Source organism: Solibacillus sp. FSL K6-1523 (assembly GCF_038005225.1).
GTDB lineage: Bacteria > Bacillota > Bacilli > Bacillales_A > Planococcaceae > Solibacillus.
The window spans coordinates 1,955,491-2,013,161 of sequence record NZ_JBBOSU010000001.1 but is presented as its reverse complement, the minus strand read 5'-3'; the positions used below and the strand labels follow the sequence as shown (position 1 = coordinate 2,013,161).

Sequence of the window (57,671 nt, the reverse complement as noted above, 5' to 3'; positions counted from 1 at the left end):
GAAATAAACCCTTTCGATGCTTTCACATCAAGTGGAAGTACCGATATTCAAGCTTCACGAGAACAATTTGCGGTGAATGTTGCCAACAACGCAACAACACCGCTTTTTGCGTCACTTAGTACAATTTCCAAACAACGGGCTGTGCATTTAGCAGCAGATTTACCAATTCATCAATATGAACAAATTTTAGCATTCGGTTTACCTGCGCAAGAAGCACTAAAAAAGTTTACATCGCAAATGCTTAATTATATCCAGCGAAAAGATGTTTCGAGAGTTGGAGAAGTACTGTCTGATTTGATGCATCATTTGGAAGAAATCGACCCGGATGCATTAGTAGAAGAGGAAAGAGGATTTTTTGCACGTATTTTTAGTCGTCCAAAACAATCGATTCAAGAAATTATGACCCATTATAACAAACTCAGTAAACGGATCGATCGCCTCAGTATTCAATTATCGCATACGCGAAATGGATTATTAGCAGATTATCAATTTTTAAATGAGTTATATGCAGTGAATGAAGAATATTTCCAAGAGGTCAATGTTTTTATTGCTTCGTTAGAAATAAAAAAACAGCATCTCCAAGAGGTCATTTTGCCTACAATTCAGCAAGCTTTGTTTGAAAACACAGACCCCTTCAAACAAAATGAATTGAATGATCTGCACATGCAAATCGAATGGCTCGATCGACGGATGTACGATCTAGAAATATCGCGTGAGGTAGCCATCCAATACGCACCACAAATCCGATTAATTCAGCAGACGAATCAGTTGCTCATCGAAAAAATTCAAAGCTCGATTATGAATACAATCCCGCTTTGGCAATCACAAATTGCGATGCTCCTTAGTATGAATAACCAACGACGTGCCATGCAGTCTCAGCAGCGCTTAATGGATGCCTCTGAGGAGCTATTACGTAAAAACGGCAAGATGCTTGAGACAACATCTAAAGATCGCCAGCGCCTTGTTGTGAACCATGAGGACATCAATCGTTTCAAGGAAACTCAATTAAGGTTACTACAAGATATTGAAGATACATTGCGCGTACAAGTGACGAGCAATGAAAAGCGCCATGAAATCGAAAATATTATTATAGAGCAAAAATAAAACAGCTCGTCTCGGAAGGTATTCCCTTCACGAGACGAGCTGTTTTATTTTCATATAGTTGGCGGTACAAAATCGTTTTTATACCGTTTCAGGACGCAATTAAGCGAAATACTCTTTATAGTAGCCGCCAATTTGACCTGTATTGTCGATAACAAAAATGAACTCTTCCGTTTCATTTTTCACTTCGTATTCTTTGCCAACTGTTAAAACATTTGAAACTAAATACTTCGCTGCGTTCGTGTGCGTACATTTCACAGTACGAATCGTCGGTGCATCTTTCCATTTTAAATGTAACATTTGTTTACCTCACTTTTATATAACTTGTATATTATCATTATCTATTTTATACGATTTTGTCCTAAGATGATAGTACCTATACAAAGGAACCGTAATTTTATCCTCCCTTGAAAGACTTTATGCCTTTCAAGGGGCTAACATGGGCAAATAAATAATTTATGGCAGTTGGCGTACCCCTACAAAATAAAGCGATCGTTTTGCAATTGCTTGTTTGAATGTCCATTATGAACATGTTACACTGCTCTTAAGAGGTGGGCTTCATGACATTTGGTAGTGTTCCGATGTGGTTTTTTGCAATCGCTATTGCTTTTGCTATTATATTTCTCATCATATCTGAGTGGAATTCTAGAAAATAAGCTTGCAAAATTTTGCAAGCTCTTTTTATATATGCGATTATGCTAACGTACGTTTTAAAAATTCTTTTGTACGTTCATGTTTTGGATTGACTAGTACTTCATTTGGGTGACCTTCTTCCACGATAACCCCTTTATCCATGAAAACGATGCGGTCTGAAACTTCTTTCGCAAACTCCATTTCATGCGTCACAATCAACATTGTATTCCCTTGGTCTGCAAGGTGGCGCATTACTTTTAATACTTCCCCTACCATTTCCGGGTCTAACGCCGAGGTCGGTTCATCAAACAGCATCACATCTGGATCCATTGCGAGTGCGCGCGCGATTGCCACACGCTGTTTTTGTCCACCAGATAATTGGCGAGGTTTTGCGTTTTTGTAAGCGCTCATCCCAACAAGTTCAAGATATTTCATCGCATTCGCTTCTGCTTGTTCTTTCGTGCGTTTTAACACCTTTTGCTGGCCGACAACACAGTTGCCAAGCACATTTAAATTATTGAATAAGTTGAAGGACTGAAACACCATGCCCAGATGTGTACGGTATTTTTCAATGTCATGATTTTCCGCTAATATCGTTTTATTATTATAAATAATTTCACCAGCTGTTGGCATTTCAAGTAAGTTAATACAACGGAGTAGCGTGGATTTACCCGAACCTGAAGAACCAATTAGCGTGACAACTTCCCCTTTATTTACTTGGAAATTGACATCTTTTAATACTTCATGATCGCCGAATTTTTTGTTTAGATGTTGAATTTCAATCACTGCTGTCATTGTATTATTCACCTTCCTTTTCTAACTTGCTTCCTGTAATGAGCTCTACTTTAAAAGCCTCTGGACCATCCATTTTCTTTTCAAATCGTAATAAGAAACGTGTCACAGTAAAGGTCATAGTAAAGTACAGTACGGTCGCAATGAAGAATGCTTCAATGTATTTATAATTACTTCCTGCAACTGAGTTGGCTGTAAAGAATAGCTCCACTACTGAAATAACGCTTAGCACAGATGAATCTTTAATATTCATAACAAGTTGGTTTCCTGTTGCTGGTAAAATATTTCGTGCGACTTGTGGTAATACAATATGAACCATTGTTTGTAGATGATTCATACCAATAGCTTGCGCTGCTTCAAATTGACCTTTATCAACCGATACAATGCCACCACGCACGTATTCCGACATGTATGCACCGGTATTTAAACTAATAACAATGCTAGCTGCTAAAAAGCGGTCAATATCAATGCCTAAATAGACTAAACCATAAAAGACAACCATCGCTTGTACCATCATTGGTGTGCCACGGAAAATTTCAACATAGGCTGTTAATATAAAATTAATGAGTTTTAATAAATATGTTTTTGCTGATTTTTTTCGTTGTGGAATCGTATGCATAATACCAATGAAAAAACCAATAAGGACACCAAATATTGTTCCGATAACCGCTAAAATAAGCGCTGTGTAGGCTCCGCGTAAAAACACTTCCCAGTTACTGATGAACAATGTCCAAGTTGAATCTAAAAATGCCATCTTGCTCTCCCCCAATATCATTTGCTGTCGTTACTCATACATATATATCCACAAGCGGATACATATGCATTACCCGGAAAGCAGCTTTTCTTTTAGATGTTCATATAAATTGAAAAAGGTTGCCTTCCGTTTGCCGGCAAGACAACCTTTCTATTCGCAACTCTTATTGTGCTGCTGGTTGATTTGCAATTGCGTCTTCCATTAATTTCTGACGCTCTTCTTCCGAAATTTCAGCTAACACTTTGTTAATTTCTTCTGTTAAAGCCGAGCCCTTTTTTAAACCGACTGCAATAGCCGTTGCCGCTGGATCTGCTTCAAAGTTTGGCTCTGGAACGATGTATTTAATGTTATCCATCGCTAATTCAGCAGTAATCCCTTCCGGACGCTCCGAAACATATGCATCAATCGCACCTGACATTAATTGTACACGCATCGCACCAAAGTCCGTAGCTGCTACTTGCTTTTTAGCACCGTCCATTTGGTCGATTACATCATAATGTGTTGTCCCTTGTTGCCCTGTCACTTTTGCACCTGCAAAGTCATGGATTGATTTTGCGTTAGCGTAAGGTCCATCTTCTTTCACAACAAGTACATAATCACTTGTATAGTAGCTATCAGTAAAATCAATTACTTTTTTACGTTCCTCTACTGGTGACATACCCGCAATTACTAAATCAATGGCACCTGATTGTAATGATGGTACTAACCCGTCCCAATCTGTTTTTACAATTTTTAATTCCATATTTAAACCTTCAGCGATACGTTTTGCGAACTCAACATCGTACCCGCCTGCAAACTCTTTCGAACCTGGTATTGCCACTGCGCCAAAAGAATCATCGTTTTGAGTCCAGTTAAATGGTGCATAAGCTGCTTCCATCCCGACTTTTAATACTTTTTTTGTTGTATCTCCTTCTGTTTCACTTCCAGTTCCTTCTTCTTTGTCTGCGCCACATGCTGCTAATACAAGCATTGTCATCATTACTGCAAACAATAATACTAGTTTCTTTTTCATAGTCATTCTCCCCTATTAACTTCATATTTTTGAGCTTTTAACGAATAAAAAAACGACCTAAAAGAAGATCTTAGGTCGCTATATTTATAAATAGCTCAAATCCCCTACAATCCCATATAGAGATAGCTCAACTCGATTACCATAGTGATAATCGAGACAGTCTTGCAATTATTCACTGCAAACCCAGCATAAAAAGAAAGAGCTCTTTTTAAACTTCGGCGGTAGTTCCTTCTTTCTCATCTCGTTGCATGCTCAAAGCTCCATGAAAAACTAATAAATACCGCGCCTCTACCTCACATGACTGTGAGGTTATTATTAAATTACGCCCTGGCGTAATTGCGTCCAGATTTTTTCGAGTCCACTCGAAAAACTTCCCTTAAAAATCTGTGACATCCGCCGGGGCTTAACTTTATTCAGCCAGGTTTTGGACCCCCACTGAATAAATTTGCCTATTTCGCATTCATCCTCCACTTATAGTAGGGGACTTCTGCTGAATTAAGTTAAATTGTTTAATGTATAAATAATACTATAATTCATTACTTTCTGTCAACATATACTTTTCTGATAGTTATAATTACATAGAAAAAAACGAGCATATCCCCTACTGGAGATATGCCCGTTTTCATAGTAATAATTAAGAGTTTAATAATAAATCTTCTGGGTTTTCGATCATTTCTTTTACTGTTTTTAAGAAGCCAACAGAATCTTTACCATCGATAATACGGTGGTCATAAGATAATGCCACGTACATCATTGGACGGATTTGAACTTCACCGTTAATCGCTACTGGACGGTTAACGATTGAGTGCATACCTAAAATACCAGCTTGTGTACCGTTCATGATTGGTGTAGACATTAATGAACCGAATACACCACCGTTAGTGATTGTGAAAGAACCACCAGCCATGTCGTTTAAGCCTAATTTTTTATCGCGTGCTTTACCAGCTAATTCGCCAATGCTTTTCTCGATCTCAGCGAAGTTTTTGCTGTTTGCATCACGCACTACAGGTACTACTAAACCTTCTTCAGTTGATACAGCAATACCGATATCAAAGAAGTTGTTTAAGTGCAGTTCGTCACCGCTAATTTGTGCGTTCACGTATGGATATTTTTTAAGCGCTGCAACAACAGCTTTCGTGAAGAATGACATGAAACCTAATTTGATGTCATTATCTTTTACGAATTGCTCTTGTTTACGTTTACGTAATGCCATGATGTTTGTCATGTCAATTTCGTTAAATGTTGTTAACATTGCCGTTGATTGTTTCACTTCTAATAAACGTTTTGCAATCGTTTGACGACGACGAGACATTTTTTCAACAGTTACACGATCAGAATCGCCTGCTGGAGTGAATACCATTGGACCATTTGCTGCTACTGCTGCTACTGCCGCTTGAGCTACTGGTGCTGTACCATGAGCTGACACGTCTTGTACGCGAACACGACCTTGTGGATCTACTGGAGAGATTGCCGCTAAGTCAATTCCTTTTTCACGCGCTAATTTACGTGCTGCTGGAGAAGCAATTACACGATCATTAGACTCTTCTACGATTGGAGCTGGTGCTACAGGTGCTGCTGCAACCGGAGCCGCTGGAGCTGCAGGTGCCGCTTCTTGAACTGGTGCTGCCGGAGCTGGTGCTGCGCCTTCACCCGCTTCAACTACTGCGATTACTTGACCTACAAGAACTGTATCGCCTTCTGGAGCTAAAATTTGAGTTAATACACCCGCTTCTTCAGAAATGATTTCAGCGTTTACTTTATCTGTTTCTAATTCTACGATGAATTCGCCTTTTTCTACGCGATCTCCAACTTGTTTCACCCATTGTGCAATTGTACCTTCTGTAATTGATTCTGCTAATTCAGGGACTTTAATTTCAGCCACTTTAATATCCTCCTTTAATAAACCCTACGCAAATTTGTATAGGGTGGCTGCTTGCTATACAAGCAGCCTTTTTTTATTTTCATTAATCGATTATTTATCTAAAGCTTCTGTAATTAATTTAGTTTGAGCAGCTTTATGTGAATCGCCGTCTCCTTCAGAAGTCGAGCTCATAGCTGGACGTCCTACATAGCTTACCTTTTTACCAGCAGCTATATCATATAATGTTTCAAGAACATACGTCCAAGAACCTTGGTTTTTCGGCTCTTCTTGTACCCAAACTATTTCTTTTACGTTCGGGAAGCGCGCAATAATGTCCGTAACTTGTTGTGCTGGGAATGGGTAGATTTGCTCAACACGTACGATGTGTAAGTGGTCGAAACCTTCACCGTCTTTCACACGTTCTGCTAAGTCAATCATCACTTTACCTGTACCAAGTACTACTTTTTCTACTGCTGCTACGTTTTTGCCTAAGCCTTCTTGCTCAATTACTTCTTGGAAGCGACCTGTTGCAAGTTGTTCCGCACTAGCTGCTGCTAATGGGTGACGTAATAATGATTTAGGTGAAACGACTACTAATGGACGTACACCTTCTGTGCCAAGTAAACCAGCTTGACGACGTAATAAGTGGTAGTAGTTAGTTGCATTTGAACAGTTTGCTACGAACCAGTTATTTTCAGCTGATAATTGTAAGAAACGTTCCATACGGCTAGATGAGTGCTCAGGACCTTGACCTTCATAACCATGTGGTAAAAGGATTACAAAGCCTGATTTTTGGCCCCATTTAGAGCGTGCACTTGAAATGAAGTTATCGAACATTACTTGCGCCATGTTAGCGAAGTCACCGAATTGTGCTTCCCAAATCGATAATACATTTTCATTTTCTAAGTTATACCCATATTCATAACCAACAACACCTGGTTCAGTAAGTGGTGAATTATATACTGTGAATGACGCTTTTACACCATCAATATGGTGAATTGGCGTGTATTCGCTACCATTGTTTTTATCATGTAATACTAGGTGACGTTGCGAGAACGTACCGCGTTGTGCATCTTGACCTGTAAAACGAACTGGTGTAGCGTCTTGCGTAATTGTCGCATAAGCTAAAGTTTCCGCATGGCCCCAATCGATTTTATCCGTTGCAAATGCCTCGCGACGTTTTTCTAAAATTCTACCTAGTTTGTTCTGTGGTTCGAATCCATCCGCAAACACTAATAAATCTTCATTTACTTTATTTAAACGGTCGAAATCAACAGTTGTATCGATTTCTGGGAATTCTACCTTTAATTCTTCTGGCATTTCAAGTACAGTATGCTCGTCTTTTTCTGCCATTGCTTTTACATGATCATATGCTGCTTGCATTTCTGCATAAATATTCGTATCTAGCTCTTTTACTTGCTCAGCAGTTACAACATTTTCAACCGCTAATTCAGCACCGTAAAGCGTACGGATTGGCTCATGTTTTGCTACTAATTTATATGTTTCTGGGTTTGTTACTGTCGGATCATCTGTTTCGTTGTGACCATAACGACGGTAACCGATTAAGTCAATTACGATGTCCTTACCGAATTTCGCACGGTATTCAGCGATGAAACGACCTACTTGCGCTACCGTTTCCGGGCTATCTGCATTTACATGGATCACTGGAATATCATAGCCTTTTGCAGGATCTGATGAATAAACAGATGAACGTGAATCATATAATTCCGTTGTGAAACCAATCATGTTGTTCGCAATAATGTGAACTGTACCACCTGTAGAGAAGCCTTCTGTTTGAGAGAAGTTAAAGCCTTCCGTGACGATACCTTGACCAGCAAACGCTGCGTCACCATGAAGTAAAATACCTACTGCTTTTGACGCATCATGCTTCGCTGCCCCTGGAGCTGTTGTATCATCTTGTACAGCACGAGCCGCACCTAATACAACTGGATTCCCAACTTCTAAGTGTGATGGGTTGTAAGCAAGTTTCACATTCATTCCAGATGCACGCATATACGATGCACCCATGTGATATTTAACGTCGCCCGTCCAACCTTTTGTAATTTCAAGTTTGCCGTCTTCTGGCATAAATAATTCGTTTGAAACATGTGCAAAGTCAGAGAACATCATGTCATATGGTTTGTTTAAAATATGAGTTAATACATTTAAACGACCACGGTGAGCCATACCGATACGCGCGTTTTTAACGCCATTGTTTTCTGAGCCTTTTAAAATTTCATCTAATAAAATAATTTGTGTATCTAAACCTTCACCTGAGAAACGTTTTTGACCAACAAACGTTTTATGGATAAATTTCTCGAAATTTTCAACGCGCGTTAAGCGCTCTAAAATCGCTTTTTTCTCATCTATAGATAATGCATTTTTAAATACGCCTGACTCAATTTTAGATTGAATCCATTCACGCTCTACTTCATTTTGTAAATGTGAATATTCAACGCCCACTTTATCAGTGTAAATAGCTTTTAAGTAAGCGATCGCATCTTTACCATTTGCAATACCAGCTGGTACATTTTTGAAAAATACTGTTGCTGGAATTGCTGCTAAATCTGCATCCGTTAAATTGAATACGCTTTCTTTAATGCGAGTAGTGTCTAATGTACGGTTTTTTAAAGGATATAAATCCGCAGCTAAATGACCATGTTCACGAATTGCTGTTGCTAAATTTACGGCAGCTAAAACTTTCGTGTAATCGCCTGTGCCTGTTGTGTCCCCTGAAACAACAGTCTCACCGTCAGAAAATACCGGTGCACCATATGCTTGGAATAATTCTACTAATTGTAGGTCTACCTCTTCAGGAGTTTGCAAGTATAGGTCATACTGTTCCATCACATAACCTAAGTTAGGACCAGAGAATGCTGACCAAACGGAACCTGCAGGTAATACATTGTTCGACATGAAAATAACCTCCAAATTTTGCCTATTGGTTGTTCCAATAATTTACTACAATAAAACAAATAACGTTTTATCATTCTTCTATTCATAATAAACAACTTACAATATTGTAACATGATGTTTAGAAGAACATTTTTTCCATCTCAATCTTACTACTCTTCACAGAAAATACAACTCTTTTTAGCAAATTAAGCATTTTTTTTCGTTAACTATTGAAATTTAAATTTGAAGCGCTAGAAATCGTCTAATTTAACGGAAAATTAAGTATAAATGAAGTCCCTTTATCCACAGAACTTTTTACATTTATTTCAATACGGTATTTTTCAGCGAGCATTTTTAAAATACTTAAGCCTAAACCGGTCCCACCGATATGATTTGTCCGCGCTTCATCAACTCGATAAAAACGATCAAAAATAAAAGGTAAATGCTTTTCTGAAATACCTATTCCATTATCGCTTATCGTGACAATAATAGCTAGTTTAGTATATTGGATTGAAAGTTGAATCGTTGGCTCTTGCTCATTATATCGAATTCCATTACTAATAATATTTCTAAAAATTTGCCCTGCCGCCTGTTCAGTAATCGAAGCAAGTTCTTTCTGTCCTATAACATCGTATTCAAATTGCACATTCGGATAAAGTTGCACTAATTCTCGCTCAACATTTTTCAGTACGAGTTCCACATCAGCAATTGCATGACCATCTACTTCTTCCCGTCTAGCCAGCTGCAATAATTCCTCAATCATTTTTTTCATCCGAACAATTTCTTCTAGTGAAGTATCCAATGCCTCAGCTAAAACTTCAGGATCATCTTTTCCCCATCGCTTAATTAATGAAAGATGACCTTCAATCACTTGAATCGGTGTACGCAGCTCATGTGAAGCATCCGCAACAAATTGTTGCTGCCTCGTAAACGATATTTCAAGTTCATTCATCATCGACCGGTACATCGTTAATAAATCCCCAATTTCATCATCCGCCCTATAATTAAACGGTGGTTGCGCTGAAAAACCTCTTTTCCGTACATCAATCATTGCATCTCTTAGTTGAACAAGTGGTTTTATTAAAAAGTTGGCTAAATAATAACTAATCGAAACGGAAAATAACAATGCCCCTAACCCAACAATAATAATCGTCGTCAAAATATACTTTAACATGGCATGAAACGTCGTTAATGGGTGAATCATTTGCATCATTCCTTGAAATGGGCCGATTTGAACAATTTTATGAACAACAAAGGCATCCGTAGTTTCAACCTTTTGTTGTTTTATAATGGGCGAAAAATAGTCCCCGGTCATTTGAGGTAAAGGTGCTGCATGCATCACATCATTAATGCGAATCACTTCAACGCCATCAAAATTAAAAATCCGAACTGTTTGCTCTTGATTTAAAATAGCTTTCATAAGGGCGGTATTATTTTGCAATTGCTGTATTGTAACAGCGCTACTTTGTGACTCAAAGAAGCTCGTAATATCATCTACTGTGCGCATCGCATTTTTTTCTTCATTGTGCAAAAGCCATGTTTGAAGGGCGATAAATAGTACGATTGAAATAATCGCATAACTTATAAAAATTGTTGCTCCTACAGTTAATATCCATTTCGTTTTTAGTGACAGATTTAAAATGGTTTGTTTGACCTTTTTCATCCTCTCACCACATATCCTACACCTCGCACCGTTTCAATATAGGGCGCCCCCATTGTTTGCAGTTTTGAGCGCAGATGTCGAATATAAACATCCACTACATTTGTTTCTACCTCATTATCAAATCCCCAAACCATTTCTAAAATAAGTTCTCTCGTACAAACGCGGTTTAAATTTTCTATTAATAATTTCAATAAATCATATTCTGTTCGCGTTAACTCCAGTTTTCGTCCTTCAAATGTCACCTCATACGCGTCTGTATCAATAATTAACTCGCGGACTTGTAGCTGTTCACTCACTTTTACTTGCCCTACACGTCTCAAAATGGAACGAATTCTTGCAAGTAATTCTTCAATGGCGAATGGTTTCACAATATAATCATCCGCACCCGCATCTAATCCCGCAACACGATCCATCACTTCATCCCGCGCGGTTAGGAGTAGTACCGGTACATCACTGTGCTTGCGAATTCTTCGACACACTTCAATGCCATTGAGTTCTGGCAACATTACATCTAATAAAATACAATCAAATTTTTCGTTCATGGCCAATTCAAGCCCTGCTCTGCCATCATATGCGACTGTTACCTCAAATTGCTCATGCTTTAATTCGAGTTCTAGAAATCGTGATATATTTTTTTCATCTTCTACTACGAGTATTTTTTGTTTCATCTCATTACCTCACAACTTATTTAAAATGTGGCTTTGTCCACTAATCTTAACATGTTAATCGATCTGTTAACATGAATTTACTTTCCGAAACAAAAAGAAAAGCTTGTGTACACTTTACATGTACAACAAGCTTTAATAAATGATATCCATTTCCAATTCCACTTTAAACCCTCGATACGACATCGCAAATTTGATAATTATTTTTACAAATCTGCTTTGCTTTATATAAAGCGCGATCTGCTAAATCAATCAATTCATCTAATGTATCGCCATGCTCTGGATACATGGAAATGCCGATTGAGGATGTTGGCGAGAAATGATGACCTCGAATTTCCCAACCTATTTTTAATGTATCTCGAATACTTTCCACATAATTTTCTACTTGTTGCAGACGAACTTCCTCATAACGAGATAATTCGGTAATGACGATTAAAAATTCATCGCCTCCTAAGCGCACGACTAAGTCATCACATTTGACACTTCTGACAAGAGCTTGTCCAAATTCCGTCAAAAACTCATCCCCAATGTCATGTCCGAAATCATCATTTACTTTTTTGAAGTTGTCCCCATCAATATAAAATAGGGCAATCGCTTTAAAGTTGGCATTCGCCTTCTCCAAAATCGGGATGAATTCCTTATTTAATAAACGGCGATTTGGCAAATGTGTCAGGCTATCATGATAGGCCATAAACATCAGCTTATTTTCTAATTCTTTACGTTCAGTAATTTCACGGGAAACCATAATAATTTCATTTTGAGAAAAGTCATTCGTAATCGTATAGTTCCCTTCCGTCCATATTCTTTCAGCTTCATTTGTTTGGAGCAGCAATTCAATTTTATTTTCTACGTTATAATTAGGACTCGTTTGCGAAATGATTTGCTGCCATTTTTCTAAGCTTTCCTCACATAATAATTGCTCATAGGACTTGTCCATCAGCTCGCTTTCCAAATAACCTAATTTTCTGATATATGAGGGTGAGGCATATTTGATTCTACCCGTTAAATCTGTCACTACGATAAAATCATTCGTGTTTTCTGTAATCGCCCGGAAAGTTCGTTCCACCTTGTAAAGCTCAGACATCATTTTCTTTTTCATAGAAATATTAAATTGAATCGTTAAAAACTGATGGATTTCCCCAAACTCATTTAACATAGGGATAATAGTGGAATCTACCCAATACGTATCCCCATCTTTCTTGCGATTGCAAACTTCATTGCGCCAAACCTCACCTGTATTTACAGTTGTCCATAAATCATTAAAGAAATCATCTGAATGAATACCCGAATTGAAAATAGTATGCGATTCGCCATACAATTCCTCACGTGTGTATCCTGTATTTTGAACAACCCGGTCATTCACTTCAAGAATCTTGCCCTCTATATCTGCAAGAATCACGTCCGCAGCAGAGTTCATCGCCTCTTTAAATGTTTCAAATCCATGCGATGTCGTTTTTAACGCTTCTTCCTGTTGAATGAATTGCGTAATCTCTTGCATAATCACGAAAACTGCAATGACTTGATCATTGCTTGTGAGCGATGAGAATGTCGCCGTAAAACATCTACGTACATTATCTTTATCTATAAGATAGAGCATTTTAGATGTAATATTTGCACCGTTTTGAGCCTGTGTTATATATTTTTTTAATAAAGGGGCGCTTTCTTTATCAAGAATTGGTGAATTAAGGATATTTCCCCCTTGCATATCATCTAGTTGTATATTAAATTCTTCAATAAATTTCGGATTGGCTTCGAGCAATTGAAAATCCGTCGAAATTAATACGGTAGACAAAAAAGATTTATAAAATACCGAGCGCATAAACAAGTATTTGTCTTCAATATCACGATCAATGGAAACGTCCTTAGTTGTTGCTAGAATAAATCGATTATCCCCTTCTTCAATCGGGATAACAGATGTTTTTTGCTTGCGAATTTCCAATCTTTTATACGTAAAATCTTCAAAATCAACTTGCTCTCTTTTTTCAAGCGATAGATTGTAATAATATATAATATTTTTGGATAAATGAGGAGGTATTGAATGACTAACTGTTGTTCCAATTGGATCCATTTCAATTAATTTCATCGCTGCCATATTTAAATAAATATACTTGTAATCATCGTCTATTTTTTCCATGTAAAATACCGCATCGCGACTATTTTTAAAAAGCATATTTAATTGTTCAAATGTATAGACTAAGCTAGTCATTTTCGCCCCCCTAACCCTCTATTTTAGCCCAGTAAATTCTTCATTTTAACTTTACATTTTTATTCCATTTTTAACATTGTACAATTTCATCCAATATTTCACAACTAATTATCTGACTTTCGCCATTTAAATTTTCCAATTCATAGGAAACACTTTTTTGGATTCCCAATAATAATCGGATCGGTTGTCAAACGTATTTATTCCGATTACCATATATTGCACGAAATCACTTGTTCTTTTATAGCAACTTTTTCCTATTAAATTAAACAACTTTATTTTACGGTTCCTGTAAAAAAACATTATTGCTGGACAATATATGTTTTATAAATCCTACACCACGTTCGTATGTCCATACAACTATATGGTCTTCGAATAGCAGGTAACAATAACTTCCACTTATACCAACAAGAAAAATGGCTTTTTAATATCCATTCCACCTTCACAAACTCTTGTTCAACTTTTTTGAGCACACTCAATGAATGGATCTTCTCGTGATAAAATATCAATTACGCCTCGGCGTAATTGCGTCCAGATTTTTTCGAGCTCGCTCGAAAAACTTCCCTTAAAAATCTGTGGCATCCGCCGGGGCTTAACTTGATTCAGCCGGGGTTTGAACCCCCACTGAATAGAATTGCCTTTTTGGCATTCATCCCCCACTTATAGAAGTAGGGGATGAATGCTGAATTAAGTTAAATGAACCCAATCTAACTTCTGCTCATATAATGATTCGTATAAATAATCGGATTCCCTTATCCTCCAACCTTCACTACTTTACAAAGCATAAACTCACCTTTCTATTACATATAATATCTCTACCTTAAAACGACAACTAATCTCACCTTTTTCGTTTTTTGACTAATCTGAACAAATCAACTTTCTCGAGTAAATAATTGTTTTTTCGAGTATTCTACTTGCTAAGTGAGTTTATTTTATTATAAAATAACAGTAATAATCTTATTTCGATATTGTTTTTCAAAGCCAAGTATAGATCGCTACAACGGAAGCCAACGCCATAGTTTAACGTCTATTTCTTTTAGATTGGATCAAGTTCGAAATGACTACTGCCTTGTGATTAGAAAAACACCACTCAATCAATATTGATTAAGTGACTGCCATTCCTTATGTGGATTTTCCAATATGAGTAATCTTTTATCCACTAAAAAGTTTTTCTATTTTAGAAAAACTTGCATTTCTAACACTTTCAAACAGGCTCTACCATTTTCCTTAAAAGGAGGCGTTTCACATGTTAAAACAACGAGAACTATACGAAACTGCAGAACTATATGAACTCATAAAACATCCTGCTGTATTTCCTTTTGTTCGACAAAAAGCAACTTCTGCTGAAGAATATCTATTTATGACAAAACAATTAATGGAAGAAGAAATTAACGAAAAAGCCATTTCTAGAACAATTACTGATGAGTGGGGCATTCCGATTGGTACCATTAGTATTTTTGATATTCAAGATGGCGCTGGATTTTTAGGTACATGGATTGGCAAGCCATACCAAGGATTAGGCTATAATCAGAAAGCGAAATTAGCCTTTTTAAACGAACTCTTTTTTGAGTATGACTTCAACACCGTGTTTCTGCGAATTCGCAAAGAAAATGAACGTTCAAAAGCTGCCGCATTAAAATTACCTTATGTCATTGATGCGGAACAGACAAATCCAATCCTTTTCGAACAAATTAATCTAGGTGAGATAAAATTTCATCTATTTAAAATACCGAAAGATTTATTCTATATTACAACTGCTCATACGCAAAGTGATGAAGAAGAGCAAGCAATGTAAAATTAAAAATAATGGCATTCCGACGATAAGTCAGAATGCCATTATTTGCGTTTTAAATCTCATACTGTGTAATTAACGACACCATTTCTGCTGGAGTTTTTGGGTGTTCTACATCAAACATGCGATCTTGCATTTCATCGGCATGCGCTTCTAAGTTTTTAATCGCACGTAAAAATGACGACTTTGATATCGATTCTTCATCTAAAATATCTGCAAAACCTTGTTTTTTAAATAACCGTGCATTCAAAATTTGATCCCCTCTACTTTTCGCTGCAGATAATGGAATTAACAGCATCGGTTTATGCAGTGCTAAAAATTCAAAAATAGAATTTGAACCCGCTCTTGATACAATATAATCAGAAGCATAGAGTAAATCAGGTAATTCCGTCGTCACATAATCAAATTGTTTGTATCCTGACAATGACGTCAAACGACTATCCACATTCCCCTTACCGCAAAGATGAATAATTTGATAATCTTTTAATAATTCATCGAGATTTTCGCGTAGTGCATCATTAATTACGACAGAGCCTAAACTTCCACCCATCACTAACAACACTTTCTTTTCATCAGTGAAACCACAATAGGCTAACCCGCGCGCTTTATCGCCATCAAATAATTGTTGACGGATAATGGATCCCGTACACGTTGCTTTGTCATTAGGTAAATGCTTCATCGTCTCTTTAAAAACAGTAAAAATATGAGAAGCAAATGGCAACGCTAATTTATTGGCTAACCCTGGTGTTACATCCGATTCATGCACGACAACGGGTACATTCGCAAGCTTAGCTGCCATGACAACTGGAACAGATACAAATCCACCTTTAGAGAAAATAATCGAGGGCTTTATTTTTTTTATTATCGTAAATGCTTGCACAACCCCCGCTAATACGCGGAACGGATCACTAAAGTTTTTCATTGAAAAATAGCGGCGTAATTTCCCACTCGAAATGCTATGGTAAGGTAACTCGGGAAACGCATTCCCAATTAATTCTTTTTCGATTCCATCATGTGAACCAATATAGTGAACGTTATAACCAGCTTCAATAAGTGACGGAATAATTGCTTCATTTAAAGAAACGTGCCCAGCTGTTCCCCCACCTGTTAATATAATTGTCTTTTCTTTCATACGTTTACTCCTAACACAATCAATTCTCTTTTATAATTTTATGCCATGTTTTTTGAATCCATGCCTTTTCTTCTTTTAATTTAAAAAAGTTAACAAGCACGTTAAGTTACCATATGCTTGTCTATAACGATATTGTAGCACAATTACTACGTTCAAAAAAATCCTAATGCGAGAAAAAATGGCGATATATCATAAATTGAATGTATGCACAGCTATTTTAAGGTCTAAATTACTATAAATGATTTGCTTCATTTTACGCAATATACTCCTCTGAAAAATAAACACAACCTACTTCCATATTAGAAGTAGGTTGTAAGTGTGCTTATTTTTTTATAAATTGTTGCGTCCAAATGTTACCATCTTTCACATAACCCACACCAATATGCGTATAGTTACCATCTAAAATATTGGCACGGTGTCCAGCTGAATTCATCCAACCTTCCACTACTTTTTCTGCAGTTTGTTGACCTTTTGCGATATTTTCACCTGCTGAACTATATGAAATACCTCGCTTCTTTAATTGATCAAATGGGCTTCCCCATGTCGGTGATGTATGTGAAAAGTAATTATTAATTTTCATATCCTGCGATTTTTCACGTGCCGACGCCATTAACGGACGATCAATTTGAAGTGGTTTTAACCCGCTTTTCGCACGTTCCACATTTGTTAATTCTACAACTTTTGCTTCGATTGCATCAATTGTTGATGAGCCTTGTTCTTGCTTATCACCCTCTGGTTCACCTGGTTTTACTACAGGTTGATCTTCTGGTTTTTCGCTTGGCTTATCTTCTGGTTTTTCGATCGGCTTATCAACTGGTTTATCTTCTGGTTTTTCGATCGGCTTGTCCACTGGTTTATCTTCTGGTTTTTCGATTGGCTTGTCCACTGGTTTATCTTCTGGCTTTTCACTCGGCTTGTCCACTGGTTTATCTTCTGGTTTTTCGATTGGCTTGTCCACTGGTTTATCTTCTGGTTTTTCGATCGGCTTGTCCACTGGTTTATCTTCTGGTTTTTCACTCGGCTTGTCCACTGGTTTATCTTCTGGTTTTTCACTCGGCTTCCACTCTGGTTTCCAAACTGGTTTTTCGCTTGGCTTCCACTCTGGTTTCCAAACTGGCTTTTCACTTGGCTTCCACTCTGGTTTTACAATCAAATTCCAATTTGGTTTCTGACTTGGTTTTACAATTTGCCCCCAATTTACTTTCGGAATTTGTAATTTCAAACCATAGTAAGAAACTGCAATCATCGACGAATCTTCTAAACTCGTCATTTCATTATATTTAAATTTCACCATTTCATATGGATTGTATGTTGCTAACTGATGGTTGTAGCCGCGCTTCGGTAACTCTGGTGATTTCGGGGTAGCTTCCGATGCATTGGCAATTGGTGCTTGCGTTGCTAAAAGTATTACTGCACAAAATGTCATAAACTGTTTTTTCACTTTGTACGCCTCCTTTCATGCTCCTATCGTAAAATACAATTCAAAAAAAAAACGGCCTATAAATTGGTAATGACGCCATCTACCAATCTATAAGCCTTTTTTATTGTATTTCCCTATCTATTTTCACTATAAAATTTGCCAATGTAAGAGATTATTACATTTCAAAAGGGGTTGACGGATTAATCTTCATCCCCAATAACATGTAAACTTTCTATATTTTCCCCGATTATCACTAAGTTTGCGGGCATTTTGATGAACTCTGGTAGCCATTGCACCATTCCGTATGCATATTGGAACAACATTGGATTTTTTACACCTTCAATTGGCACAAAACCTTTCATTCGATAAACTGTGTCTGGCAGTATGCGTACCCAATCTTCAAACTGTTCCTGTGTAAAGCTTCCTTTGAATTCTACAAGTCTAGAGCCTAAATTGAAGCTTTTCCCGATGCGCGCCGAAACAATTTCATCTTTCGAAACCCTCGCAGTTGATTGCATTTTCTCTAGTAAATGAAGCGGTACTCGTCCATTTGTCGTTTGTAAAATAAAGGCACTCGGATTTACCCCTTGCAATTCCAATACTACTTGAGCTTGCTTGGACTCTGTTAGTAAATCCATTTTATTTGCTAGTAATAAATGCGCATGGCGAATTTGTTCCATAAATAATGAACGGATTTGTGGTGTTAAACTCGCCCGGTCAAGCCATAATTTACTATCTGCAACGGTAATAATCCCTTTAATATTAAGTTGCCCTGCAAAAATTGGGGAGTATACCGCGTCTAATGCCTCTACAGGATGCGCTGCGCCCGTTGTTTCGATAATGAGTACATCAAACTCCTGATCATGTAGTAATGACTGTATTTGCGCCTCTGTCTTCTCAGAACCCGTACAACAAATACATCCTTCGAGCATTTCTTTTAATGGTACATCCTCTTCCACTGCTTGGGAGTCAAAGGGCAGCTTACCAAGTTCGTTCATAATAACAGCTGGTTTTAATCCCTTTCCCTTCAATTGCCTGATGACATCCGTCAACATCGATGTTTTACCGCTTCCCAAAAATCCACTAAATAAATATACGTCCTTCATCCAATCACTTCCTATAACAATAGGCTGGCAACAAGATGAAATAAAACATCCCGTACCAGCCCATTTATTTTGTTCGTTCGAATTAATTACTTGTTGTTTCTTCTTCCACTGGTGTCACGCCTAATATTTCCTTCGCTTTTACAATTTGCGGGTCATCTGTTTTTAACTTTTGACTGATCGCATCGAGTAAAGCATACGTTGTTTCTCCAGTTAGAATGCCGTTTACTTCTAAAGTATTCGCTTCTTGGAATTGTTTCAATGCTTTTTCTGTTTCTTCATCGAAAATTTTATCCACAGTTCCAGGTGAATAGCCTAATACTTCTAAAATTCGTTCTGCAGAAGTAATGACCGCATTTTCTGAACCTACTTCATATTGTTGCTTTGGATCAATATAAGATAACGAAGCATAATCAGGGTACTTCACTTCTACATCTGGTTTGATTCCTTTTTCATTAATCCAATTGCCTTTTGGTGTTAACCATTTACCTGTAGTAAATTTCAGATTCGCACCATCTTCTAAATAAATGACTTCTTGCATTGTGCCTTTACCAAACGATTTTAATCCAACAATTTTGGCACCTGCTGATTCACTTAATGCCGCTGCTAAAATTTCTGAAGCAGATGCACTTCCTTCATCAATGAGTACCGTAATAGGTAATTGATATTTTGGACCCTTTTCAGCAAAGATCGTTTGTGGCGCTGCGTCACGTTCTTCAATTTGAACGATTGCCTTGCCCTCTTCTACAAACATATTGGAAATTTCAATGGCTCCATTTAAATAGCCACCTGGATTTTGACGGACATCAAGGACGATTCCTTTCATCCCAAGATTTTCATATTCCTTCAACAGCTTATCTAACTCATTTGTTGTATCTTCACTAAATGAGGTAATTTGAATATGTGCAATTTTATCCTCGCCCATATCACCATAAACCGTTTCTACTGGAATATCCGCTCGAACCAATGTAAATTCCATCGGCTCTGCATCACCGCGTTGAACTTTTAGTGTAACATTTGTCCCTTTTTCGCCACGGATTAAAAGTACTGCTTCTGTTGCGCTCAACCCTTTAACACTTTTCCCATCAACCGCAAGAATCATATCTTTTGGTTGAAGTCCCGCTTTTTCAGCTGGTGTATTTTTAATCGGTGATACAATCATAATGTATCCATTACGTTCTTGAATTTCAGCACCAATTCCTTGGAAGCTAGAAGATAAGCTTTCATTAAATGATTTCGCTTCTTCCTGATTCATATAATCCGAATAAGGATCACCAAGCGCATCAAACATTCCGTTAATCGCGCCATAAAGCACTTTTTCTTGATCAATTTCAACGTAATATTTTGAATTTAATTTATCATACGCTTCATATAATTTTTTAAATTCTGCTCGTTCTACTGGTACCTTTACTTCAACAACCTTTTTCTCACCAAATGTTAAGGCAAAAATTGTTAGTCCAGCAGTGACCAAAATTGTTAGGAACAGGATCATAATGAACGCAAATGGTTTCAGTTGTAAAAATTTACCCGCAGGCTTTACGACTTGTGCTTGTTGTTCATTTTGTTCGTGTTGTTCCCCATCTTTCTTTTGTTCATCCATTCAATTTCACCACTCTCATAATTCACTGACTGTTGTCACACTATACCCATAATAGCAGTTTACTCCCAGTTAGAAAAGAACAGACGCTATTTTTTTTATAAGGTTGCTTTAATAATAGAAAAAAGTAGTGATAATTAGGGATTTTTCCGAATATCACCACCTTTTTAGAAGGTTTCGATAATTTTATGTAATAGAATTTTAATAGCCCTCTAAATAAAATACAAATTTTTATTTTTTCTCTATAATAGTTGGTTTCCTTATTTTTTAGGCTGTTATGCGGAATGTTCCCTCATTTTCTTACAAACATAAACCATCTCATAACTATCATTTGTTATGGGCGTTTCTTCCCAATCCTTGTATAGGTGAAGAATTTCAAAACCATGCGCGTGTAAAAGTCTTTCCATTTCTTTTGGAAATACGTAGCGTAAACGAATATTTGTCCTTTTTTCGTTTATGATTTGACCATTTTCGTTTTTATATTTCCTTATTGTCGTATAATGTTGAACTTGATCTAAGGAATCATAGTTACTAATCGTAAAAACATCCACTGTTTGCTGGGGTTCAAGGTCGGTGTACGATTTCCAATATTCTTCATTTGCGGGTTGTAGCAACTCCTCCACACTTGGGAATCTAGTGTCAAAAATAAAAACTCCGCCAAGCTCTAAATGATTGTTTACTGAGGTTAGTAATTCATCCTGCGCTTTATTCGTAAGGAAATGCTGAAACGAATTGCCGACTGAATAAATTAGATTGCTTTTGGTAACTAAACTTAGCTTCGTACAATCTTGCTCAATCCATTCAATCGGTAAACCAAGCAGCTCGGATTTATTGCGTGCTTCATTTAGCATCCCTCTATGTAAGTCTACCCCGATCATTTCCAATCCATTTTTCGCTAATGGAATCGTTACTCTCCCGGTTCCACAAGCTAAATCAATAATGGGACCTTGCTTTTCTGCTGCCCATTTTAATAACAATGGGATTTCAAGCAAATATGCATCATTCTCTTTGTCATATAAAATTGGATCATCATATTCTTCAAAATTGGTTGTTGTCATTATTTACCCCTTTAAAGCGTTATTTACTATAATTACCATACGTTAATTTCCAATATCCTGTCAATTAATTGTGCAATTTCCCTAATGATTCAATATAATAAGTCTTATTACTATCAACTATATCGGGAGTGTGTAAATTTGCATTCTAAAACTTTTTTACCTTTCGTAGTAGCAATAAGTATTTTAACCGCTTCATTATTTCCATTCACGGCGAATGCAACAAGTTGGGTTTATTCTTTTGTCGTTTGGGATGAACATATTTATGTAATTAGCAAGGAGACAGTTACGGATATTGATAAAAAAATCGGCAAAGTAACTGCGTATTCAGATATGGAATCATATGGCGGCAATTTCTCAAATGTCTATCCAAAAGGGACGAAATATTATTCTATCAAGGATGTTGATCCGATGATCGCCATCGCAGTTCAAGATGAAAATGGTCAATTTATAAAAGCGAATCGAGATGGCGAATACACATACAAAGAAGATTTCACCCAATACATTTATCGAGGTTTAGGAATTTTTGCGATTGTACTTTTAGGGTTTATCTTTTTTTCTAAAACTCGAAGAAACTAATTGTTATGTTGCTGCACCTAATTTTTCAAACGTAAAAGGCTAGTTGTCAAAATTGATATGCTACTTAAATATTAATAAGCGTCAAATAGGTACTAAAGCACTGAATTGACGCTTATTTTAAAATATGTTGTATAGTGAATTCGACAATTTGAATAAATGCGTTTTCGGAACATCTTGGAAGGTACTTGTCCCACTTGGTGTGATACTAAATGCGAGTACAAGTATTTTTGCCAGTTGCGCACGCGTTAGCGATACGTTTGGATTAAATGCACCGTTTGAGCCGTCTATGATGCCCGCTTGTTGAAGTTTCCTAATCGCCTCATAGTATGGATGGCTTGTAGGGGTTACTCTAGCTCTTCAGCGGCTGGGTACATAGGTATTCCGTCTTTTAAAACAAAAGTGGTTTCACTTTCCACACCTGTAGCAGATAGTGCCTTTATGCCATATGTGTACACTTTATTCTTGTTTGCAGTAGTATCTACATAAACAGTATTCCCTTTTGTGTTATAAACTACGTCTACTATATTTTTAACATCTTCATATGATCCTTCTTCTACTCCATCAAATCGGTATATGACATATTTCCTTGGTTGCGTACTATTTTCATCTGTAATAGCAAGCTTCATGCCAGAGGTCTCTTTACTCAATTTAACATCGGATGGATGCATCGGTACTGTAGGGTCTTTCCAAAAAGTTGCAGGTGTTAAAGCTTTAGTATTGTATAGTTGCTGTTTTAGATTAGCAGCATAGCCAAGTCCGTTATTGTTAATGCTTCTTAGAGAAAAATGCATTTGTCCTTGAGCATTTTTATTTGCTCTGTTGTCGATTACTTGGCTGGCAAGTTCCGTCTTATTTTTCCATGCAGCATCTGCGTCATTGCCAACTTTATAATCGGCCGTCCCAATATACAGATTGACAGGATGGGCTATTGCGTACGTTTCAACTTCTTTTCCCCACCAATCTAATAAAACAGAGTAATTGGCTACTTTATGACTTCTAGACCAATAGATTTGGGGAGTAATGTAATCGATACTGCCATCTTTCATCCACTGTCTTGTATCCGCATAGAGGTCACTGTAGTTACTCATGCCATTTGTGTTACTACCTGTAGCATCTTGCCCTTTGTTGCGCCAAATGCCAAACGGAGATATGCCATATTGAACATGTGGTTTAATATCGTTAATGCTTGCATAAACCTTTTTTACTAATTGATTTACATTATCTCGGCGCCAGTCTTCAATATTTTTGAAAGAGCCACCATATTTTTTAAAAGTTTGTTGATCTGGAAAATTCTCACCTTTAATTTTATAAGGATAAAAGTAATCATCCATATGTACAGCATCGATATCATAGTTGCTTACTAATTCTCTGACAGTTGATACTAAGTAATTTTGTACTTCTGGCAAACCAGGATTTAAGTAGTATTGTTTACCGTATTTCACTACCCAACTAGGATTTTTGCGCGCTACATTGTCAGTAGTTAAATCAGACAAAGAATGTGAAGGCATAGTGATCCTATATGGGTTTACCCAAGCATGAAGTTCTAGGCCTCGCTTATGTGCTTCGTCCAGCATAATTTGCAATGGATCAAAACCCGGGTTGGTCCCTTGTTTTTTGCCTGTTATGTACGCTGACCACGGAGCAAGCTTAGACGGATACAGTGCATCATTTAATGGCTTAACTTGAAAAATAACAGTATTAAAGTTATCAGCTTTTAATTTGTCTAAAGTTTTTTGAGCCCATTGCATATATTGGGCTTGACTCATACCTGACTTCATATCAATATTATTGATTGTTGAAATCCAGGCTGCACGCATTTCATTTTTAGGTAGTGAATTAGCTGTAGCTTTTTGATTTGTTAAAATAGGGATTAGTAACAGTAACACCAAGAAAGTTACTACATACTTGCCGAAAAAATTTTTAAACATAACTAATAAAACCTCTCCTTTTTTTGACTCTACACCATAGCCTGTACTTGCCAACACATATCACTATAATCGAACGCTTACGTATAGTCGGATTTATTTTAAGTCAAGTACATGTTTGATAAGGGCCCATTATTTATCATAAAGATATTTCAACTACTAGTGCAGATCATATAACCTAGCTGCTATTATATTAATTTTATTGTAGCATAATTCGACACATTGATTTTCTCAATTTCTTTCACTGCTTCATCTATATGTTCAACCGCAATGATTTCAATTTTCAACTTTTTCTCTAGCTTAACTTTTTGAGCTTCGACTTCATTTCCGATTGGTAAAATGATATAAGGCATATTATTTTTTTCTGCTATGAGTATTTTAGAAATGACACTACCAATTGCGGATACATTCCCCTTGTTATCAATTGCACCTGTCACAGCTAATGACAATGTATTTTCCAGCTGCCCTTTTTCATAAAGTCCGCTTAATGCTAGCGCTAACCCTGCACTATCCCCTTCTAAATCTTCTCGATTAAAGAAATTTTTGATGCTCGGTGAATCGGACTGCAAATAGGCATTTACATTACTTTTCATATCATTAAAATCGTTCGTCTTGAATCCGATGTAGCCGAGTAATTCATTGTTTTTGGAAAAGTAACGTATTCGGTTTGTTACCGATTCATATTCCAAAACTTCTCTATGCTGCGTGTATTCCAATGACTCAATCATGTATTTAGGGTCTTCAATATATGGTACGTTCGTTGTTGAAACTGCCATCACATAGATTCCCGATTTTTCAACTACCTCGATAGGCTCCATGTAACTCATGGCTATATATGTATTCGCTTCGTATGATACTAGACGCAGCTCAAACAGGAATAATATCACCAAGAGAATGGCTATCGCTAAAAATATATTTTGCTGTTTTTTAAATAGAATAACGAAAATAATAGATAAAGTTAGCCCAACCATTATTAGTGGAAGGAATACAAAACTATTAATCGTATCAGAAAAATAAGCTATCAAACCTACTACATACAATAATAAGGGCAATAGCAAAAGACCGATCAACTTCAATTTCTGACTCACAATTAAACCTCCTTCAAATCGAACAAAGCAAGTTAGAAAAGTGGACTAAATCTATCGGCTGCCCTTGCCCCGTTTTAAAGATTTCAAATGTTCCGCGCGCTGTTTCAATTAGCAGTTGTTCCCATTTCATGAAAAATCCCCATTTCTATCGTTTATTTACTTAGCTTTTCAATTACAGCATTTACATCTTTCCAGACATAAATCGCTTCCTCTACGACCGTTCCACCAATGGTTAATGGGACGGATTTCACATACTCCGCACCATAATATTCATAATAATAGCGCGTTTTATTGTCGGCTAATACGTCAACGTAAATTGTTTGAAACTGCCTTTCCTTGAACGATAGCATCATTTCCTTCAATAGCTTTTTGCCAATTCCCCGCCCTTGATATTGCTCTAATAAATAAATTGTGGTTAGGTCGCTTGCATTTGGCACTAAATTAGTTTCCCTTGTGGCGCCATCTGCAAAGCCGACAATCTCACCTTTTTCATTTTCCGCCACTAATACAACGTTTTTTTCAACGGCAATATTATTTCGCCATAACTCTTCCCGTTTAACATAAGAAAGATTATCTAAAAAACTTGATGGTAAGATTCCTTTGTATGTAGTACGCCAACTATCTACATGTACTTTTGCAATTCCTTGTGCGTCTTGCATCGTTGCTTTTCGAATAGTCATTGTCGTCACCTCGAATAATATTTTTTCCGGAAAAATTTGTTTATACCTAATTTTACCACTCACTTGATTTTTTGACTATTCCATTAGGCAAACGGTTAGAACTTGAAATGTGACGGATAGAATCGCCAGTTTGATGGATATCCAAAAAAAAAATAGCTTGCAAAATCAGGACGATTTCACAAACTATTTTCTAAAACACTATGACTTCCGTAAAAAGTCTTCCATCCGCTTCACTAGATGTTCTCTGCTATATGATTGATACAAATTGCTCGATAAGCGCACTGGATCACCAAAGAAAAAGCGTTCGTATAGCGTTTGCCTTGTGCCGAAACTACTCATCGTTAAATCCCAAGCGAGACGAAATTTTTTCACCCGCTCCTCTCCCCCGTCAAGAGCTGACTGTAAATACTGCTCCAAATCACCGTCATCAGCTTGAAAGGCCTTCTCAGTTGGGATGGACATTAAACCACTGGCACCGAGCAATTGAATAATTTCCGTAAAGGTCGGATATACCTTTGGGAAAATTTGAATCGCTACTTGCAGCGTCGGATGATCTGGTCTTAAATAGCCAAAGCCATCCCGTTTCGCCTCTTCCTCTGACTTTAGCAATAGCGCCTTCATCGTTTCTAAAGCGACAATTACTTCGACAACCTTTTGCTGAACATGCTGATAATTGCCAATATTGATCGTGTCAACAATCGATTGCACAACCCCTAAAACAAATTCTGTCTTAGTAATTTGCCGCGACAATACTTGATGCAAGGAAAACGCTTGGAATCCACTTACATTCATAAACTGATTGGCCACTCCAATATTATCGTAATAAAATACCCGATGCCACGGTACAACAACATCATCAAATACAACAATCGCATCCATTTCTTCAAAGCGACTACTTAACGGATGATCAAACGTGGACGCTCCTCCGACAAATGATTGCCGACAATGGAACTTCAATCCTTTTGTATTACTCGGGATTGAAAAGCAAAAGCCTTTTCCTTCATCATAGCCATTTGTTGATAAAACAAGTAATTCATCCGTAATTCCACCTTGAGTAGCAAGCAATCTAGCCCCTTTTATTACTAAACCTTCACTCGTTTTATTTACTATTTTTGCTGCAATTGTCACTTCATCCTCTTCAAAATAAAACTTTTGTCGATTTACTTGTGGCTCAATAAATGTATGAGTCATCGTCAAATCTTGTTCGCGTGCATATTCATAAAATTGAAGTAAATGCTCCGGAAAACAATTCGGCTTCCCTTTCAAAAAGTCCGCTGCTGATGCAAGTGCCATTAAGGTCGTATTCATATAATCCGGGCTACGTCCCATGAAACCATGATGCGATAACGCCCATTCCCGTGCCGCATGTCTCCGCTTCACTAAATCTTCCTTCGTTATTGGCTGTAAAAACGACATCCCAACGTGTTCACCACTCATTGGGGACAAATACAGCATCACATCTTTCAGTCCATCTCGATGCTGTAAATCAAACAGCTTTGCCTGGCTTTGCATAATCCCTTTGAATGCTGGATGCTCCGAAACTTTCCCTGCGACAACCTCCCCATCTATCGAAATATATGTTTTCAATGCATCAATACGGTCAATATACTGTTGTCCAGTCATCGCTGACATACACACACTCCTAATTTTCGTCGATTACTTTGTTTTCATTTAATATATGACCTTCCAGAATTATACGTTCCCTTATTTAGGCTGCATAATGACCCGCAAAAAAAACAGCAACACTAGCTAAAACCCGCTAGCATTACTGCCTTGGTCATCCATTTGTTTTTTCCAACGCCAGCTTCATTCCAAAGCCGATTAATACACTTCCTGTCAACACTTCAATGACTGATTGCGTTGCTGGACGTTTCATGAAATTGCGGATAATCCCAAGTAAAAATACATAGAGAACAAACCAAAGTAACGTCAACACCGTATAAATGACGCCCATCAATAAAAATGACCAAAATGGCTCACTGCCTAGCGCTAAAAACTGTGGTAAAAATGTTAGAAAAAACACTGCCACTTTCGGATTCGTAATATTCGTAATAAAACCTTGTTTAAAAAAAGAATTTCCCTTCGCCACTACGAGGATTTCTTCATCCACTTGATTTTTCTTTGCGCGCATATTCATCAACGTCCGAATTCCTAAATAACAAAGATAAGCTGCACCGACGTATTTTAAAGTCGAAAATGCGATAGCTGATTTTACGATAATAGCCGACAAGCCTGCCACCGCTGCAATCGTATGAATGACTAAGCCAAGACACGAGCCAATCATCGTTTGCATACCCGCATTACGCCCACCGACAACCGTATTTTTCGTCACAATCGCCGTATCTGGGCCAGGTAAAATAATTAATAGCACACATGTAATAATAAAAAGCGTCACATTGACCATGATCATCCCTCTTTTCTCTTTCTTCTAAAAATAATATGATTTTTCTGATTATAATAGAAATTTTTTTCCGCGCAATGGACTTTTTCTTTCGTTTCAAAAATCTATAGAGAATGGGCTGAAGTTACTCTACATTATGTAAGTCAATTACGCCGAGGCGTAATTGATTTCTTTAAGTAACGGTATTCCATCTTGCGCACCAAGCTTTTCAATTGATGTAGCAGCGCATAAATTGCCAATTTTAATACTTTTAAGTAGTGAATTTCCGCTCGTGATAGCCTACGTAAATGCCCTAGTAAACGTATCCCCTGCGCCTGTAGTATCTACTGGGGTTGCTTCATACGCCTTCACATTCACAATTTTGTTCCATCATGGTATACAACACTTTGAAAAGATATTAATAATCGTAGAAATAGTAGTCAATCTCACTTGTTGCCATTACCACTCCATATAATTATGCTATAATCCCTAAATAAGGTTTTTCGGTTAATAGTAAAATGAATAGGAGAAAAGATTTATGAAAACAATTAAATTAATCAAGCATGATAATCAATTTGCATTTGATATTCACCGCTTATCACAAGCACCAGAAGTAAAAAATGCACTCGGGTTACCGGATCAAACAATTGAGGATACAAAAGAGTTTAATTATCGTATGTTAGAAGATGAAAAGAACGGTAAAACTGTTTCACGTCTTATTTTAAATGAGGAAGGGAAATTGATTGGCGTCACATCTCTAATGTTCATCGATCGCGCGAAGAATAGTTGTCATATCGGTAGTTGGATTGGCTATGAATATTGGGGACAAGGATACAATTTACTTTCTAAAATAGACATGTTAAAACTAGCGTTTGAAGAACTTCGATTAGATGTCGTGTTTGCAGGTGCAAGAACTGTCAATATCCGCTCTCAAAAAGCCCAACAAAAGTTACCATTTATTCGATTAAACGTTGAAAATGAGTTTCCCCAAGAACATAAATTTTTAGAAAATAAGGAAAAGCAATCATGTATCCTTAATGCTTTTTATAAAAATGATTTTATTCAATTTATGAATGAATAATCGAGTTTGTAAAAGAATACCCGCAATCTGTAAATACAGCACTTGAAGAAGGAGTTTTCTGTCGGATAACGATAAAATTTCCTTACTATAATCTCATTCAAAACTTAATCCCCTATTCTCTTTAAATAAGAACAGGGGATGATTATAATTTTTTCTAATCAATGTCGAGTATTTCCACCTAAACTTAATTTACTTCGAGAGGATTGTTCCCGAATAAATAGCATTTGTTCTTACTCCTGGTTTCGTTTCGCCATTGATTGAATAAATCGTATCCTTCATTAAAACGAGACCTTCCCCACAAGGTGCATCAAACGGAACTTTCCCTATTGATCTCCAAGTATCATTTTTAGCGTTATAAATTAAAATATCTTTATTCCAATTGAAATCAACAGGGTCTGTCGTGAAGTATTTCGTTCTGAAAGCTACTAAGTCATCCCCTTGTAATGTGCCCAAATTTTTTACGGCATGATCATATACTTCTTTATTGAACCCGCCAATGACCATCATTTCATCTTTATTTAATTTGACTGAGTTTGCGCCTAATAATGAAATTTCTTTTTTGCCCACTTTTACTGAAGAAGCTTTTGACCACGTATTTTTTTCAATATTGTATTTATAACCATCTGTATACGCGATAGATCCTCCACCACTAAATACGTACAACTGTCCATTTAAAATTTGCGCCACACTTTGATTGCGCACCGCTTCTCCTGGAATAGAGGCTAATTCACGTGTTTTTGACGTTTTTAAATCATATTCATATAATTTATTGCTCTCTTTTCCATCTTGTTTGCCCAGTCCAATATACAATTTCCCATCTTTTTCAGCTGCAATTCCATCACTAATCGTAAATGGTAAATCGCCTACTTTTTTTGCGTTTAGTTTATTTTTTTTGTCCACAGTTAGCAATGTAATGTCATCTGCGAATTCTTTTTCTGGGCTACCTCCAATGTAATAAACCCCATCGTCAGTCGTTACGGAAGATCCATAGCCAATCTCATGATCAAGATTTGTATGCTCGACCATTGTTAATTTATTATTACTCTTCTTTAATACATAGATATCCGAGTAATGTTGCTTTGCACCCCCATCTAAAACCGTTTCGTAAGGGAAATTTGCCCCTCCCCCAACGATGACATAATCCTTATAAGACCCAGCTAAAACGCCTGCAGTTCCAATATTTTTATCAAATCCCTTTTGTGCTTCTAACTGTCCTGCATGTTCCCAAACGATTCTTTCTACTGGTTTTCCACCCTCAGCAGCACTTACTTGTCCACCAATACCCCCACTTAAAATCAATAAAGATGCCATTGCCGTTACGAATAATCCTTTTTTCAAATAAACTCCTCCTCATTTTTTAGTTCAAAATATCACTCAATCGCTTAATTTCACTATAACCCCCTAAGAGTTTTGAATTTTCAGTTAATTATAGTTAAAAAAGCAGTTTTCTAAGTCATATTTTGTTATATAAAACAATTACGAACAGTCAATATGGTCCTGACTATTCGCAACAGTTTAAATATCCAAATTCATAGATTTCCACTTTACAGCATTTTTTCAATAACAGCATTAGCCGTTCGTTCTTTGTTGGGAACGGCTTCCTTATTCGTTCGTTTAAAATATTCAAAGTAGAGCAAATCTAAAAGGTACAGTTGCGCGATCTTTGCAGATAAACTCCCCCCTTGAAGTGGTCCTTCATTTGCACCGCAAAGCAAGGTAATATCCGAGTAGCTCGTCAAAGGAGATTTTGCGAATCTTGTGATGGAAATAATTTTTGCGCCGCTTTCTTTTGCTACTTTTGCCACTTCGATCGTATCTTTTGTTGAACCTGAATAGGAAATGAGAACAGCTACATCTTTCTCTGTCATTAAGGCAGCAGACATTACTTGAAGATGCGAGTCGAGAGAGCATTCTGTTTTATTCGTAATTCGCATAAACTTATTTTTTGCTTCCATTGCAGTCATTAAGGAGGATCCTACGCCAAAAAAGTGAATTCTTTCTGCTTGTACCATACTTTCAACCGCATCGGAAATATCTTTTTCTGACATTAAATTATACGTCTCTGTCAGTGCATGGACATTTGAAGATAACGCTTTCGATGCAATTTCGCCAATTGTATCCTGCATTGTAATAATGTTGGAAAGTTGCGGTGTTTCGTCATCAAGAGAAATGCTATGTGCTAACACAATTTTAAATTCTTGATATCCTTTTAAATCCATCGTTTTGCAAAATCTAAATACACTGGATTCCCCTACATTACATGCATCTGCCAAATCCGTGATGGACATATAAATTACATCTTTAATATTTTCAAGAATATAGTCAGCTACTTTCTTCTCTGTGTTCGTAAATGCATTGTACCTCGAATGAATGAGTGAAAAAATATCTTGGTTTGCCATGTTGGAGCTCCCTTTATTTCAATTTCAATTTCAATTTCAATTTCAACTTAAATGTAATGATACTGCACCAAGTAGACCCGCTTTATTTCCAAGGGAGGCTTTCATAATTTTCACATCTGAAAAGCACTCCATCGTCAACTCTAGGACTTTACTTGATACTATATTGACAACTGTTTCTTGCTCCATCACGCCACCACCGATAATAATTGCAGGTGGATTAAAAATATGAATCAGAGATGTGAGGCCTAACGCTACTTCTTCAACCCAGTCATTCAGAATGCTTTCGAGACTTTTATCTCCCTTAGCTAGCCGTTCAAAAAACATACGACCATTCATTACATCGGGATGTATTTCCCTCGCCTTCTTGATTAAAGCAGTTGTCGAAGCATATGTTTCATAGCAACCAGCCTTACTACAGTTACACGGATTTCCAAAAGGATGGGTAATGATATGTCCACACATCGCCGCCAAACCGTTATGCCCTCTATAAATTTTAGAATTCATTACAATGGCACCACCAATACCTGTACCATATGTTAAGCAAAGAAAATCATTAAAGTCCTTCGCAACCCCGAATTTTTGTTCTCCTAAAGCGGCCGCATATACATCATTTTCAACTTTAACGGGAACTTTAAAATGATTTTCTAAAATCATCTTTAATTGTGTGCCGGTATAGTTTGGGATATTGTCATTCGCATAAATGATCGAACCTTCCCTGCTATCCACCTGCCCAGCTGTGCTAATGCCAATCGCATCAAAACCCTCGAATTCGCTCATTATCTTAATTAGTTTTTCAACTAAATATTTTCCACCTTTTTTACTTTCCGTGTCGAACTCTTGAAATAACTCAATCCTGCCCTCTTTATTTGAGATGCCAACTTTTATAGATGTCCCACCAATATCGGCTGCCAATATTTTCATTTTCGTCACCCTCTACATCTATCTCTTCATGCATAATAAATGCCGTTTTTTGCATTGGAGGAAAGAATTTATACAATAAAGCATCTTCCCTATTTATCATTTAGTGCAATAATAAATCGCTTAGTTATTTCCATTGGTCGTGTAATTGCCGTACCCACTACCGCTGTATGAACACCTACTTCAAAAACATGCTTCAGTTGCTCAGGCGTCCAAATTCCCCCTTCTGCAATAACTGGAATTGGAAAATCTTGCACTAATCGTTCCATTAACTGTAGATCAGGTAATGACCGATTTTTTGTATATTCCGTATAGCCGCTCAACGTTGTGCCTAAGCAATCAAACCCTAATTCATACGCCTCTTTTGCTTCTTCATAAGTCGAGCAATCCGCCATAAAAATTTGCTCTTTATACGTTTCTCGAATTTTAGGGAATACTTCACTAATCGTCTTTCCATCCGGTCGAATCCTTTTCGTTGCATCCAGTGCAATAATATCTACACCTTCATCGTAAAGAAGTTCAATCTCTTTATTCGTCGGAGTGATGAATACATCTGATCCTTCATGCACCTGTTTTATAATTCCAATAATCGGCAAATCAACGACCTTTTTCATCTCTTTAATATCTTCCACACTATTGGCGCGAATCCCCTTTGCCCCTCCTAGCATTGCAGCATAAGCCATTTTACTCATAATAAAAGGACTATGAAGGGGTTCTTCTGGCAGTGCCTGACATGAAACAATTAATTGCCCTCGAATGCGGCTGAAAATTTCCTGTTTTTTATTCATTTACATACATCTCCACGTAAAAAATATTACTTATCCGATCCAAGCGTAATTCCTTTTGTAAAATACTTCTGGAAGAAAATAAATATAAGTAACATCGGAATCGCTGCGACTGTTGCTCCAGCCATTTTGTAAGCAAAGTTTGGATTTAAATCTTGCATCAATGTTGCAACCCCCACCATGAGCGTTTTTGAAGCTTTATCTTGCCCAACTACAAGCTGCCATAAATAATCATTCCACACTTGAACAAAGTTAAGAATAAATAAGGCACCAATCCCCGGCTTTGCTAGAGGTAGCATGATTTTATAAAAGATTTTAAATTCACTCGCGCCATCGATTTTTGCCGCTTCCCTTAAAGAATCAGGTATTGTATCAAAAAATCCTTTTAGTAAAAATACGCCAAAAGCCGTTGCAACGTTCGGGAAAATCATCCCACTTAACGTATTGACCATACCGAAGTCTTGAATAATTCGAAACAACGGAACAATCATGACTTCTTTTGGAATCATTAAACTTGATATAAAAATAATGAACAGAATATTTTTCCCTTTAAATTGAAGCTTTGAAAAGGCATAAGCTGCAAGGGAACTTACAATAATTAAGGCAAACGTGGAAACTAAAGCAACAACTAAACTATTGTACGTCCATGTAAATGCGGGCTGATTGTTAAAAACATCTGTATAGTTGCTCCAAGTAAAGGTTTTTGGGAACCAATCTGGCGGCATTTTCACAACATCCGAGCTGTTTTTAAAGGAACTTGTTACAAGCCAGTAAAGTGGAAATAAACTTAGAACAGCAAAAAATGTGACGATAATATTGAAGATAATATCGATTTTCTCTCTCTTCTTCGCCTTCTTTTTAAACATTGTTGTTCACCCCTAATCCTTCTTAAACATAATTCTTAGCTGTGGAATCGAAAGTAGCAACGTAATTAAGAACATAATGACACCGACTGCCGAAGCGATACCAAGCTGATTATATTTGAATGCATTATTATATAAGTAGTACATAAGCGTTGTAGAGGCATTGTTTGGTCCTCCACCCGTTAAGAGCTGGATGACAACGAATATTTTAAGTACCGCAATAATGTTCATAATAATGATGTAGATTGTTGTTGGCTTGACCATTGGAATGATAATCTTAAAAATTACTTTCATTCGACTTGCCCCGTCTACTTCAGCTGCTTCAAAAAGCTCCTTTGGTACGCCAATCATAGATGCTATGTACAGGATGATTGCTTGCCCAACATTCGTCGCAAAAGTTACGAAAATAATGACAGGGAGTACCAATCTTGTATCACCTAAAAAATTCACAGATGCAACTTCCAATTCCCTTGCTACAAATGGAATAAGACCATTGGCTGGGTTTAGTAAAAAGCTCCAAATCATACTCATGACAACCATCGAAACCATGACTGGAATATAATATGCCCCTCTAATAAATGACACATATTTCGCATTTTTATCAAACACAGCTGCAGATACAAACATGGCAAAAACAACCGTTAATGCAACAATAAATACAACAAAAATGACGGTGTTAATTGTCGATTGAATGAAGACAGGATCACTAAATAGTTTTCGGTAATTGTCCAATCCAACAAATATTTCATCTTGATAGTTGATTTGGAATAAACTTAATCGGATACCTTCAATAATCGGGTAAACTAGGAAGATTAAAAAAAGCAATATTTGAGGTGCGACAAATAAATAGCCCGTAATATTTTCTTTATTAGACTCTTTGATGATTTTCATGCGCATCATTTACCTTTCTACAATTTAAGCCCCTTGGAAGGGGCTTAAATTGATATAAAGTTATAGTTCATGTGAGAATTTTATTTATAAATGACTGAATTTGCTTTTGCCTCTTCAATTACTTTATTCCCTTTTGTTTGATAGCTTTCTACCACTTCTTCAGCAGTTTTTGCACCTGTATATAATGCTTGTAGTTCTGGATATAACACTTGTCGTAATTGGCTGTATCCTGGTACATTCCCTGTGAAATTAAACACGTAAGGATCGTTTGCTGAATACGCTGCGAAGAAAGGTTTTTCTGCACTAAATTCTTCTGCAACAGATGTTCTTACTGGTACGCCATTTTTAGAAGCCTTTACTAGTTCTGGATCTGTTGAGATAAATTTCACGAAATCTTTACTTACTTTAATTCTTGTTTCGTCTTTCGTATCAAAAACATTTGCACCTGTCACATAAGTGAATGATAATGGATCGCCACTTTCAGATGGAATATTCGCAAGTCTCATATCAAATTTAGGAGCTTTTCCACTTTCCATATCAGCCATTGCGTTACTGTATAAAATCGCGTTCGTAAAGCTAATTGCTAACTGTTGATTTTGGAACATTGCATTTACATCATTTGAAGAAACAGACTCTGCACCTGGATTTGTTAAACCAGCATCATAAATGCCCTTCATCCAGTTTGCCGCCTTCACACCATTTGCATCATTAACAATTAATTGCCCGTTATTATCAAAGAATTGATTGCCAAACATTCTTAAATACGCAAGGTTCCATGTATCCCCTTGATTATTAAGCGCAAATAAGCCCATTGGATATGCGTTTGAATACGTTTCTTTTGGTAGATTTTCTTTCAAACCATTCAAAATTTCCTCATACTCCGCTAGAGTCCAAGTTTTAATTTCTTCTTCCCCACCAATGTATTTTTCAAGTCCCGCCGCTTTAAACATTTCCGCATTATAAGCTAAAGTACCTGGGTTATGTGAAAATGGGTAGAAATAAATATCATCACCGAAAGTTACATTATCCCAATAGTTTTGAGAGATATCTTTTTTTGCTGCATCGTCCACAATATCATTTAAAGGTACTAATGCGCCTCGGTGAGCATAATCTCCCATAGCGAATACGCTCTCAAAGAACACATCTGGAGGCGTTCCACCGTTAAGATTTACGTTTAACAGCTCGTCCCTTTGATCACCTGCAACGACTTCTACATTGACGTTTACTTTGTGGTCCTTATATTCCTTCTCAAATCTTTCTGCTGCATGTTTGAAGAAGCTATCATAGTCCGCTCCCTCTTCTGAACCATCTAAAACACCTTTCCACTGTGGTGTTAACCAAACTCTAAGTTCAACTGCTTTACCTGAATCAGATTCCACATCCGACTGACCCGACTCTTTTTCTGTACAACCCGCCAATGCTGATAGGACAAGCCCTGCCGCTAAACCCATTGTCAAAAAGCGTTTTTTAAACATGAACATTTCCCCCTTATTCATCCAATTAATATGATAAAATGCTTTTGATTTTATGAAATACTAGCTTTGATAATAGCTCGTGTCCTTCTTCATCAAGATGCATAAAATCAATGTTATTCATTGGTACAAGCCCCTTTGTATCAAGAAATTCCGTACCTTGAACAGCAAGTAGTTCCTTTAAATACTTTGACATTTCCTCTGATTTAAGATCACATTCACTTCCCATTGCAGGACCTACTTCCGTTTCGGAGTATCCTTTTTCAATTGGAGGTGGTGCAATGACTAATATTTTCGGAAAGCCTCCCATTGAAGCAGCCGGAGTCGTTTTTGCCTTTTGTGAAAGTCTCGCAATTCCTTGCGCGATATTATAAGAAGTTAAATGAAATCTTTCCTTTGTATCATTTGTGCCAAGCATAATAATGACCAGTTCTAAAGGTGCATGGCTCATTAAGCACGGATGAATGTAGGAATACCCATTTAGCCCTTCGAATAATGGATCATCCATGACACTCGTTCTCCCGGATAATCCTTCCTCAATTACTTGAAACTCATCTCCTAGCATTTCAGCTAATAGACTCGTCCACCTTGCCCCTTCTGGAAATCTCTCCTTCGTTTTCGCGTTATAGCCCCATGTATTTGAATCTCCAAAACATACGATTCTTCTTTTCATTTAGTTGCCTTTAGATACGTAGAAATGGCTTGATCAATCAACTGTTTAATGTCTTTTACTTTGGCCAAGTCTTCTCCTATAACTGGCTCTAATGGTCCTCGAACACTACCAATATTAACCCCATCTAACTTAATCACTTCTTTAATAGCCGAATACATCGAGCCATTCAATGAGCATAAAGCGATAATGATGTCATTAATATCTCTTTGAATTTTTCTCGCATCATCGAAGTTTCCTGTTGAGACAAACTGCTCCGCCATTAAGAAAAGTTCTGGCATCACGCCATACGTTCCACCGATGCCACTATCCGCACCAATTAATCTTCCAGCAACATATTGTTCATCTGGTCCATTAAAGACGATGACATTTTCATCAACCGCCTTGAATCGTTCAATATCCATTACAGGCATGGAAGAATTTTTAACTCCTATAACCTTTTTATTCTTTAATAGTTTCTCAAATAATTGAATAGAAAGGCTATATCCTGTCGTTTGCGGAATATTGTAAATAATAAATGGTAAGTCCGTTGCATCCATAATTTCAGTCCAATACTTATAGATTGAACTTTCAGGTAATTTGAAATAGATTGGTGGAATTGCAGATAGCGCATCATATCCTAATTCACTTGCATATTTTGCTAGAATGACACTTTCTCTCGTAGATGGTGCGCCAACATGTGCGATTAATGTGCATTTCCCTCTTAAACTTTCAGCAACAAATTTTAATGTCGCTTTTCTTTCTTCAAGGTTTTGATAAATGCATTCTCCTGAACTGCCACCAACGTAAAGACCTTTAACCCCTTTGTTGTACAAATAGTCGCATAATGCTTTCGTTCGATTTTCTGAAACATCTCCTTCATCATCATAACAAGCGTAAAATGCAGGAAATATTCCTTTAAATTTTTCTAAGTTCACTTTGACCCCACCTAAACTTAATGTAGTAATTACTTAATTCCCCAACGTCCCTCCCAATTTCTTCTTGTTAACGCTTACAAGCAATCATATACTACACTTTAAAGTATGTAAATAATTTTCTGAATATTTTATTTTTTAGGAAATTATTTTCATAGCGGATTCTATCATTTTCTATCCATTGACAAAGTTCACCTTTTCAAGCAAATTTATAAAAAGTACTGTGAGTAATTACCTGAAAGAAGGGGCCGTATATGATTGAGAAACTAGCAAACCATTTCCAAATGGCTTTTACGACCGAATTCACACCTGATAACACAGCGAATTATTGGTTCCAAACAGAACAGGGCGAAATATTTGGCATACTAAAATCCGCGCTCACTGAAGTCGAGCTAAACCTTTTACGAACATTATTTGTTTTAATTGAGGACACCGAAACAAATTCAAAAAATACGATTGTTCAGTTGAAATGGCAACACTTTTTATTTGGTCATTCAAACGACTTACCTTTTTCAGATGATATTGAATCGATTCGTTTTATTTATTTTCGTTTAAAACAACCAATCGCTGACTCGATAAACTTTGAAGAAGCGATTAAAGGGGCTTTTTATCAACCGATCGTACTATGGATACACAATCAGTATGGAATTATTATTGAGGAAAAACCGCAAAGTATTTTTGATAAAGAGGAATTTATTCAGTTAAGTGACACATTAACGAGTGACTTTCTTGTTGTGATTTATAGTTTTATCGGACAATTACATAGGGCAGATTTGTCTTTAAAAGAGAAATTTAGTCTGGAAAAACAATGCTTTCAAGAATTGCTTAGTTATGTTGAACAAGAAAAGACAGTGCTATTTTATGAGGCTGTCCCTAAACTTCTTGTTACATCAACACATTTGATTGACCCTAAACTACTTTCCAACTACTTAATCGAAAGCCTTCAGGACGGAGAAATGCTTCATACGTTAAATGTGTTTTTACAATATAATTTAAATATTTCTCTAGCTGCAAAACGATTGCATATTCATCGCAATAGCCTGCAATACCGATTGGATAAATTAATTAATAAAACAGGCATTGACTGCCGGGAGTTTTCTAATGCAGCATTTTTAGCGCTTGCGATACCATTAACAACGAAGGAAATTGAATGATTTCTTCGCCGTAATTTAGGATTTCGATTTTTCAGATGAATAGTATTGTACAAAGTGCCCTACAAACAGATTGGAAATTTTGTGCAAAGTGAACATTTACATTTTCAATCACTTTCTACTACACTATAAAAAACGCTTTCATTTTTAAGGGGGATATGGACAATGGCTGAATTAACATTAAAAAATATTTTTAAAGTTTATGATAAAAATGTAACAGCGGTAAAAGATTTTAACCTTGAAATTCAAGATAAAGAGTTTATTGTTTTCGTTGGTCCTTCAGGTTGTGGGAAATCGACGACATTGCGTATGGTAGCTGGTTTGGAGGAGATTTCTCAAGGGGAATTACTAATCGATGGGAAACGGATGAATGATGTTGCGCCTAAAGACCGTGATATTGCGATGGTTTTCCAAAACTATGCCCTCTACCCGCATATGAGCGTGTATGAAAACATGGCATTTGGCTTGAAGTTACGAAAACTGCCAAAAGATGAAATTGATCGTCGTGTAAAGGAAGCGGCCAAAATTCTAGATCTTGAGCAATATTTAAATCGGAAACCGAAAGCTTTATCAGGTGGTCAACGTCAGCGTGTTGCGTTAGGTCGTGCAATCGTTCGTGATGCAAGAGTTTTCTTAATGGATGAGCCTTTATCCAATTTAGATGCAAAGCTTCGTGTTCATATGCGTGCTGAGATTACGAAACTTCATCAGCGATTACAAACAACGACGATTTATGTAACGCATGACCAAACAGAAGCAATGACAATGGCAAGTCGACTTGTTGTAATGAAAGACGGCATTATTCAACAAGTTGGAACACCAAAAGAAGTGTACGAGCAACCGAAAAATGTTTTTGTCGGCGGTTTTATCGGCTCGCCTGCAATGAACTTCTTCACAGGCACCTTATTGGATGGAAAAATGACCATTGGCAATATTTCGCTTGCCATCCCAGAAGAAAAAATGAGCTATTTACGTGCGCAAGGTTATGTAAACAAAGAAATTACGCTAGGCATTCGTCCAGAAGACTTCCATACCGATCTGGACTCTGTTGAAGCTTCTCAAAGTTCCAAAGTTGAGGTGAAAATAGAAGTAGCGGAATTACTCGGTGCTGAAACCATTCTTTACTCTCAAATCGAGGAGCAATCATTTATTTCCCGTGTCGATGCTTCCATTGAAGTTAAAGCAGGCGAAGTTCTTACATTGGCATTAAATATGAGCAAAGCCCATTTCTTTGATATTGAAACAGAAGAGCGCATTGTTCCAGATCAAAAATAAGAAAAGCTGAATGAAAAAGAATTCACTTTTATCAGGGAATTCCCATCTCAATTCGAGAAGGGAATTTTTTTTATGGTATATAAATTCAACAAAAGTTTCTATCTTTTCATTGTCAATGTTGTAATAGGGATTTTCAAAATAATCCCCTTCTACTCAATGCATTGTTTTGATGAGCTCAAATAACTTTTCTATACTTTCTGGAAATGTACGATCCTTCATCGTGCTTAAGTATACATTGCGATTTAAAAACTCACTCTGTAACTGATGCGTCATTAAGCATTCTGGCAATGGCTGGGCTACATAATGCTGAGGCAGAATCGCTATCCCTAACCCTTCTTCTACCAATATTTTAATCATCTCAAATCGCTCTATTTTATATTGAATATGCGGTGTTACATTTTCCTGTTCGAAAGCTTTTAATATTTGTCCGCTCGTTTGAAATTCAGGCATCCCGATAATTAATGTTTCGTCCGAAAAATCGACAAGCTTTATTATTTTCTTCGATGCAAAGGGATGATCTTTTTTGGTTAAAATTACGTACGGTTCGTTATACAACAATTCACTTTTAATTTCATGATCAATAATATGTTGATTCGTAATAACTGCATGGACATTTAAACGTAACAATGCTTGGCGCACAGTCTGGTTGTAGAGTGTATCTATGATTGTAATTTTATTATGTGGGTATTGTTGTTTGTAGGCAATCATTACTTGTGAAAACCAATAATTCGCGGATTCAATCATGCCTAATCGAATTTCAATGTGCTCACCTTTTGCAAATTCTTTTAATTCGGTTTCCATTACTTCAAATTGTGCGATTAAACGATTAGAACGCTCGTAAAATTGATCTCCTAATTCCGTTAATTGAAATTGTTTTGTAGTTCGATCAATAAGTAATGCACCAATATCTCGTTCGAGTGTTTTGACCGCATTACTTAATGAAGGTTGTGAAATATGTAATGCATTGGCTGCCCTTGAAAAACTTTGGAACTTTACAACCGCAGCAAAATAATACATCTTCTTTAGGTCCATTTTGCCACCTCATTTATAGTTTAATGCTATTATAAGATAAAAAATTAATATTTGTTATTATAAATATTTACAATTATAATATTAATATAACATTTCATTCATAAAGGAGAGATCGTAATGTATAAAAAAGCGGATTCAAAAATCTGGCAAGGACGTATCGATCATGAAACAGATGAAACATACTTTCGTTATCACCAAGTTGTTCGAGTTGCCACTGAACCAAATGCGGGCTCCATTGGATTAATTGGTTTTTCTTGTGATGAAGGTGTGCGCCGTAATAACGGAAATGTTGGCGCAAAGGACGGACCACTTGCCTTAAGGAAGCAGTTAGCATCATTGCCATGGCGAAAGTCTTCCGATAAAAATTGTTTAATCGATTTTGGCGATATTGTTTGCGAGGGCGAGGATTTGGAACGTGCCCAGCAAGAATTAGGAGAAAAAGTTTCCACCATTTTAACTCATGGCAAGGCGATTGTACTTGGAGGTGGACATGAAACACTTTATGGACAATACCTAGGAGTGCGAAAAGCAGTTGGCCCCACAGCATCCATCGGTCTACTTAATATTGATGCACACTTTGATATGCGTCCATATGAAGTACAAACCTCGTCAGGAACAATGTTTAAGCAAATTTTAGATGAGGATCCTAATGCCCATTATTTCGTATGCGGTATTCAGCAATATGGTAATACAACGGCCCTTTTCAATACAGCTGATCAATACAATGTACGATACTTTTTAGATGATGAATTGGATTCAACAACATTCACTACAGCATTAAATGAGTTTATGGATACACACGATGTATTGCTCGTTACACTTTGTATGGATGTTCTAAATGCTGCCGAAGCACCTGGTGTCAGTGCACCATCACCATTTGGCTTAACCGCGTTGAAAGTCAGAGAACTTTTACGTCAAATGGCCGCGCATAAAAAAACGGTAAGCTTTAGTATTTGTGAAGTGAACCCTTCATTAGATATAAATAATCGAACAGCAAAATTAGGCGCATACTTTATTAATGAAGTCATTATGAACAGCAACGATTAAATAAAGGAGGAAATATATGTCATTCGATCAAATTACAACATTATGCTTAGCAGTCACATTATTTTTAGTTGGTACATTCTTAGTAAAAAAGGTTCCTTTCTTAAATCGTTTTTGCATTCCTGCACCTGTAGTTGGGGGCTTATTATTTGCAATTCTCGCAACATTATTAAAAAGCTTCGACATTATTGAAATTACATTGGATACTTCGCTTCAATCCATTTTCATGATTACCTTCTTCACAACCGTTGGACTTGGTGCAAGTTTCAAACTTGTTAAACTTGGCGGGAAATTGCTTATTATTTATTGGTTAGCTTGTGGATTTTTAGCTTTAATGCAAAACGTAATTGGCGTTTCATTAGCCAAACTTTTGGACATCCACCCATTAATCGGTGTAATGATCGGTGCTGTTTCAATGGAAGGTGGACATGGTTCTGCTGCTGCCTATGGACAAACAATTGAAAGTTTAGGTATCCCTTCAGCTATCTCAATCGGAATGGCTGCAGCAACTTGTGGTCTAATTGCAGGGGCGCTTGTTGGCGGTCCCGTTGTCCAATACTTAATTCGTAAATATGACTTAAAGCCTTCTTCTGAGGAAGTAGAAACATATGTTGAAAAGGCCGAGCATCCCGTTACAGAAAAATCATTCATGTTACAAGTTTTCTTAATTACATTTAGTATGGCTATCGGAACATATATCGGAGACTGGTTCTCAACGCTAACAGGCTTCGTATTGCCAGCCTATGTTGGGGCAATGTTCGTTGCGGTAATCGTCCGCAATATCGTAGACCGCTTCAATCCAGATATTATCAACATGAAAGAAATCAATTTAATTGGTGATATTTCATTAGGAATCTTCTTATCAATGGCATTAATGAGTATTAAATTATGGGAAGTTGCAGACTTAGCCCTACCATTATTTATAATCGTTTTCGCACAGGTACTCTTCATCGTATTATTTGCTGTGTTCGTTCTTTTCCGCATACTTGGCAAAAACTTCGATGCTGCGATTATGGTATCCGGTTTCCTTGGTCATGGACTAGGTGCGACACCAAACGCAATGGCCAATATGTCAGCAGTTGTTGCTAAATTCGGTCCATCACGTACAGCATTCCTTATTGTACCAATTGTAGGCGCTTTCCTAATCGATGTATTCGGTATGCCGATCATTATTACGACAATCAATCTGTTTAAATAAGAAATTCCAAAAGCACACATATTTTTGGATGTGCAATTATTCGCGCACCCGATGTATTGTAAAAAAGCTCTGTAAATTACGCTAATCGTAATTTGCAGAGCTTTTTACATCATGATTTACTTTGGAATGTGGGCAAACGTTGGGCAATTTCATCGGCGATTTTCAAACCATGAAAGCGTCCATCTTCAATATATACCCGATTTGTAATCCCCCCTGTAACAACGCCAGATAAAAAAACGTTCTTAACATTGGATTCATATGTGTCTGGATGAAAAGATGGGACTAATGAAGAGGTGTCCGTTTGGATTCCAACACTTCGAAGCAATGAAATATTAGGTTGATATCCTATGAGGGAAAATACATAGTCATTTTGAAGTGAAACGATTCCTTCAGGAGTGTTTATGCATATGTTGGACTCGTCAATAGAGGCAATACTAGAATTTGGATAGAAATCAATTTCCCCCTTTTTAAGAAGGTTGCGCATATCTAATAACAAAGATGGTTTGATACCTTCTAAAACAGTTTCTCCACGGTGTACAAGTGTAACATGAGCACCGTTACGATAAAGGTCAATCGCAGCTTCAATTGCTGAATTCTTGCCGCCTACAACTGTAACATGTTGGTCATAAAAGAGATGACCTTCCTTATAATAATGCGATACTTTCGCTAAATTATGTCCGTCAACCTCAAGTTGTCTAGGTGTATCGAAAATTCCTGTGGCTATAACAATCATCTTCGCTTCATAAGAAATTGTGTTGTCTTTACGATCTATTGCGTGGATAGAAAAAAATTCTGCGTTCTTTGAAATCGAAATAACCTTTTGATAGCATTTAACATTCAGTTTTTGCCTTTCAGTTACAAGGCGATAATATTTCAATAATTCCGTTCGATTTGGGCGAACATCTTGAGATACGAATGGAATATTGCCAATTTCTAAGCGATCTGAAGTACTGTAAAAAGTCATGTGTAATGGACAATTGACAATAGAATTAACAATCGCTTCCTTTTCAATAATTAAATAGGTAATTCCTTTTTCTTGAAGAGCAAGACCCGTTGATAATCCACAAGGCCCCCCGCCAATAATAACAACATCATACATATAATTCATTTCCTCCTTAATATTCCACAGTACTTATTATAAAGACTCCATTTCCCAGCAATTTAACATAAGTAACACAGAAAGAACTTGTCATACCTATTCGTCAGAATGCACCAACGAGTAACAATCAATACTACAAATTTATATTTGCATGATGAAACATGTTTTGTGTACCACAGATTTATAATATTTAGAATGCAAAAAAGCCTTAGTCTCAAATTAATGAGAAGAAAGCTTTCTACTAGATAAGTTAAACAAAAGATTCTATGTTTATGATGTAAGTGTTCTAATAAAGTATTGGCTAATTTAGGCTGGCTAAGCACATGAGGCGCACAGACAATTTTTGCACAAATCTGTACGACTCATCTTTGTGCTATATGGATTACTATTTGACTGTTGTATTCGTTTTTATCTTTCTCCGACAGAAGACTCCATCTGATTCGTGTTACGGACAAAGCCCAACGATTCAGGTGGAGATGAATGTTGGTTGGCGTTAGCCGAAACGTTTGTTCTGTGTTAAAATAATACGATACGTTGTTCCTTGATAACTGGATAGAGGGGGTTGTGACAAGAAAAAGCTTTGTCACGTAAAATATCCAAGCACTTGTGAAAAACACGTAAAACCGTTGCTTAGGCACGGTCTAGTGGGTGCGTCAATCATCCTTGTGTACTCGACTTGTCGGGGCTTGTACAGCTCTTCTTAGGGTGGTGCAAGTGGTACGTTAAGTGCCGACCAAAAACAGTGATTTGAAAATCGTTACTCAGAGCGTCACTCGTCTCTCAGACGGAAAGACCTGAACTGGCGTTTTCAAGCCCCTACTGAATTGCTTTACCTCAGTGGGGGTTCGTTGACTTCTAAAATAAGTGATGTAGTCAATATAATAAGTGCTCTAACTGCAATAGTTATACGTAATATTTTGTATTTCCCCACTACTTTATTACGATAGATTTCTCTTTAGCCTGCGTCAGACATTAGTCTACTAAAGTCCAAATTCTTCAGTCGGTCTAATTCGATAAATACCATTAATTTATTACCATCGTTCCAACCCCACTCCAGATCATCATCTGAATCAATTGTTAGGAGTGAGCACCATTCTTCCCCCGGCGTTGGATCATATGCCAGTGTATAATGTGAAGGATAGCCTAAAAGATAGGCTGAACTTTTATGTAAAGAGTCCCGTATTTCGGTGTATATGTCATTTTGATTATCCGTAAAAGGCCAGTCCTTCAATTGGTATTCGTCATGAGGTATATCAATCGTCGAAGAAAACTTAATTGCTATAGCATTGCCTATACTTGGATTTGGCGAAATTAGGGTCTCTAGGTTTGTAAGTTCAGGGGTATATATACCATGAATATACCCCTCTTCAAATACTTCTAAATAACAATCATAATTTGGATAATCATCTGCTACAAAAAGACTTAAAAGACCTTTTGTTGGTAAGTTTCCTTCGTTTGGAGGAATTTCTGCAAAGTTGATTTGCCCAAGGAAACGGTAAGGATTCATACCATAAGTAGGCCAGTCACTTCCAACCGGTAAATCAGGTTCTCCGCCAAAACGACTACAGCCCAATTGAAGTTCAGCCTCATTATACTTAAGTAAATCAATAGCTGGCCTCAAAGCTTGGTGTAGGTACTCTTTATGCATTCCAATATCCGACTGTTCAATTATATTTAGAAATTTGTTGCTATTCATGTTATCTCTCCTATGTGAAATGCTCTTTTATCGGACATGATTATTGATATGCCCCTTTCGCTCATCCATTTGTTAGATTCGCAATATAATTTGCAATATCTCCATTCCCACAAGCTTCCGCTAAATCCACAGCTGTTTTTCCATCATTATCTTTAGCCTGAATATCCGCGCCATATTTTAATAGCACTTCAACAGCAGCAATATTCCCAGCTCGAATCGCTCTTTACAATGCGGTTTGTTTATACTGATTTCTGCACTCAATAATCGCCCCACGGTCCAGAAGAAATTGAATCCCGACAACATTATTCGTATCCGCAAAGTTTTGTAGTGGTGGGAATGGCTTTCCTTCTTGATCCAGGTCGATCCCCCATTTAGAGATGTCTTCTAGCAAAGCTTCCTCATGAGAATGAAGCGCAATACTAAAGCCTTTCTTTGTTACTTCCTTATCATAAATAGCTGGAAATGCTGAATAAATATATTTCACAATATCAGTTGAATAGGTAAAAGCCATTTCCAATGGTGTTTGTCCTAATGCGCGTTTCCCTACATCTGCCCCTTGTTCAGCTAATAGTTGAAATGCCTCCACATTATTATGCATCGTGCAAAGTTGTAGTGGCGTACCGCGATATTTCAATACTTTATTTAAATTAGACTTTTTCGCATGAATAACGAGCTCTCTAATTCGGTCCGTATCGTTCATATAGCAGGCAAAGACGAATGTTTGTTTAATTTTTTCAGCCCTTAATGATTGCTGTAAAACCTGTTTTCTTTCCTCTTCCATTGGCTCCAAACCGTAATTTTGATAATTCAGTAACTCAAAAACATCAAAATCAAAAAGTTCAGGGTTCGTATCTTTCACAATGCAATGGTCAACTAATGTACTGCCATCTGCCTTTATACAAAGAATACCCTGACCTTTCATTAAACCTTGAATCTCATTTACATATTTCTTAAAAAGTGCAATTGTCATGTCTCCATCATAAGAAGCTTCATTTTCTGCAATGGAAAAATAGCCACTTGTAATTTTCATGATATTTTGCCACAGCTGCCTTACCTTTGCTATCCAATTGATTTAGCAACAATCCCAATTATAAAGCACTTTACTAAAGTCTTTTCGTTTTAACTCATCCTCCGTAATAAAGAAATTACCAACCCCTGTGTCGCCCCACATGACATGATTCCCTACGCTATCTATTTGCAATAACAAAACCGTAGAATCTCCGAAGTAATCATCCTCACGTGGATCGGCTTGCGTAAAGAAGGGATAGCCGCCAATTCGATGACCCGTACACCCAAAAGATGTATAAAATTGATCATCCAGACCGTATTGATCTGCATCATCTATTTCTTGCCAAATGGCCTCATACACATCATATGAACGAAAATCATTTACAGATAAAGGTTCAATAGCCGGTGCAAACGTTACAGCCATTTCTTTGGTCACAGGGAAATACAGCTCTTCATCTTCTACTGTAACAAACGAAAAATCTTGTAGGAGTTGTAATTCATCTTGAATAATTTCTTCATGGAAAATGACACGAAATCCAGCTTGGTGTTGCCCATTTTTAAAATCCAAGCCAAAAACATCATCATAGCCATCGATATAAAATTGCAAAATACCCTCCGTCGGAAAATGGGGAAGATGTTTTGGCACATCCGCAAAATTAATTTGTGCTAAAAGCTTTAACGGCTGTCCACTTTCATTTTTAGGATATTCCATACCTAATGGGAAGTAGGGATTGCCTTCGAACTTGCTTTCAAATAATGATGTCGGCCGTTCAACCGTGTCAATATGTATAACCGGTTGCAAAGTTGGTTCTATAATTGAACGGTATTTTTCAAATGCTTGTGGTAACTGTATAGTCAAAACATTTCCTCCTCAATGCAAGCTATATCTATAACAGAATAAATGTGTACTTATAATGGCTTTAGCATATAGTTTAAGTTTAGCATTCGGCCTTAATCCAACTCTGCTTTTGTTAGTTCTTGAATAATCAACTCATGCTGATCCTCGTTAAACCATCTATCCAAATCCTTCATTCGTTCCTTGTTCATAAACTGCACTCTCTTTCTAGCTCACTTATGTTTGTTGATGATGCATAGACGCTATCGAGCAATCCGGGCACACTTCGATATATAATGTCCCTTCGCTATAATCCATGATAGTATCCCATTGAATTTGTGCTACATATTTCATCGACTGACTGCAATCCGGGCAATCTATGTATTGCGAATCTTGCACCCAAGAAGCAAAACCTCCAATTGTATTGAGATCCTCACTCCCTGCACCGTAAAAAAGTGGCACGGGCGTTTTTCCTAATATATAGGAATTTGAACAAAGCTCTTTTAATGTATCTTCATCGATATAATTTTCCAGGTTGTCTATCAATTCGTTATAAGGAAAGACTGGCGTACTACCACCATCCTTTGTAAATCGACTGAATACGGCTTCCGAAAAACAACAGCAATTCGGGCAACAAGTGGCAGTGAAAATCCCCTCAATCATTAGAAACTGTAACCGTTTTTCCCGTCCATCTAACACGAGTATATCGACTAATGGACAGCCACAATGTGGACAGCTATCCTCACGTAATCGTCCAATATCAGCTGCTTTATCTGCACTTTTATCGCCCTTTTCCATTGCATAACAAGTAGTATAATTCAACTCGCGGCGATTTCCCTCTTGGTCAAACGTCCAGCCCGCCGCTTGAGCGTAGATTGATGGATTGACATATAATTGTTCACGCCACGGCTGTGGATTCTGTTCTAGCTCCAGTAACATTTTCAAAACTTGGTCATCCCCTTGCATCGCCAAACAGATCATCAGCTCACTCGCTTCACGTGGATCTGTAGTGTACATGAGCGATGTGATGAGTCCATCACGTACATCTACGGGAGCTTTGTAATAAAGCCGTTCCAGCGAAAATACCTTTGCGTCCAATGCCGCGCGCTGTAGCGCTGGCGGATAAATTCCATGGACTTCTAATAGATTACAGCAAGCTTCATATTCATCCGTATCCCAGTCATCCAATCGATCCACATGCGCAATCAACTGTTGGATTTTGCTAGCAATCTGCTCTTCTGTCCATGCCAATACTTTGTTTCTATCCTGTTCCGATTTACACTTCCAACATACTCCTTTAAAACCAATCGATGTGCCACAATGATGATTCATTCTTACATCTCCTTCACAATAATAGATTATAATAGGCGATACTTTTCAGATTTTTTGACTACTCCAAATGGTAAAGCAATGGGATGCTTTTTTGCAGCCATTTCGCTTACACTCCTTTATAGAAAAGGCCAGAGACGAAACTTGGGAGAACAACATTTGAAAGGTGTCTTCTCCTTTCTAGTTGTCATTCAAATTATATAGAGCGTACGTTCCTTATTCAATAAAAATCGAAACATTCCGCCATCTATAGATATACCTATTTCGACCTCTCTTTTATCTCCCCTTTATAGAAGTGGGCTTTCTCGTTCAGAAATTCTCCGCACGCGCCTGATCTCTCGCTTGCATTTCTGCATCCATTTCCTCCATGCTCATGTCAAACATCATACAATCATTGGTAATGACTTGAAAATAAAACTGCACTTTCTCCTTGCCAAATAGCTGCTCTAACTCATCCCACTGTCCAGTTGGCAGTAGCACAAATGCCAATGTATCTCCACCTAAAGACTCCTTGAACCAACGAATCTGATGATGTGGCGCAATCAACTCCTGCATCGCCCGAATTGCACTGTCTCTGTCCGTCTTATCATCGGCAAAAGGAATCCTCATGCTTTGTTCTGTCGATGTCAGTACAATATCGACTCCCCGCGGCTTATCAATCTCTATCACCTCACACTCGATTTGGAACGTTTCTGCTAAATGCTCATTGAAGTAACCAATTATATCCTCTTCACATTCCCGCCAATCAATCCACACGACTAGTTCGTCCTCTTCCCATAGCTTGTCTAATGCTTCTTCTGTTGGCTCATGTAAAAATGTAGCGATTTCCTGTTGTTTATTCATAATGTCTCTCCTCATCAATAGTTAGTTCAGCTACGATTGCTTGACACTGGGTGGCAATCTCTTGCATCTCCTCTTCTGGACAAAACTCCGCTAAATCATAACGTAAAGGGTTTTGAATAAAATCAGCCATCCAGTTTTTCAACAGCATGACATCTTCCGATTCTGCCTTTATTGCGATAATCGCAGACTCATCTTTATATGTATGGTCCAAATCCAGCATGCGAACTTGTCCATTCTTCTGACATTCCAATAAAATCGCCGTCACATCCATCAACAAATTAATAGCACAATGAATGTCGAGTTGAAACCCTTCACCAAAGACATAGTAAATATCTATTGTTTGGCGTATCTCTTCTATTTCCCGCGTAGCCGTTAATTGAAAGTCTTGCAAAATCTTTGTCAATTGGATTTCTACTGTACTATCATGCCGAAATTCCCGATTAGTTAAGTAGTCAATCAAACTACATGTATCATCGGTGCCGCCAACATATTCTTTCCACCATCGCTCAATATACAGACTTATCTCCATCCCCTCTTCTCTACCCATTTATGACGCTACTTTCCAAAGAACTGCTGGAATTTGATGATACGGTGGCGTGTCTTCAAATTCTGGTGCAAAATTTCCCTCTTCAGCCACCTGTAGCCCACTTCGAAATAATCAGGCACCCGCTTTTTCTTCGATTTTTGCCAATAGCCGCGCATCCGCATAGTTCACGGAATTTTCAGGTGTCCGATCTAGTCCGCCAAACTCTTCATAATAATAACTTGGTTCCATAAGCCAATAAACCATCCGCGCGGTCGCGATATCGCACTGTGGATACATCAAGTGTAATAAATCGAAACGCCCATATTCACTCACTCCTTTCTTATTTATGAATGATTACGAGTCCACCATTTGGCAATCATATAAAACTCTCTTTTCAATCTTATTTTAACATACATAAATCCTTATTTATCCAACTACCGATGATGATTTTGTTAAATAATTATTAAATTGTAATTTTAACCCTTCCACTCTTCGATCACCGAAAATAGGTATGATGGCTTTTGAAAAGAACAAAAAAAGTGCCTGCACCATACTGATGGATGCCAGACACTCTTTTCTTTACGCTCTCATTAGTCGTACATACTATACTTCTTCCTGCTCTTCCCCATTCAACACCAATTTAAACTGCACACCCGCCTTTAACGAATCCGAAACGGAACAATATTTATCTTTGCCTAGACGAATAGCCCGCCACACTTTCCTACTGTCAATGTCGCCTTCAATCAGAAATGTCACCTCAATCGCTATAAAACCTTTAGGAGGTTCTTCCTTCCTCGTTCCGTCTGTTATAATCTCGATTTTATGAATGTTCTCCAGATGGGGTCTTAAAATCATCGTGACATCGATTCCAATGCACCCCGCTACGGCACTGAGTAGCATTTCGGTAGGTGTAGCTCCTTTCCCTAGGCCGCCATACAATTCCGTTGCATCCATATTGATGTCATATCCTGAATCTCCGACTGCTGTAAAGGCACGCCCACCAGTCCATGTTGTCGTTACTTTCATATCTATCCACCCTTTCTCAGTAATTCAAATTGGCACCCGGACCGACCGGAATACCGAATACGTACCAAATAATGAAGAAAATCGTCCAGCTAATTAATATGATGATTGAATAGGGCAACATAAGAGAAATGACTGTCCCCACGCCGTTCTTCTTGCCGTAACGTTGTGCAAAAGCAACGACAAGCGGAAAGAATGGCATTAGCGGTGAAATGATATTCGTCGCAGAGTCTCCAACTCGATACGCCACTTGGGTTACTTCTGGCGCAATGCCCATCTGCATGAACATCGGCACAAAAACAGGCGCCATAATCGCCCATTTCGCTGAATCTGCTGCGATAAATAAGTTAATAATTGTCGTAATCATAATCAGTGCCACAAGTAGAGGCGCGCCATCCAGATGAATCGACTGTAAAAAATCTGCCCCTTTTACTGCAATGATTGTCCCTAAATTCGTATAATTAAATAACGCTACAAATTGTGCAGCAAAAAAGATCAATACAATAAATCCAGACATTGTTTCCAATGAGGATGTCATTAAATTAGCAATATCCTTATCGTTCCGAATCGACTTTGTCATAAATCCATAAACGACTCCTGGCACTAAAAAAATCAGCATCATGATGAAAATAATACTACTCATGAAGGGTGATTTGATGATACTACCACCCTCACCTCTTAATACTCCGTTTTCTGGAGCAATAAGTAGCGCAATGACGATGACAGTAAATAAGATGGACAAGTTCGCCCAGAAAAGCCCTCTCTTCTCTAAAGCGGAGATCTTATTTTCATGTTCCAGCGGCTCGCTCGGTACATATGTACCCAATTTAGGCTCAATGAGTTTATCCGTCACAAGTGTTCCAATTATGACAATAAGAAAAGTCGAAACGAACATGAAAAACCAGTTATCTGTCGGATTGACAACATATCCGACATCCAATATATGCGCCGCCTCTGTTGTAATTCCGCTTAGTAACGGATCGTTCGTCCCCAAAAATAGATTAGCGGAATAGCCTCCTGCAACACCTGCAAACGCAGCCGATAAACCCGCTAACGGATGCCGTTTAAACCCTAAAAAGATAATAGCGCCAAGTGGTACAAGCACAACGTATCCTACAGATGCTGCAACATTGGACAAGACTCCCATTAGCACGACAATCGGTGTGACAAATTTCTTAGGTGCTTTTGTCACCGTATTCGTCATTAACGCACTAATATAGCCGCTTTTCTCCGCAACACCAACGCCAAGCATTGCCACAAGCACCGGGCCAAGCGCTACAAAAGAGGTAAAGTTTGCAACAACATTTGAAAACATATAAGCAATGCCTTCGGGAACAAGTAAACTGACTGCCTTGACCGTCAGCATCTCAATTTGTCTTGTTTCAGGATGAACCCCTTCAAAACGGACGCCTGTCCCCATGACATAAAAAATATGCGATAAAGCAATCACAATTAACGTAAAAATCATAAAAATCGTAATAGGATGCGGTAGTTTATTGCCTTTTTCCTCAATAACATTCAATAGCCGAACCGACTTGGATGGTTTGGATGAATCCATTCGGTCACTCCTTTGTGCTTAATTTAGTTTCCAGTATACCCACCTAATGCCTGTTGAAAACACTCTCTGCTAAGTACCACAATCGCTTATTCATAATTTTTCAATCCTAACTTCCATGCCTCAATGATATATTTATTATAATGAAGGTAATTATTTATTGATCGGGAAAGCAGGTAAAGTTGGCTTTTTAATTGGTTCTGAGAAAAGAGGAGAAGCAACAACCCTACCCATTAAAGCCAATCAAGTGAATAAGTATATGCGGCATTTTTGGGGAAAAGAGAATGACATTATCGGTGATTTTAAAGTAGTTGGGATTAACGAAAAAGGTGAAGAGCATCATATTAGTAGTTGGAAACAATTTAGTGTGGGAATATCCACAGCTGAATATTGGTCCAAATAATGGTGCTGGTTTTCATACATCATCTAATATGGTATTCCCTACAAGTGGATTATGGAAATTAAAAATATATTTTAACGAATTATTTTTTGATGAAATAGTCGTAAACGTTGTAGATTGTTAGATAAATGTCCCTGATGGAACGATTGAAGAAATTGCTTGGAAGAATCTAGACGAAATAGAAAACATCATACATTAATATCCAGAAGATCAAGAAATAATTAAACAATTACCATTAAATTGAAGTAGCAAATTTAATTAATACATCAAATACGCACCCATTAAAAAAAATGCAATTAGCGCGACGAAAAAACTATACTTATTGGATGATTGCTTAATGGATTCTGGTAGGATTTCCTTTATCGTAACCATATAAATTGTTCCTACTGTCAAACTTATTAAGAATGCCCATACTAGACTGTTTTGCTGACCGATCATCTCTCCAATTATTGCCCCAAGTGCAACGGGAACGGCAATGGTAATGGAGAGTAAAAACAACAGATAATATCTAATTCCAGCAATAAATAATGGTGTAAATAGGATCATCCCCTCAGGTATATTGTGCAATATTAACGCTTGTAATAATACGAGACTAAATTGTGAATGTTCACTCGTTCCAAAAACTACTCCAACAGGAAAATTGTGAATAGCAATAATTAAAGCAAGGAATAATCCGATTCTTAAATGATGTTGTTTACGTAATTCTGTTGAAATAATAGGATTTTTATGAAATCCCAAATGGATTAGCTTAAATAAAATAACGCCAACAAAGAAACCTAAGAAAAAAACAACCCAATTTCCTAGATGTATGGCCTCTGGTACGATTTCGAAACTTAATAACCCTAAAATTAGCCCTGTACATACCGCATAGATTGTACCAATGCTTCGCTTAAAGCCATTAAAAAAGCTTGCAATAACGCCACCTACACCAATTCCAACAAAAGTTGAGAAAAATCCGATTAACCAGCCATGTGTCAATAAACCATCCTTTTATTGTTTGTATCTAATTTTATATGGCTATCGATTTGAAATTATGTTAATGGCTTGCATACATAAACAAAGTTCATTTAGCCCCCTAGGAAAAATTCAGGCATAATGGACGCAACTACATAATTGAACCCTAATGCTTTAGATTGAATCGCCTATGTAAATAGCACTTCCAGCTCTTCTCACAATCTCGTCAAACCCCTTTAAAATCCTGTTACACTTTGCTAGTTACAGTCAGTTTCGACTAAAAGGTTAATAATTGGTTTTTATATTTTCAGTAAGGTTTGCAACATGATAAGAAATATCGGATAAAATCGCACCAGGGCTATTTGGTTCAAATCCATAAATTTCAAATAGTTCATTTTCTCTTTTCATTAACTCGTATCTAATATCGCTTAATCTTTCAATAATCTTCTCTTTTTCCATTTCAAATTCCCTTTCTAAGCATCAGTGAATAAACTGTTATTTACTGTATTATCATTCACCCCCTATAGCAAAATGATTCACTTAATTCACAGAAAACGATTCATGTCGCTCGTTAATTTCATTTTCGATCGTCGCCACTGTGTCAGCTGGAGGAGCCATCACTAGCTATTCACCCGCTTTACTTATTTTTTTACGTCCTTGCAGGGGTGGTCCATATTTCCCCTATATGGACCACCCTATTGAACACACAAAGTCACATCGACAGAGAACAAAAAAGAGCAAGCGATATTTTTCAACCACTTTTATAAAGTTGGTCGCTTTTTGGTCGCTTGCCCTTAAAATCAAATTAGGAATTAACCTCTAAAACCCTTGAAAACACTGCTATTCTTAAATATCCGCTTGTAACGCAACAACGATCATATCTTTGAACGTAGTTTGACGTTTTTTAGAAGTTTTTACCCCACCTGTTATGATATGATCAGCTTTTGAAATAAGCGTTATCTTTCTCTCGTTAGTTAATAGGCTAGATTAATTTTGATTGTTAGGATTGACATTGACAATAACAGTTTTGCCATTAAATGAAATACTAGCTTGTTTCTTATTCTGATCCCATGAAGCTTTTGATCCGCTTGGACTAGCAACAACTAAAGGAACGAGAGTCTTTCCATTCTCAACTCGAACTGGAACATCAATGATCTTTGGTTGACCATTAACTGTAATCTTTTTAGAATTTGCAGTTAAAACAACTTCGCTTGTACCGTCATTAATTGTTACTGTTTTTGACTTTTGATTCCAATCTACTTTTGAACGAAACTCTTCGGAAATTACACGAATAGGCACAAGTGTCCTGCCGTTTACTACTTTCCCACCATCGACAACTACTACGTCATTTCTTGCAGAGGTAACTGGTGGTAATGGCTTTGGTGTTGACGTTGCTGTTGCGTAGTTTAAATACGTCGATGCTACATACCCCTTTGTCCCATCATTTCTTTTCACAGGATACCAAACAAAATGGTTTTTCTTCGTTGCTGCTTCTTCATATTCAAAAGGACCCGTAATGCTAACAATTTCACCTTCACTTAATGTACCCATAGAAGGACTATCCGTAGTAGGCCTTGTCCTAATTTTTACATTAGTTGTTGCACTAACTTTTTTACTTGTTTCAAAATAATGCTTTGATTTTGTTAATGGTAAATCAAAATCATAGGTCATCGCTGAAAATTTAATATTTTCTGTGCTGTTAGAGTCATATTGAAAATGATCGCGTGAAAAAGGCAACTCTGTTAAGTCTATTAACCCCATTTCATCGATAATCTGGAAAATCCTCTCTTGATAGGCATTTGCATTTCTTTCACCCGTTGCTTGGAAAATTGGACTATTTACTGGCTTAGTGCCGTTATAAGCCATGATAGCGAAGTACCAATGTTCCAAAACATCTCTTTCCCCACCGTTGATTCTAGGCAAATCCTTCCGCTTAAACATATTATCTAGCGTCTCTACACCAGCTTGAATATTATAGACAATATCGCTTTTTAGTCGATCTTGATTGTAGCCCGCTTGATTTGTAATTTGCATAACGCCAATTCCATTATCAGCTGTCACAATCGCTTCACCATTCATATCAAAATGACGCCAATTTCCACTTTCCCCTTCAGCTATTGCCTTCACAATTTCAGGTGGAACATTATATTTCAGTGCTGTTTCGGTTAACAAACAGTTCATTGTGGAAAAATCAGGGTTTACTTTCGATGCCGAATCATACTCACATGTATTTGCAATATCATTAGCTAATACATGTTTATCCGTGCTTATAGATAGCGAGAGCGCACCAATAGCAATAACACTAATCAATGGTTTTATTAACTTTTTCATATGTGATGATCACACTTCCTTTATATTCTCTAAAGTTGAAATATTCAAA

At 37.3% G+C, this 57,671-nt stretch carries 52 protein-coding genes and 1 riboswitch (1 of these 53 running past the window's edge); of the genes, 9 read left to right on the top strand and 43 right to left on the bottom strand.

The window, feature by feature from the left end; translation table 11 throughout:
- Positions 1 to 1,104: the 3' portion of a toxic anion resistance protein gene (locus tag MHI10_RS09530; protein WP_340784951.1), read on the top strand. 9 nt of this gene lie to the left of the window's left edge; 1,104 of the gene's 1,113 nt are visible here — the last part of the coding sequence; the start codon falls outside the window, past its left edge; its stop codon occupies positions 1,102 to 1,104.
- 99 nt (positions 1,105 to 1,203) lie between these two features.
- On the opposite strand, the gene MHI10_RS09525 is transcribed toward MHI10_RS09530, so the two are convergent.
- The 9 genes from MHI10_RS09525 to MHI10_RS09485 all read right to left on the bottom strand — a co-directional run bounded on the left by MHI10_RS09525 (position 1,204) and on the right by MHI10_RS09485 (position 13,582).
- Entirely contained in the window at positions 1,204 to 1,401 is a 198-nt protein-coding gene (locus MHI10_RS09525) for a DUF6501 family protein (RefSeq protein ID WP_340784948.1), read from the bottom strand.
- A gap of 393 nt (positions 1,402 to 1,794) precedes the next feature.
- Positions 1,795 to 2,529 carry an amino acid ABC transporter ATP-binding protein gene (locus MHI10_RS09520; protein WP_340784945.1) on the bottom strand — a complete coding sequence of 245 codons (735 nt, stop codon included), beginning with the start codon at positions 2,527 to 2,529 and terminating at the stop codon, positions 1,795 to 1,797.
- Between the two features lie 4 nt (positions 2,530 to 2,533).
- The gene (locus tag MHI10_RS09515; RefSeq protein ID WP_340784943.1) at positions 2,534 to 3,280 is read right to left on the bottom strand and encodes an amino acid ABC transporter permease; all 747 of its coding nucleotides are present in this window, start codon (positions 3,278 to 3,280) and stop codon (positions 2,534 to 2,536) included.
- A 163-nt stretch (positions 3,281 to 3,443) separates the two neighbouring features.
- Positions 3,444 to 4,292 carry a transporter substrate-binding domain-containing protein gene (locus tag MHI10_RS09510; RefSeq protein WP_340784941.1) on the bottom strand — a complete coding sequence of 283 codons (849 nt, stop codon included), beginning with the start codon at positions 4,290 to 4,292 and terminating at the stop codon, positions 3,444 to 3,446.
- A 115-nt stretch (positions 4,293 to 4,407) separates the two neighbouring features.
- A riboswitch (Lysine riboswitch) is annotated at positions 4,408 to 4,591 on the bottom strand.
- Between the two features lie 335 nt (positions 4,592 to 4,926).
- The gene (gene odhB, locus MHI10_RS09505; protein ID WP_340784940.1) at positions 4,927 to 6,174 is read right to left on the bottom strand and encodes a 2-oxoglutarate dehydrogenase complex dihydrolipoyllysine-residue succinyltransferase; all 1,248 of its coding nucleotides are present in this window, start codon (positions 6,172 to 6,174) and stop codon (positions 4,927 to 4,929) included.
- Positions 6,175 to 6,264: 90 nt separating this feature from the next.
- The gene (locus MHI10_RS09500; RefSeq protein ID WP_340784939.1) at positions 6,265 to 9,069 is read right to left on the bottom strand and encodes a 2-oxoglutarate dehydrogenase E1 component; all 2,805 of its coding nucleotides are present in this window, start codon (positions 9,067 to 9,069) and stop codon (positions 6,265 to 6,267) included.
- A gap of 241 nt (positions 9,070 to 9,310) precedes the next feature.
- On the bottom strand, positions 9,311 to 10,711 hold the full coding sequence (locus tag MHI10_RS09495) for a HAMP domain-containing sensor histidine kinase (RefSeq protein ID WP_340784938.1): 1,401 nt from the start codon (positions 10,709 to 10,711) through the stop codon (positions 9,311 to 9,313).
- The gene (locus tag MHI10_RS09490; RefSeq protein WP_340784936.1) at positions 10,708 to 11,379 is read right to left on the bottom strand and encodes a response regulator transcription factor; all 672 of its coding nucleotides are present in this window, start codon (positions 11,377 to 11,379) and stop codon (positions 10,708 to 10,710) included. The genes MHI10_RS09495 and MHI10_RS09490 overlap by 4 nt, the downstream gene beginning before the upstream one ends.
- Before the next feature lie 163 nt (positions 11,380 to 11,542).
- Positions 11,543 to 13,582, bottom strand: a complete 2,040-nt coding sequence (locus MHI10_RS09485) for a diguanylate cyclase domain-containing protein (protein WP_340784934.1) — start codon at positions 13,580 to 13,582, stop codon at positions 11,543 to 11,545.
- Between the two features lie 1,243 nt (positions 13,583 to 14,825).
- Here MHI10_RS09485 and MHI10_RS09480 point away from each other — a divergent pair.
- Positions 14,826 to 15,374, top strand: a complete 549-nt coding sequence (locus MHI10_RS09480) for a GNAT family N-acetyltransferase (RefSeq protein ID WP_340784932.1) — start codon at positions 14,826 to 14,828, stop codon at positions 15,372 to 15,374.
- Between the two features lie 52 nt (positions 15,375 to 15,426).
- Here MHI10_RS09480 and MHI10_RS09475 read toward each other — a convergent pair whose 3' ends face one another.
- The 5 genes from MHI10_RS09475 to MHI10_RS09455 all read right to left on the bottom strand — a co-directional run bounded on the left by MHI10_RS09475 (position 15,427) and on the right by MHI10_RS09455 (position 21,681).
- On the bottom strand, positions 15,427 to 16,503 hold the full coding sequence (locus MHI10_RS09475; RefSeq protein WP_340784931.1) for an undecaprenyldiphospho-muramoylpentapeptide beta-N-acetylglucosaminyltransferase: 1,077 nt from the start codon (positions 16,501 to 16,503) through the stop codon (positions 15,427 to 15,429).
- Between the two features lie 322 nt (positions 16,504 to 16,825).
- Positions 16,826 to 17,944: a CAP domain-containing protein gene (locus MHI10_RS21420; protein WP_445683180.1), complete on the bottom strand. Its 1,119-nt coding sequence runs from the start codon at positions 17,942 to 17,944 to the stop codon at positions 16,826 to 16,828.
- 179 nt (positions 17,945 to 18,123) lie between these two features.
- Positions 18,124 to 19,029, bottom strand: a complete 906-nt coding sequence (locus tag MHI10_RS09465; RefSeq protein WP_340784929.1) for a CobW family GTP-binding protein — start codon at positions 19,027 to 19,029, stop codon at positions 18,124 to 18,126.
- An 82-nt stretch (positions 19,030 to 19,111) separates the two neighbouring features.
- A complete protein-coding gene (locus MHI10_RS09460; protein WP_340784926.1) occupies positions 19,112 to 20,626 on the bottom strand; it encodes a lmo1851 family serine protease in 1,515 nt (504 codons plus the stop codon).
- Positions 20,627 to 20,898: 272 nt separating this feature from the next.
- The gene (locus MHI10_RS09455) at positions 20,899 to 21,681 is read right to left on the bottom strand and encodes a class I SAM-dependent DNA methyltransferase (protein WP_340784922.1); all 783 of its coding nucleotides are present in this window, start codon (positions 21,679 to 21,681) and stop codon (positions 20,899 to 20,901) included.
- Positions 21,682 to 21,819: 138 nt separating this feature from the next.
- Here MHI10_RS09455 and MHI10_RS09450 point away from each other — a divergent pair, with 138 nt between their 5' ends.
- Positions 21,820 to 22,257 carry a hypothetical protein gene (locus tag MHI10_RS09450; protein WP_340784920.1) on the top strand — a complete coding sequence of 146 codons (438 nt, stop codon included), beginning with the start codon at positions 21,820 to 21,822 and terminating at the stop codon, positions 22,255 to 22,257.
- 117 nt (positions 22,258 to 22,374) lie between these two features.
- On the opposite strand, the gene MHI10_RS21415 is transcribed toward MHI10_RS09450, so the two are convergent.
- The 6 genes from MHI10_RS21415 to MHI10_RS09425 all read right to left on the bottom strand — a co-directional run bounded on the left by MHI10_RS21415 (position 22,375) and on the right by MHI10_RS09425 (position 28,354).
- Positions 22,375 to 22,545 (bottom strand): hypothetical protein, encoded by a 171-nt coding sequence (locus tag MHI10_RS21415; protein WP_445683216.1) that lies wholly within the window; start codon positions 22,543 to 22,545, stop codon positions 22,375 to 22,377.
- Between the two features lie 56 nt (positions 22,546 to 22,601).
- The gene (locus tag MHI10_RS09445) at positions 22,602 to 24,239 is read right to left on the bottom strand and encodes a glycoside hydrolase family 10 protein (protein WP_340784919.1); all 1,638 of its coding nucleotides are present in this window, start codon (positions 24,237 to 24,239) and stop codon (positions 22,602 to 22,604) included.
- Positions 24,240 to 24,370: 131 nt separating this feature from the next.
- Positions 24,371 to 25,270, bottom strand: coding sequence for a S16 family serine protease (locus MHI10_RS09440; protein WP_340784918.1), 900 nt, complete (start codon positions 25,268 to 25,270; stop codon positions 24,371 to 24,373).
- Between the two features lie 152 nt (positions 25,271 to 25,422).
- Positions 25,423 to 25,950 (bottom strand): GNAT family N-acetyltransferase, encoded by a 528-nt coding sequence (locus tag MHI10_RS09435; protein ID WP_340784917.1) that lies wholly within the window; start codon positions 25,948 to 25,950, stop codon positions 25,423 to 25,425.
- A gap of 198 nt (positions 25,951 to 26,148) precedes the next feature.
- Complete coding sequence (gene hpaB, locus MHI10_RS09430) at positions 26,149 to 27,582, bottom strand: 4-hydroxyphenylacetate 3-monooxygenase, oxygenase component (protein ID WP_340784916.1); 1,434 nt, start codon at positions 27,580 to 27,582, stop codon at positions 26,149 to 26,151.
- Between the two features lie 145 nt (positions 27,583 to 27,727).
- Positions 27,728 to 28,354, bottom strand: a complete 627-nt coding sequence (locus tag MHI10_RS09425; protein WP_340784915.1) for a LysE family translocator — start codon at positions 28,352 to 28,354, stop codon at positions 27,728 to 27,730.
- A 514-nt stretch (positions 28,355 to 28,868) separates the two neighbouring features.
- On the opposite strand from MHI10_RS09425, the gene MHI10_RS09420 reads away from it, so the two are divergent.
- Positions 28,869 to 29,411 carry a GNAT family N-acetyltransferase gene (locus tag MHI10_RS09420; RefSeq protein ID WP_340784914.1) on the top strand — a complete coding sequence of 181 codons (543 nt, stop codon included), beginning with the start codon at positions 28,869 to 28,871 and terminating at the stop codon, positions 29,409 to 29,411.
- 189 nt (positions 29,412 to 29,600) lie between these two features.
- Here MHI10_RS09420 and MHI10_RS09415 read toward each other — a convergent pair whose 3' ends face one another.
- The 9 genes from MHI10_RS09415 to MHI10_RS09375 form a co-directional block, all read right to left on the bottom strand.
- The gene (locus MHI10_RS09415; RefSeq protein ID WP_340784911.1) at positions 29,601 to 30,749 is read right to left on the bottom strand and encodes a cyclically-permuted mutarotase family protein; all 1,149 of its coding nucleotides are present in this window, start codon (positions 30,747 to 30,749) and stop codon (positions 29,601 to 29,603) included.
- A gap of 206 nt (positions 30,750 to 30,955) precedes the next feature.
- Positions 30,956 to 31,810, bottom strand: a complete 855-nt coding sequence (locus MHI10_RS09410) for a MurR/RpiR family transcriptional regulator (RefSeq protein WP_340784910.1) — start codon at positions 31,808 to 31,810, stop codon at positions 30,956 to 30,958.
- Between the two features lie 42 nt (positions 31,811 to 31,852).
- Entirely contained in the window at positions 31,853 to 32,731 is an 879-nt protein-coding gene (locus tag MHI10_RS09405) for an ROK family protein (RefSeq protein WP_340784908.1), read from the bottom strand.
- An 89-nt stretch (positions 32,732 to 32,820) separates the two neighbouring features.
- Positions 32,821 to 33,516: an N-acetylmannosamine-6-phosphate 2-epimerase gene (locus MHI10_RS09400; protein WP_340784906.1), complete on the bottom strand. Its 696-nt coding sequence runs from the start codon at positions 33,514 to 33,516 to the stop codon at positions 32,821 to 32,823.
- Between the two features lie 26 nt (positions 33,517 to 33,542).
- Entirely contained in the window at positions 33,543 to 34,379 is an 837-nt protein-coding gene (locus tag MHI10_RS09395; protein ID WP_340784904.1) for a carbohydrate ABC transporter permease, read from the bottom strand.
- A gap of 12 nt (positions 34,380 to 34,391) precedes the next feature.
- Complete coding sequence (locus MHI10_RS09390) at positions 34,392 to 35,276, bottom strand: carbohydrate ABC transporter permease (protein ID WP_340784903.1); 885 nt, start codon at positions 35,274 to 35,276, stop codon at positions 34,392 to 34,394.
- Between the two features lie 71 nt (positions 35,277 to 35,347).
- Positions 35,348 to 36,742: an ABC transporter substrate-binding protein gene (locus MHI10_RS09385; RefSeq protein ID WP_340784901.1), complete on the bottom strand. Its 1,395-nt coding sequence runs from the start codon at positions 36,740 to 36,742 to the stop codon at positions 35,348 to 35,350.
- 25 nt (positions 36,743 to 36,767) lie between these two features.
- Positions 36,768 to 37,412, bottom strand: coding sequence for a GDSL-type esterase/lipase family protein (locus MHI10_RS09380; protein WP_340784900.1), 645 nt, complete (start codon positions 37,410 to 37,412; stop codon positions 36,768 to 36,770).
- Positions 37,409 to 38,326: a dihydrodipicolinate synthase family protein gene (locus tag MHI10_RS09375; RefSeq protein ID WP_340784898.1), complete on the bottom strand. Its 918-nt coding sequence runs from the start codon at positions 38,324 to 38,326 to the stop codon at positions 37,409 to 37,411. Before MHI10_RS09375 ends, MHI10_RS09380 begins: the two co-directional genes overlap by 4 nt.
- A gap of 251 nt (positions 38,327 to 38,577) precedes the next feature.
- On the opposite strand from MHI10_RS09375, the gene MHI10_RS09370 reads away from it, so the two are divergent.
- Together MHI10_RS09370 and MHI10_RS09365 are read left to right on the top strand one after the other, a co-directional pair.
- Positions 38,578 to 39,477 carry a PucR family transcriptional regulator gene (locus MHI10_RS09370; protein ID WP_340784895.1) on the top strand — a complete coding sequence of 300 codons (900 nt, stop codon included), beginning with the start codon at positions 38,578 to 38,580 and terminating at the stop codon, positions 39,475 to 39,477.
- 162 nt (positions 39,478 to 39,639) lie between these two features.
- Positions 39,640 to 40,749 (top strand): ABC transporter ATP-binding protein, encoded by a 1,110-nt coding sequence (locus tag MHI10_RS09365; RefSeq protein ID WP_340784893.1) that lies wholly within the window; start codon positions 39,640 to 39,642, stop codon positions 40,747 to 40,749.
- Between the two features lie 153 nt (positions 40,750 to 40,902).
- Here the strand turns inward: MHI10_RS09365 and MHI10_RS09360 are convergent, their stop codons facing one another.
- The gene (locus MHI10_RS09360) at positions 40,903 to 41,781 is read right to left on the bottom strand and encodes a LysR family transcriptional regulator (RefSeq protein ID WP_340784890.1); all 879 of its coding nucleotides are present in this window, start codon (positions 41,779 to 41,781) and stop codon (positions 40,903 to 40,905) included.
- A gap of 117 nt (positions 41,782 to 41,898) precedes the next feature.
- On the opposite strand from MHI10_RS09360, the gene hutG reads away from it, so the two are divergent.
- Both hutG and gltS read left to right on the top strand, forming a co-directional pair.
- A complete protein-coding gene (gene hutG, locus MHI10_RS09355; RefSeq protein WP_340784887.1) occupies positions 41,899 to 42,828 on the top strand; it encodes a formimidoylglutamase in 930 nt (309 codons plus the stop codon).
- 16 nt (positions 42,829 to 42,844) lie between these two features.
- Positions 42,845 to 44,023 carry a sodium/glutamate symporter gene (gltS, locus tag MHI10_RS09350; RefSeq protein ID WP_340784886.1) on the top strand — a complete coding sequence of 393 codons (1,179 nt, stop codon included), beginning with the start codon at positions 42,845 to 42,847 and terminating at the stop codon, positions 44,021 to 44,023.
- A 109-nt stretch (positions 44,024 to 44,132) separates the two neighbouring features.
- On the opposite strand, the gene MHI10_RS09345 is transcribed toward gltS, so the two are convergent.
- The 10 genes from MHI10_RS09345 to MHI10_RS09300 all read right to left on the bottom strand — a co-directional run bounded on the left by MHI10_RS09345 (position 44,133) and on the right by MHI10_RS09300 (position 53,940).
- A complete protein-coding gene (locus MHI10_RS09345) occupies positions 44,133 to 45,131 on the bottom strand; it encodes a YpdA family putative bacillithiol disulfide reductase (protein WP_340784885.1) in 999 nt (332 codons plus the stop codon).
- Between the two features lie 946 nt (positions 45,132 to 46,077).
- On the bottom strand, positions 46,078 to 46,818 hold the full coding sequence (locus MHI10_RS09340; protein WP_340784883.1) for a YwqG family protein: 741 nt from the start codon (positions 46,816 to 46,818) through the stop codon (positions 46,078 to 46,080).
- A gap of 61 nt (positions 46,819 to 46,879) precedes the next feature.
- Complete coding sequence (locus tag MHI10_RS09335; protein ID WP_340789197.1) at positions 46,880 to 47,035, bottom strand: ankyrin repeat domain-containing protein; 156 nt, start codon at positions 47,033 to 47,035, stop codon at positions 46,880 to 46,882.
- A gap of 6 nt (positions 47,036 to 47,041) precedes the next feature.
- Positions 47,042 to 47,848: an ankyrin repeat domain-containing protein gene (locus MHI10_RS09330; RefSeq protein ID WP_340784882.1), complete on the bottom strand. Its 807-nt coding sequence runs from the start codon at positions 47,846 to 47,848 to the stop codon at positions 47,042 to 47,044.
- A gap of 42 nt (positions 47,849 to 47,890) precedes the next feature.
- Complete coding sequence (locus MHI10_RS09325) at positions 47,891 to 48,685, bottom strand: YwqG family protein (RefSeq protein WP_340784878.1); 795 nt, start codon at positions 48,683 to 48,685, stop codon at positions 47,891 to 47,893.
- Between the two features lie 213 nt (positions 48,686 to 48,898).
- On the bottom strand, positions 48,899 to 49,993 hold the full coding sequence (locus MHI10_RS09320) for a hypothetical protein (RefSeq protein ID WP_340784876.1): 1,095 nt from the start codon (positions 49,991 to 49,993) through the stop codon (positions 48,899 to 48,901).
- 306 nt (positions 49,994 to 50,299) lie between these two features.
- On the bottom strand, positions 50,300 to 50,833 hold the full coding sequence (locus MHI10_RS09315; protein ID WP_340784875.1) for a hypothetical protein: 534 nt from the start codon (positions 50,831 to 50,833) through the stop codon (positions 50,300 to 50,302).
- On the bottom strand, positions 50,826 to 51,380 hold the full coding sequence (locus tag MHI10_RS09310; protein ID WP_340784873.1) for an imm68 putative immunity domain-containing protein: 555 nt from the start codon (positions 51,378 to 51,380) through the stop codon (positions 50,826 to 50,828). The genes MHI10_RS09315 and MHI10_RS09310 overlap by 8 nt, the downstream gene beginning before the upstream one ends.
- A 582-nt stretch (positions 51,381 to 51,962) precedes the next feature.
- Entirely contained in the window at positions 51,963 to 52,385 is a 423-nt protein-coding gene (locus MHI10_RS09305) for an OsmC family protein (RefSeq protein ID WP_340784871.1), read from the bottom strand.
- A gap of 16 nt (positions 52,386 to 52,401) precedes the next feature.
- A complete protein-coding gene (locus MHI10_RS09300) occupies positions 52,402 to 53,940 on the bottom strand; it encodes an AbgT family transporter (RefSeq protein ID WP_340784870.1) in 1,539 nt (512 codons plus the stop codon).
- A gap of 157 nt (positions 53,941 to 54,097) precedes the next feature.
- Here MHI10_RS09300 and MHI10_RS09295 point away from each other — a divergent pair, with 157 nt between their 5' ends.
- Positions 54,098 to 54,340 (top strand): hypothetical protein, encoded by a 243-nt coding sequence (locus MHI10_RS09295; protein WP_340784868.1) that lies wholly within the window; start codon positions 54,098 to 54,100, stop codon positions 54,338 to 54,340.
- Positions 54,341 to 54,595: 255 nt separating this feature from the next.
- Here the strand turns inward: MHI10_RS09295 and MHI10_RS09290 are convergent, their stop codons facing one another.
- The 3 genes from MHI10_RS09290 to MHI10_RS09280 form a co-directional block, all read right to left on the bottom strand.
- The gene (locus MHI10_RS09290) at positions 54,596 to 55,315 is read right to left on the bottom strand and encodes a ZIP family metal transporter (protein ID WP_340784867.1); all 720 of its coding nucleotides are present in this window, start codon (positions 55,313 to 55,315) and stop codon (positions 54,596 to 54,598) included.
- 261 nt (positions 55,316 to 55,576) lie between these two features.
- Positions 55,577 to 55,750: a hypothetical protein gene (locus tag MHI10_RS09285; RefSeq protein WP_340784865.1), complete on the bottom strand. Its 174-nt coding sequence runs from the start codon at positions 55,748 to 55,750 to the stop codon at positions 55,577 to 55,579.
- 528 nt (positions 55,751 to 56,278) lie between these two features.
- Entirely contained in the window at positions 56,279 to 57,622 is a 1,344-nt protein-coding gene (locus tag MHI10_RS09280) for a stalk domain-containing protein (protein WP_340784864.1), read from the bottom strand.
- Positions 57,623 to 57,671 lie beyond the last annotated feature (49 nt).

Coding starts and splice junctions, on each gene's coding strand:
- MHI10_RS09525 (WP_340784948.1), bottom strand. CDS start 1,401: ATGTTACATTTAAAATGGAAAGATGCACCGACGATTCGTACTGTGAAA.
- MHI10_RS09520 (WP_340784945.1), bottom strand. CDS start 2,529: ATGACAGCAGTGATTGAAATTCAACATCTAAACAAAAAATTCGGCGAT.
- MHI10_RS09515 (WP_340784943.1), bottom strand. CDS start 3,280: ATGGCATTTTTAGATTCAACTTGGACATTGTTCATCAGTAACTGGGAA.
- MHI10_RS09510 (WP_340784941.1), bottom strand. CDS start 4,292: ATGAAAAAGAAACTAGTATTATTGTTTGCAGTAATGATGACAATGCTT.
- MHI10_RS09500 (WP_340784939.1), bottom strand. CDS start 9,069: ATGTCGAACAATGTATTACCTGCAGGTTCCGTTTGGTCAGCATTCTCT.
- MHI10_RS09495 (WP_340784938.1), bottom strand. CDS start 10,711: ATGAAAAAGGTCAAACAAACCATTTTAAATCTGTCACTAAAAACGAAA.
- MHI10_RS09490 (WP_340784936.1), bottom strand. CDS start 11,379: ATGAAACAAAAAATACTCGTAGTAGAAGATGAAAAAAATATATCACGA.
- MHI10_RS09485 (WP_340784934.1), bottom strand. CDS start 13,582: ATGACTAGCTTAGTCTATACATTTGAACAATTAAATATGCTTTTTAAA.
- MHI10_RS09480 (WP_340784932.1), top strand. CDS start 14,826: ATGTTAAAACAACGAGAACTATACGAAACTGCAGAACTATATGAACTC.
- MHI10_RS09475 (WP_340784931.1), bottom strand. CDS start 16,503: ATGAAAGAAAAGACAATTATATTAACAGGTGGGGGAACAGCTGGGCAC.
- MHI10_RS09465 (WP_340784929.1), bottom strand. CDS start 19,029: ATGAAGGACGTATATTTATTTAGTGGATTTTTGGGAAGCGGTAAAACA.
- MHI10_RS09460 (WP_340784926.1), bottom strand. CDS start 20,626: ATGGATGAACAAAAGAAAGATGGGGAACAACACGAACAAAATGAACAA.
- MHI10_RS09455 (WP_340784922.1), bottom strand. CDS start 21,681: ATGACAACAACCAATTTTGAAGAATATGATGATCCAATTTTATATGAC.
- MHI10_RS09435 (WP_340784917.1), bottom strand. CDS start 25,950: ATGACTATTCGAAAAGCAACGATGCAAGACGCACAAGGAATTGCAAAA.
- hpaB (WP_340784916.1), bottom strand. CDS start 27,582: ATGTCAGCGATGACTGGACAACAGTATATTGACCGTATTGATGCATTG.
- MHI10_RS09425 (WP_340784915.1), bottom strand. CDS start 28,354: ATGGTCAATGTGACGCTTTTTATTATTACATGTGTGCTATTAATTATT.
- MHI10_RS09420 (WP_340784914.1), top strand. CDS start 28,869: ATGAAAACAATTAAATTAATCAAGCATGATAATCAATTTGCATTTGAT.
- MHI10_RS09410 (WP_340784910.1), bottom strand. CDS start 31,810: ATGGCAAACCAAGATATTTTTTCACTCATTCATTCGAGGTACAATGCA.
- MHI10_RS09405 (WP_340784908.1), bottom strand. CDS start 32,731: ATGAAAATATTGGCAGCCGATATTGGTGGGACATCTATAAAAGTTGGC.
- MHI10_RS09400 (WP_340784906.1), bottom strand. CDS start 33,516: ATGAATAAAAAACAGGAAATTTTCAGCCGCATTCGAGGGCAATTAATT.
- MHI10_RS09395 (WP_340784904.1), bottom strand. CDS start 34,379: ATGTTTAAAAAGAAGGCGAAGAAGAGAGAGAAAATCGATATTATCTTC.
- MHI10_RS09390 (WP_340784903.1), bottom strand. CDS start 35,276: ATGATGCGCATGAAAATCATCAAAGAGTCTAATAAAGAAAATATTACG.
- MHI10_RS09385 (WP_340784901.1), bottom strand. CDS start 36,742: ATGTTTAAAAAACGCTTTTTGACAATGGGTTTAGCGGCAGGGCTTGTC.
- MHI10_RS09380 (WP_340784900.1), bottom strand. CDS start 37,412: ATGAAAAGAAGAATCGTATGTTTTGGAGATTCAAATACATGGGGCTAT.
- MHI10_RS09370 (WP_340784895.1), top strand. CDS start 38,578: ATGATTGAGAAACTAGCAAACCATTTCCAAATGGCTTTTACGACCGAA.
- MHI10_RS09365 (WP_340784893.1), top strand. CDS start 39,640: ATGGCTGAATTAACATTAAAAAATATTTTTAAAGTTTATGATAAAAAT.
- MHI10_RS09360 (WP_340784890.1), bottom strand. CDS start 41,781: ATGGACCTAAAGAAGATGTATTATTTTGCTGCGGTTGTAAAGTTCCAA.
- hutG (WP_340784887.1), top strand. CDS start 41,899: ATGTATAAAAAAGCGGATTCAAAAATCTGGCAAGGACGTATCGATCAT.
- gltS (WP_340784886.1), top strand. CDS start 42,845: ATGTCATTCGATCAAATTACAACATTATGCTTAGCAGTCACATTATTT.
- MHI10_RS09345 (WP_340784885.1), bottom strand. CDS start 45,131: ATGAATTATATGTATGATGTTGTTATTATTGGCGGGGGGCCTTGTGGA.
- MHI10_RS09340 (WP_340784883.1), bottom strand. CDS start 46,818: ATGAATAGCAACAAATTTCTAAATATAATTGAACAGTCGGATATTGGA.
- MHI10_RS09330 (WP_340784882.1), bottom strand. CDS start 47,848: ATGAAAATTACAAGTGGCTATTTTTCCATTGCAGAAAATGAAGCTTCT.
- MHI10_RS09320 (WP_340784876.1), bottom strand. CDS start 49,993: ATGAATCATCATTGTGGCACATCGATTGGTTTTAAAGGAGTATGTTGG.
- MHI10_RS09315 (WP_340784875.1), bottom strand. CDS start 50,833: ATGAATAAACAACAGGAAATCGCTACATTTTTACATGAGCCAACAGAA.
- MHI10_RS09310 (WP_340784873.1), bottom strand. CDS start 51,380: ATGGGTAGAGAAGAGGGGATGGAGATAAGTCTGTATATTGAGCGATGG.
- MHI10_RS09305 (WP_340784871.1), bottom strand. CDS start 52,385: ATGAAAGTAACGACAACATGGACTGGTGGGCGTGCCTTTACAGCAGTC.
- MHI10_RS09300 (WP_340784870.1), bottom strand. CDS start 53,940: ATGGATTCATCCAAACCATCCAAGTCGGTTCGGCTATTGAATGTTATT.
- MHI10_RS09285 (WP_340784865.1), bottom strand. CDS start 55,750: ATGGAAAAAGAGAAGATTATTGAAAGATTAAGCGATATTAGATACGAG.
- MHI10_RS09280 (WP_340784864.1), bottom strand. CDS start 57,622: ATGAAAAAGTTAATAAAACCATTGATTAGTGTTATTGCTATTGGTGCG.